Below are 57,130 nucleotides of genomic sequence, written 5' to 3' on the forward strand. Positions count from 1 at the left end.
CTGCTGGCCGAGACCGCAGGCCGGGTGATCGGCCTCGCGGAGTACGACAGCGGCGGCACCGGGGTCACGGCTGAGATCTCCATCGCGGTCGCCGACGGACTGCACCACCGGGGCGTCGGCACCCTGCTCGTGGAGCACCTGGTCTCCGCGGCCCGCGCCGCGGGCATCACCACCTTCACCGCGGACGCGCTCAGCGAGAACCACGAGGTGCTGAAGCTCTTCGCCGACCTCGGCCTGCGCACGGCCCGCCACTTCGAGGGCCCCGAGGTGCGCTGCACCATCGCCCTCGACCAGAGCGACACCTATCTGACGGCCGTGGAGGAACGCGGCCGCGCCGCCGACGTCGTCAGCCTGGAACCGCTGCTGCGGCCGCGGACCGTCGCCGTCGTCGGCGCCGGACGCAAGCCGGGCTCGGTCGGCCGGGCAATCCTGCACCAGCTGCACGCGGGCGGCTACACGGGCCGCCTGTTCGCGGTGAACCCCGCCGCGAGCTCGATCCTCGGCGTGCCGTGCCACTCCTCGGTCGGCGCCCTGCCCAAGACCCCTGACCTCGCGGTCCTCGCCGTACCCGCCGCCGCGATCCCCGGCACCGCCGAGGAATGCGGCAAGGCGGGCGTACGCGCCGTGCTCGTCGTAACCGCCGGCCTGGACGCCGACCAGGCCCGGGCCCTGCTGGCCACCTGCCGTGAGCACGGCATGCGCCTCGTCGGCCCCAACTGCCTCGGCATCTCCAACACCGACCCGGAGCTGCGCCTGGATGCCACGTTCGCCGCCGGTCACCCACGCCCCGGGACGGCGGGCGTCGCCGTGCAGTCCGGCGGCGTCGGCATCGCACTGCTCGACGGGCTGTCCCGGCTCGGCATCGGCGTCTCCTCCTTTGCCTCCCTCGGCGACAAGTACGACGTCAGCGGCAACGACATGCTCCAGTGGTGGGAGAGCGACGGCCGTACCGACCTCGCGCTGCTGCACCTGGAGTCCTTCGGCAGTCCGCGCGCCTTCTCCCGTACCGCGCGCCGTGTGACTCGCCGGATGCCGGTCCTGACCGTCGACGCCGGCCGCACCGAGGCCGGCCGTCGCGCCGCCGCCTCGCACACCGCGGCCGCCGCGACGCGCACCATGACCCGCGGCGCCCTGTTCACCCAGGCGGGCATCACCGCGACGCGCTCGGTGGGCGAACTCCTCGAAGCCGCGGCCCTGATGCATTCCCAGCCGTTGCCCGCGGGACCCCGCGTGGCCATCGTGACCAACGCCGGGGGAGCGGGTGTCCTCGCGGCCGACGCCTGTGCCGAGGTCGGGCTGGAGCTCTCGGCGCCCGGCGCCGAGTTGATCGACGACCTGCTCGACGTGCTGCCCGCGGGCGCCGCCGTCGGCAACCCCGTCGACGCCACCGCCGCCGTCACGGAGGAGCAGCTCGGCGACTGCGTGGACCGGATCATGCGGAGCGGTGGCTTTGACGCCGTCCTCGTGGCTCTCGTCCCCACCGCGGTTGCCGCGGCGACCGGCGACGACCTCGTGCGGGCCATCACCGGCGCGCCCGGCCGTCATCCCAAGCCGATCGTCGTGGTACGGCTCGAACAGGGCCTGCCCGTCGAGCTGTTGCCCGCCGCCGAGGACAGCACCATTCCCTCCTACGCCGAACCCCAGGCGGCTGCCCGGGCGCTGGCCCACGCCGCCCGCCGCACCGCTTGGCTCGCCCGGCCGGCCGGGACCGTCCCTGACCTCGACGGAGTCGAGACGCAGCGCGCCCACGCCGTCGTCGACGCCTACCTCGACCGGCACCCCGACGGCGGCTGGCTGGACCCACGCGAGTGCGCCGAACTCCTTGGCTGCTATGGCATTCCCCAGCTCGCCTGGGCCTGGGCGGACACCGAGGACGACGCAGTCCTCGCCGCCGACCGGCTGCGCGGCGCCGACGGCCGGGTCGTGATGAAGGGGCACTGGCCGGGACTGGTGCACAAAACCGCCGAACACGCCGTCCATCTCGACCTGAGGGGCGACCACCAGGTCCGCGCCGCCTTCCGGGACCTGGAGACCCGGTTCGCCGGCCTGCTGGAAGGCGTCGTCATCCAACCACTCGCCGACCGCGGCACCGAACTGTTCGCTGGCGTCGTCCAGGACCAGGTCTTCGGCCCCCTCGTCCTGTTCGGGCTCGGCGGCACCGCGACCGAGATCCTCGCCGACCACGCGGCCCGGCTCGCCCCGCTCACCGACCACGATGTCCACGACCTGATCACGGCCCCGCGCTGCGCCCCGCTCCTGCTCGGCGCTGGGGGTACCCCCTCTGGGGGAGGCGCCCGGCCCGTCGACCTCCAGAGCCTCGAACAACTTCTGCTGCGGCTGTCCCGCATGGCGAGCGACCTGCCGCAGCTGGCCGAGGCCGACTTCAACCCCGTTCTCGCGACACCGGGCGGAGCCACCGTGCTCGATGCGCGCGTACGCCTGCTGCCCCGCAGGCCCCAGGATCCGTATCTGCGCCGACTCCGCTGAGGAGGAAGAAGCCATGAAGCACAACAAGGTCGGCTCCGTGATGACCACGGAGGTCGTCCGCGCCGAGTACGGCACCCCGTTCAAGGAGGTCGCCAGGATGCTCGGTGACCACCGCATCAGCGGACTGCCGGTCGTCGACGACGACGAGAAGGTCATCGGCGTGATCTCGGAGACGGACCTGATGATCCGGCAGGCCGAGGTCCCCGACCCCTTCGAGCCGAAGAAGCGCTTCCGCCTCGACCGGCTGACCCGTGCCCGGCGCGAGCGGGCCGTGAAGGCCCGGGCCCGCACCGCCGGCCAGCTGATGACCGAGCCGCCGGTCACGGTCCACGCCGACGACACCATCGTCGAGGCCGCCCGGACCATGGCCCAGCACCACATCGAACGGCTGCCCGTCCTGGACGAGGAGCAGCGGCTCGTCGGCATCGTCACCCGCCGCGACCTGCTCCAGGTCTTCCTGCGGCCCGACGCGGCCATCCGCGCCGAGGTCGTCGACGAGGTGCTGGTACGCGCCCTGTGGCTGCCGCCGCGCAGTATCGCCGTCTCCGTGACGGAAGGCGTGGTGACGCTGCTGGGCCAGATGGAACGCAAGAGCGAGACGGAGATCGCCGTCTCGATGACCCGTCAGATCGACGGCGTGGTCGCGGTTGTCGACAAGCTCGACTACCGGCTGGACGACTCGCACGCGCGGCCGGACGAGCAGGCACTGCACGGCATCGCCGACGACTGGCTGCGCAAGCTGTGACGTTGTGAAAGGAGGCGGACCACCATGACCACCAAGGTGCTGATCGCATACGGGACGACGAACGGATCGACCGCGCAGATCGCCGAGGCCGTGGCAGAGGTCCTGCGTAAGGAGGGCCTCACCGCCGAGGCGCTGCCGGCCGGTGCCGTCGAGAGCGTTTCGCCGTACGACGCCGTCGTCGTCGGCGGCGGACTGTACGCCGGACGCTGGCACAAGGACTCCCGCCGGTTCCTCCGCCGACACCGCCGTGAGCTGGCCGAACGTCCGCTATGGCTGTTCAGCAGTGGGCCGCTGGACCCGTCGGCGTCGGAGCGGGACATCCCGCCCGTGCCCGGCCTGAAGCGCGCCATGAACCGGTTCGACACCAGGGGGCACGTCACCTTCGGCGGCTGCCTCCAGGAGGGCGCCAAGGGATGGGTCGCCCGGATGATCATCAAGAACGGAAAGGGCGGCGACTTCCGGGACTTCGCCCAGATCGAGGACTGGGCGCGGACAGTCGCCGACGAACTGGTGGCCAAGGGCTGAGCAAGGCTCAGCAGGTCAGGAACGGTCACGGAAGGCGTGCATCATGTCCCTGTCGTACGAGGGTCCGGGCCGCGTCTCCCGCGTGCGTGCGGGCCGGGCCGCTCTCCACCTGGCCCGCGCCGCCTCCCTGGCGCCTTCACCGCACAACAGCCAGCCGTGGCTCTTCGCCGAGGAGGGCCACGACCACGGCTTCGAGGTGCATGTGCACGGCGGGCGGCGGATGATGCTGACCGACCCGGCGGGCGGGAGGCGGTCATCGCATGCGGAGCCGCCCTGTTCAACGTGCGGATCGCCGTACGCGGGCTGGGCTTCCGGCCCGCCGTCGACCTCCTGCCGGAACCGGGCGACTCAACTACCTGGCCCACGTGGGTTACGCGGCCCATGCCCCGGCCACGCCCGAAGAGACGCGGCTGGCCCGCGCGATGCCCCACCGGCACACCCACCGCGGCCCCTTCGGACCCGAGCCGGTACCCGACACCCTCCTCTACGAACTACGCGACCACGCCCGCACCGAGGGCGCCGACCTGCGGATCATCGACGAACCGGAGCAACTCCGGCTGCTCGCCGACTTCGTGCATGCCGCCGAGGATGTGCCCACGCGCGGATCCGCGCCACGCCGCCGAGATCTTCCGGTCCGTCGGCACGGACGGGGTGCCCGTCGAGGCATGCCGTCACCACCCGGACGCCACGCTGCTCGCCGGCCGTGACTACCTCGGGTTCGCCCGGTACTACGCCCGACCGAGCCGCCGGTGTATCTCACGCACCGGGACCGTCGCCGTGCTGTCCACCCCTCACGAAAGCCGCACCGACTGGCTCCGCTCGGGGCGCAGGTGGTGCTGCGCCTCGGCCGCCCGCCGCGCACATGGTGCACACGGCGCCACCCGCCCGCCGAGGTACTGGTCCACGACGGCGTTCCGGTCCGGTGATGAGCATGACCCGGGCCGGGCGACTGTGCTGGCGCCTGAGGCGCAATCCGCTCAGGCGCCGCAGCTATCTGGTCGAAGCCTGGCTGCTGCTCCTGACCTGGGCACTCGCCATCGTGGCGGCCGTTGTCACGGGTGTCGCGACCGCGTACGCCGTCGAGCGGAACATGGACAGCTGGCGGGCCGAGCGGCGCGCCGTCACTGCAGTGCTCACCGAAGACGCGGACCTGCGCACGTCCGCCAACGAGGGCAGCGACGACGCCCGTGCCTGGGCCACCGTGCGCTGGACCGGGCCGGACGGCACATCCCGGACGGGCGTGACCCGCGTCGAGCCGGGCAGCCAGAGCGGGGACGCGACTCGTGTGTGGCTGAACGCCAAGGGGCAGCTCGTCCCCGAGCCGGCGACCGTCGACCAGGCCGAACTCCAGGGCGCCGTACTGGGCACCGTGGCCGCGGTGAGCGTCGGCGCCATGGTGACGCTCATCGGCTGGGGCGCATGCGCGTGGCTGGACCGGCGGCGGCTGCGGCAGTGGGACACGGAGTGGGCCGAGGTCGGTCCGCGATGGCGACGGAAGGCGGGCTGACGTCCTCAGGACATCCGGCCGCCTTCCGTCGCCATCGGCATCCGAGGTCTCTCAGCAGATCCGCGGCAACTGCTCCCCGAGCGGCATCTCCACGATCCGCCGGGCGCCCACCAGCGTGCGCAGCGTCACCCGCCCGGCAGGCCCGTCCGGCAGCACCTCCCCGATCCGTACCGCTCCCGAACCCTCTCCCACCGACCGCATGGCGCTCAGCGCGTCCTCGGCCGCGTCGGCGGCGACGAACGCGACCAGACACCCCTCGTTGGCGACGACCAGAGGGTCGAGACCGAGCAGATCGCAGGCCGAGGCGACCGGCTTGGGTACCGGCACCGCGCTCTCCTCGATCTCGACGGCGACGGACGAGTCACGGGCGATCTCATTGAGGGAGGCCGCGAGCCCGCCGCGCGTCGGATCGCGCAGCACGTGGACGTCGGCGCCGAGCGGCATCAGGGTGCGCACCAGGCGATGCAGCGGCCGGGTGTCGGAGGCGATGTCGCCCTCGAACCCGAGGCCCTCACGGGTGCTGAGCACGGTCGTGCCGTGCAGCCCGATCGGCCCGGACAGCAGGACCGCGTCGCCAGGGCGAGCCAGCGCGGCCGACGGATGCAGCGAGCCGTGCCGCTGCCCGATGCCGGTCGTGTTGATGAACAGCCGGTCGGCGGCACCGCGCCCCACCACCTTCGTGTCCCCGGTGACCACGGGCACCCCGGCGTCCTGCGCGGCTTTCCCCAACGAGCTCAGGACCGCCCGGAGTTCGGTCAGCGGCAGCCCCTCCTCAACAATGAGGGAGACGGACAGCGCGACCGGCCACGCGCCCCGCATCGCGAGGTCGTTGACCGTGCCGTGGACGGCTAGGGACCCGATGTCCCCGCCGGGGAAGAAGAGCGGGCTGACGACGAAACTGTCGGTGCTGATCACCAGTTCCCGGTAGCCGGGCAGCAGCGCCGCGTCCTCCATGGGGCCCGGGTCGCCGTCCAGGGCGGGCAGGATCACCCGGTCGAGGAGTTCCGCAGTGAGGCGGCCGCCGGCCCCGTGGCCGAGCAGCACTACCTCGTCGTCGTGATGGGGGGTGGGGCATTGGATGGTCATGCCGTGCTCCTCGCAGGAGTGCGTCCGGCCGCGTAGAAGGCGGCACACGTGCCCTCGGACGACACCATGGGCGCCCCCAAGGGATGGCGGGGCGTGCAGCGGGTGCCGTACGCGGCGCAGTCGGTGGGCAGTTTGGCCCCGGTGAGGATGGCGCCGGCGATGCACTCGGCGTCCTCGACGGGACACAGCCCGCCCACGTCGAAGCGGCGGGCGGCATCGAAGCGCCGGTACTTCTCGGCGAGTTCCAGCCCGCTGTCGGGCAGCGCCCCGATGCCCCGCCAGGCCCGGTCGGTGACCCGGAAGACCTCGCGGACCGCGTCCTGCGCCTCGGTGTTGCCGGAGCGCCGCACGGCCCGTACGTACTGGTTCTCCACCTCGAACCGCCCCGACTCCAGCTGCCGTACGGCCATGAGGATGCCCTCCAGCAGGTCCAGCGGCTCGAAGCCGGTGACCACGATCGGCACACGGTACTTCGCGGCGATCGGCTCGTACTCCCGCCAGCCCATCACCGCGCACACATGCCCGGCCGCCAGGAAGGCCTGCACCTCGCAGTCCGGGTCGTCGAGCAGCGCGGTCATCGCGGGCGGGACGAGGACATGGCTGACCAGCATCGAGAAGTTCGTCAGCCGGAGGCGGGCCGCGTGCAGCACGGCCGTCGCGTTGGCAGGTGCGGTCGTCTCGAAGCCGACCGCGAGGAAGACGACCTCCTTGTCGGGGTGCTCGGCGGCCAGGCGCACGGCGTCCATCGGGGCGTAGACCACCCGTACGTCCGCTCCCCGCGCCCGCAGGGAGAGCAGGTCGGTGTCGGTGCCGGGCACGCGCAGCATGTCGCCGAAGCTGGTGAGGATCACGCCGGGCCGGGCGGCGACCGCCATGGCCCGGTCCAGGGTCTCCAGCGGGGTCACGCAGACCGGGCAGCCCGGGCCGTGGATCATCCGCATTCCTGCCGGGAGCAGTTCGTCGATGCCCTGGCGGACGAGGGTGTGGGTCTGGCCGCCGCACACCTCCATGATCCGCCAGGGACGCGTGGCTGTCTGCCGCAGCTCGTCCAGCAGGCGCCGGGCGAGGACGGGATCGCGGTACTCGTCGAGGTACTTCATCGGTGGTGCCGGCCCTTCACCTGTGGGTCAGATCCAGCTGGACGTCGACGACTCCCTCGACGGCCCGAATGGCCCGGGCCACCACGGGAACGAGCCCGCGCTCGGGCATCGAACCGGTCAGCGTGACCACGCCCTCGGTGACCGAGACTCCCAGCTCGGTGGTGACCGGGAGATGGGTGAGCACGCTGCCGCGGATCTCGTCGGCGATCTCGGCGTCGCGCCGCAGGAACACCTTCAGCAGGTCGCTGCGGCTGACGACGCCTTGGAGCAGGCCGACGTCGTCCACGACCGGGAGCCGTTTGACGTGCCGGCGGGCCATGATGCGGGCCGCCTCGGCCAGCGAGGCGTCCGCGTGCACGGTCACCGCCGGGGTGCTCATCAGCTCGCCCGCGGTGAGGGCGCTCGCCTTGAGCCGCTCCCCGACTTCGCTCCCGGATTCGTTGCCGTCGCGGAACTCCTCCTTGGGCAGCAGGTCTGCCTCGGAGACCACTCCGACGACCCGACCCTCTCCGGCCAGCACCGGCAGGGCGCTGACCTTCCACTGGTCCAGCAGCTCGACGATCTCCTTGAAGGGCGCCTCGCTGCCGACGGCGACGACGGTGTGCGTCATCACATCGCTCACGGTGTATGGAGATTCAGGCATGGCAACCTCCCGCATTTCTCTCCTCAGGTACGGACGACCGTCAGGTCGAGGAAGTGGGTAGAGCAGGAGATGCACGGGTCGTGATTGCGGATCGCCCGCTCGCACAGGGCCGTCAGCTCGCCGTCGTCCGGGTCGCCCTCGCCGATCGCCCGCTGGGTCAGCCGCCGCAGGTCGTCCTCGATCGCGCCCTGGTTCTGCGCGGTGGGCGGCACCAGTAGCGCGCTGGTGACGATGCCGTCGGCGTCGAGTTCGTAGCGGTGGTAGAGCAGCCCGCGTGGAGCCTCGGTGGCACCGTGGCCGACGCCCGCGACCGGGGGCACCTCCGTGTACGGGCGTGGGGGAGGCTCGTACGCCTCGATGATCCGCAGCGCCTCCCCGACGGCGTACACCGTCTCCACCGTCCGCACCAGGATCGACCGGAACGGATTACGGCACACAGCACCCGCCCGCGGATCGCCGAGCCCGGCCTCCACGGCCGCCTGCAGCGCCACCGGCGACAGCCGCGGGCCGCTGATCGCGAACCGGGCCAGGGAGCCCGTGAGATGGAGTCGCCCGTCGAGCCGGGAGTGCAGCGCCGTGGAGTGCGGCACGTGTGTCTCGGCAACGTGCTCGGTGAAGTCCCGCACGGGGAACGAGCCCGTGGTCCCGTCGGCCCGCAGGACGGTCGGCGTCCCGCTCTCGATGGCGTACGTGTCCGGCTCGGCCAGCGCCAGCAGGTCGGCCTCGACCCGGGCATCCGGGAACTCGAAGCCCGCGACCCAGCGCACGGTGTCCCACGCGTCGTCGAGCGCCTGCTTCAACTCCTCGGCAATCGGCCGGAGTTCGTCTCTTGCCGGCACCCGGTGGAAGCCGCCGAGGCGGACATTCACAGGGTGCACCGCCCGACCGCCGAGCAGCTCCATCAGCGAGTTGCCCGCCTTCTTCAGCCGGAGCCCCCGCTCGACCTCGGCCCGGTGGGTGCGGGCCAGTTCGATGGCGCTCGCGCGGCCCAGGAAGTCCGGGGCGTGCAGCAGATAGATGTGCAGGGCCTGACTCTCGATCCACTCGCCGCAGTACAGCAGCCGGCGCAGCTCACGGATCACCGGATCGACCGTCACCCCGCACGCGTTCTCGATCGCCGCGCACGCGCTCATCTGGTACGCCACCGGGCAGATCCCGCACACCCGGGCCGTGATGTCCGGCGGCTCGGTGTAGGAACGGCCGCGCAGGAACGCCTCGAAGAACCGCGGCGGTTCATAGATGTTCAGCTGTGCCTCGGTGACCGTGCCGTCGTGGACGTGCAGGCGCAGCGCGCCCTCGCCCTCGACCCGGGACAGCGAGCCGACGTGCAGCAGACGGGAACCACGGTGCGTCACGTCTCCAGCTCCCTCTCGAAGTTCTCGAACGCGGCGGCGTTGAAGGTGTGCAGGAACCGCTCCACGTCGTCCTCGTCGAGGCCGTCGCGGCGCAGCAGCGGGATCAGCGCGGGCAGGTTCACCGACCCGGACGGGCCGAAGCAGCCGAAGCAGCCGCGGTGGTACGCCGGGCACAGCGCACCGCACCCGGCGTGGGTGACCGGGCCGAGGCAGGGCGTGCCATGGGCGACGGTGACGCAGACCGTGCCGCGTCGCTTGCACTCGAAGCACACGCTGTGGTCCGGGATGTCGGGCTTGCGGCCGGCGAGGAACGCGGTGATCACCTCGACGAGCTGCCGCTTGTCGATCGGGCAGCCGCGCAGTTCGAAGTCGACGTCCACATGCGCCGACACGGGCGTGGAGGTGGCCAGAGTCTCGACGTACTCCGGGTGCGCGTACACCACCCGCCGGTACTCGTCGACGTCCGCGAAGTTCCGCAGCGCCTGGATCCCCCCGGCGGTCGCACACGCGCCGATGGTCACCAGATGGCGCGAGGCCGCCCGGATCGCGCGGACGCGCTCGGCGTCCTCGGCCGTGGTGACGGAGCCCTCGACGAGGGACAGGTCGTACGGTCCGGGCTCCACCGCGCTGGAGGCCTCCAGGAAGTGGGCGATCTCCACCTCGCCCGCCAGCGCGAGGAGTTCGTCCTCGCAGTCCAGCAGGGTGAGCTGGCAGCCGTCGCAGGAGGCCAGTTTGAACACGGCAAGCTTGGGGGTCATCTCACAACTCCCTCACCGACAGCAGGGGTTCGGCCTGCGCCCAGTTCACGACGGGACCCACCTGGCACAGCAGCAAGGGGCCGAGCTGGCAGTGCCCGCAGTGCCCGGTCGCACAGCGCATGTTCCGCTCCAGCGAGACACGGACGCGGTCGCGGCGGACACCGCGCTGGGCGAGTTCGCGGGCCGCGGCCCGGATCATCGGCTCGGGCCCGCAGACGAACGCCCAGGTGTCGTCCGGCTCGAACTGCGCACGCCCCAGCAGCTGGGTGACCACGCCGACGTCCCCGCGCCAGTCGGCGTCGGGCTGGTCGACCGTCACTCCGGTGAACGCCGTGGGCCAGCTTTCGATCTCCTGCCGGGCGATCAGGTCGCCCGGGGTGCGCGCCCCGACCAGGACGTTGACTCGACGGTACGCCTCCGGCTCGGCCAGCGCGCTCAGGATCAGCGGCCGCAGCGGGGCGAGACCGATGCCGCCCGCCACGACCAGCACGTCACAGCCGTACGCCCGCACCAGCTCCCAAGTGTTGCCGTACGGACCACGGAGCCCGACGACGTCGCCGACCCGCATCGCGCACAGCCCGTCGGAGACCGCGCCCACCGAGCGGATCGTGTGCGCGAGACCACCCGTGGCCTGCACGGAACTCACCGAGACGGGGATCTCACCCCGACCGAAGGAGTGCACCATTGCGAACTGTCCCGGTGCGAATTCAGGCAGTGCAGCACCCACCGGCTCCAGGCACAGCGTGACCGTGTCCGCGGTCTCCGGCTGGCGGGCGACCACGCGATGGGGGACCGGCACGGCGATCATCGTGGTTCCTTCGTCTCATAGATCCCGTACAGGTCGACCAGCCGGGCGCGGGCCGCGTTCAACCGGTGGGCCAGCACTCGGCCGACCCAGTGCTCGACGGCACGCCCGAACTCGGGATCGTTCAGGCACATCAGCCGCACGGCGACGGCGTCGAACTCGTAGGCGGTGAGCGGCGTCAGGGCCTCGGCGCCCAGCTGCCAGACGTACGGCTCGTACAGCCAGGACCAGCCGACGAGGTCGCCGATGCCTAGCGTCTCGATGACCGGTGGCCGTCGGCCGGGCACATGCATGTCGAGGGCGGCGGTGCCGGCCCGGATGATCCAGAAGCGATCGGCGTGGCCGCCCTCCTCGAACAGGCGGGCGCCCTGCGGGAAGCTCACCTCGCGGCCGACGCGCAGCAGCCGCTCGCGGTGCTCGACGGGCAGAGCGTGGTTCATGCGCAAGGCGAGCGAGGGAGGCATCAGTCCGTCTCCGTTCCGTAAGCCGCGTGGTCGGCGAGTTCGGCGTCGAGGGCGGCGACTTCCTCCGTGATGTCGATGCCGGCCGGGCACCAGGTGATGCAGCGGCCGCAGCCGACACATCCGGAGGTGCCGAACTGGTCATGCCAGGTGGAGAGCTTGTGGGTGAGCCACTGCCGGTAGCGGCTGCGGGCCGAGGAGCGGACCGGGCCGCCGTGCAGATACGAGAAGTCCAGGTCGAAGCAGGAGTCCCAGCGCTGCCAGCGCTCGGTGTGGTCACCGGTGAGGTCGGTGACCTCCTCGGTGGTGGTGCAGAAGCAGGTCGGGCAGACCATGGTGCAGTTGCCGCAGGTCAGACAGCGGGCGGCGACATCGTCCCAGCGCTCGGCGTCCAGGCTCGCGCCCATGAGGGCACGCAGGTCGACCGGGGGCAGCGAACGGCCCATGCGGTCGCGGGCCGCGTCCACGGCCGCGTCGGCGGTTTCCTCGGTGGCCGGGTCGGCGCTCCGGTGCGGTATCCCGTCCAGCAGCTCGGCGCCCTCGTCGCTGCCGACGCGTACGAGGAAGCGGTGTCCGTCCTCGTCCACGATCTCGGTGAGCGCGAGGTCGTAGCCCGGGTCGGCAGCGGGCCCGCCGCCGGTGGAAACGCAGAAGCACGTCGCGCCGGGCTCGGTGCACTCGGCGGCGATCAGCAATGCCTTGCAGCGACGCCTTCTGTAGCCGTCGTCCGCGTAGTGCCCGCCGGTCAGGACACGGTCCTGGATCGCGATGGCCCGCAGGTCACAGGGGCGGACACCGAGGAAGGCGTACGAGGGAACCTCCGGCTCGTCCGGTGTGAAGGAGACGTCGCCCTCGGACGTCCGGTCGGCACTCCACAGCCGCTCCCGCGACGGGTGCAGGTAGGACTTCCAGGACTGCGGACCGGCGCTGTGCGCGAAGGCCGCCCCGTCCACACGGGGGACCAGCCGATAACGACCGGCGTCGAGTTCGACGCCCCAGCCGTAGGGCAGCGCGTCCGCCGAGGTCAGCTCTGCCAGCACGATCGCGCCGTCGCGGACGGTCGGCCCGATGACCGTTCGTCCCTGCGCCACCAGCGCCGCGACCAGCGCGTTCAGACCATCCCGGTCGAGCACGGCCGGGGCTGCGGGGGCGATCATGAGGTCCTCCTCGTCGGGCGGCTCCGCGTTCCTCCAATGTCAGGCTCCGACTGCGAGGGGTGCCTGAGGCAGGGGCTGATCGGCCCTCTTGACGGGCCGACCGGGTCCCTTCGAGGGGCCGTACGAGGAAGGCCGACCGACGGGCAGGTTGGCCTCGCCGGCCCGCCGGTTCTCGGACAGAGCGGGCCGACGCTCAGGGCAGCGGCTCTCCCAGCTCACCCTCCACCGCGCCCGCCATCGCCCGCAGCACGTCAAGGGTCCGTTCTGCCTCCGCCTCGTCGACCTGGGTGATCGCGAAGCCGACGTGCACGATGACGTACGACCCGATGTCCGCCTCGGGCGTGCAGCTCAGGCAGACCTCGCGCCGGATCCCGCCGAAGTCGACGGTCGCCATGCGCAGACCGGTGTCGTCGTGGACCTCCAGAACCCGGCCGGGGATGCCCAGGCACATACGCGTTCACCCCTCCCCGGCAAGCCGCGCGGCCGCGACCGCCGCCTGGCCGTAGCTGATGCCACCGTCCCCGACCGGGACCTGACCGCCGACCAACACGCGCAGCCCCTGAGCGTGCAGCCGGCGCTTCACCTCGGTCAGCAGCCGCCGGTTGACGAAGCAGCCGCCTCCCAGGCACACCGTGCGCGGCGCACCCTCGGCCACGGCCCGTGAGACGAGGTCGCCCGTGACGATCGCGAGGGTCGAGTGGAAGGCCGCCGCCAGCCGTGCCACCGGCTCCCCGTCCAGCTGCCGCCGCAGTAGATCGGCCAGGGTCGGTACGGAGTCGTAGACCCACAGGCCCCGAGCCCGTACCACTCGATGGGCTAGCGGTACGGCATGCTCGTCACTCGCCGTTGCTCCGAGCAGGACGGCCGCCTCACCTTCGTAAGTAGCCCGGTCGGCGAGGCCCAGTAGCGAGGCGACCGCGTCGAAGAGCCGTCCGGCGCTCGACGCACGAGGGCAGTTGACGTCCCGTGCGACCATGGCGCGCACGACATCGACCTCGGCCGGGTCGAGGCGGTCGGTGAAGGGCCGGGTGAGCCAGGGATACGGGCGCGGGGCGCCCAGCGTCTCGGCGCCCAGCAGATGGCCGAGGGCAGTGCGGGAGGGATGGCGTACCGCCGCGTCGCCGCCGGGCAGGGGCGCCAGCGCGAACCTGCCCACGCGGCGGTAGCCGCTCAGATCGGCGACGAGGATCTCGCCGCCCCACAACGTGCCGTCGTCGCCCAGCCCCAGCCCGTCGTAGGCGACCCCGAGGAACCTGCCCCGCACGCCGTGTTCGGCCGCGCAGGCGGCCACGTGCGCATGGTGGTGCTGCACCGGGATCCGGTGCAGCGGCTGTGCCTCGGCCCACTGTGTGGAGAGATAGCCCGGGTGCAGGTCGTGGGCGATGGCCACCGGTTCGATGCCTGTGAGTTCCTTGAGGTGCGCATACGACGCCGTGAACGCGTCGTACGTCGGCAGATCGGCCAGATCCCCGGTGTGCGGCCCGATATGGGCCCGGCCGTCGGCGGCCAGCGTGAACGTGTGCTTCAGCTGGGCGCCGGCCCCGGCCACCGGCTGCCGTACGGCCAGCGGCAGCGGGGCGGGAGCGAGTCCACGCGCCCGGCGGACCGTGATCCTCGTCCGCCCGGTGAACTGGACCACGGAGTCGTCGTACCGGGCCCGGATCGGCCGGTCATGAGTGAGGAAGCCGTCCGCCACGGCGGCCAGGGCGCCCGGCGCCACTTCGTCGTCGATGGCGATCGGCTCGTCGCTGAGGTTGCCGCTGGTGACCACAAGGGGCCGGGCCAGCTCGTCCAGGAGGAGGTGGTGCAGGCCGGTGGTGGGCAGGAACAGGCCGACCCGGGTCAGCCCGGGGTGTACTTCGGGAGCGAGCGGAGCCGTGCGCCCACGCAACCGGCGCCTGCCCAGCAGCACCACGGGGCGCTCCGGAGAGGTGAGGGCCTGTCGCTCGCCGGCACTGATCTGCGCAAGCCGCGCGGCCGCCTCGATGTCCGGCACCATCACGGCGAACGGTTTCGCCGGACGGCCCTTACGGCGCCGTAGTTCCGTCACGACCGCCGGGTCGCCCGCATCGCACACCAGCTGGTAGCCGCCCAGCCCTTTCAACGCGACGATCCCGCGCCCGTCGACCGTCTTCACCGCCGCCCGCAGCGCCTCCTCACCACGCAGTTCCTCCCAGGCCAGCCGGGGACCGCAGACGGGGCAGGCGACGGGTTCGGCGTGGAAGCGCCGGTCGCCGGGGTCGGCGTACTCGGCGGCGCACGCGGCGCACAGCGGGAAGCGGCGCATGGTCGTGCGGATCCGGTCGTACGGCAGGTCCTCGATGATCGTGGCGCGGGGGCCGCAGTCGGTGCAGTTGATGAACGGGTAGCGGTAGCGGCGGTCGTTCGGGTCGTACAGCTCGCCCAGGCAGGCGTCGCAGATCGCCGCGTCGGGCGGGATCTCTCGAGGTGCCGTGGCCGGGCTGCCAGGGGCGCTGAGCCGTACCTGGAAACCCTGGTCGTACGGCGACTGCCGCACACCGTCGGTCAGCTGGACGCGGCGCACCCGGGCGAGGGCCGGTGAGTCGGTGCGCAGGCGGGCGGCGAACTCCTCGATCGTGCGCGGCGGGCCGGTGACCTCGCCCTCGACATGACCGTTGACGTTGGCCACCCAGCCGGCCAGACCTAGCTCGGACGCGGTGCGATAGACGAAGGGCCTGAAGCCGACACCCTGGACGATGCCTTCGACGAGGAAACGGCGCACGGTCATGTCCGCCCCCTGGCTGAGACGTCCGCGTTCCGCGCGATCTCGTCCTCGACAGACCGCACGAGCGGCTCCACCGCGTCCGCGACGGCAGGGGAGAGGCCGGTGCCCAGCTCGCTCGCGGCGCCCTCGACGGCGTACACGATCAGCCGCTCGGGCAGCAGGCCCAGCACCCGGGCCAGCTCGACCGCCTCACCCAGCCCCAGCCCGTGAGAGCTCGTGGTCGCGGGCTGTGCGAGGAGCCCGGCGTCGAGTTCGAGGCGATGCACGCGGCCGGGGGTGCCCGGGTGGGTGTGCGCGGCGTCGACGACGACCGCGAGGTGGGCGCCCTCCCACAGACCGATCAGCCGACCCGGCTCGCCGTCGCAGATCGCGAGGTCGATGTCCGGCGGCAACGGCCGGTCCTCGCTCCGCTCGCGCAGCCGGGCGAGTACGGCCCAGCCCACACCGTCGTCGCGCCGGAACTCGTTCCCGACGCCGATCACGGCGATCCGACCGCGGCTCCTCATGCCCCCCACCGTGGGCCACGACCGCTGTGCGCCGCATGGGCCGAACGACCCCGGTCCTGGGGCCAACCCTCCCCGGCGTCCGCCCCGCCTGTCGGCGCCGTAATCCCGTTGCGCGCTACACCGGCACGACCGCGACCGGGCACATGGCGTGCCGCAGCAGCGCGAGTGCCGTACGGCCCGAGCGGCGGCCGACCACAACGAGACCGGAGCTCTCGGCGGCATGGGCGAGTGCCACGTCCGGGGCGAGCAGGACGACGTCCTCCAGGACGTCGACCTCCGGATACTTGCCGCGCCACGGCCGCAGCGCGTCCGACAGCCGCTGTACCTCGTCGTCCTCCCAGGTGGCGCGATCCTCCTCCAGGACGGGGAAGGGCCGCTGCGCCGCCTGCAGGGGGAGCGTCCAGGCATGAACCACGTGCAGCGGTGTGCCGCGCAGTCGGGCCGCCTCGAAGGCGACGCCGACGGCCCGGCTCGCCGGATTGCGGGCATCGATTCCGAGCGTCACGGCCTCGGCATGGCCGGGAAACCTCTCGCCGGGGAGGCTGCCGGGGACCAGCACCACCGGCCGCTCGCAGGACCGGGCCAGAGCCATGGCGGTCGAGCCCACGGGGACCCTGGGATGACTGCCTTCGCCTCGCAGACCGAGCACGAGCAGCTCCGCGTCCCCGGTCACTGTGTGCAGGGCCGCCACCGGAGCCCCGCAAAGGTGCAGGCCCTGAGCCCGCAACGCCGGGTGCCGGTCGGTGAGTTCGGCGACCACACGGTCCGCCACCGTCTCGGGGCGGTACGGCCACTGCTCGGCAGGTTCCGGACCGTCCGGCGGCGACACGTGGACCACCCGCAAAGGCAGTTCACGCGACAGCGCCTCGCGCGCGGCCCAGTCGGCCGCGGCACGGCTGCGTGCCGACCGGTCGACGCCGGTGATGATCACTCGCTGCATGACGTGCCGCCTTCCGCCCGAGGGGAACTCGGTGCCCGGGCAAGCCCAGCGTCGCCGGGGAGGCGGCCCGCACACAGGGGCCGAACGGACCCGCGTCGGAGCCCTGGCGGCCCATACCCGCCCGTGAACCGCGGTCCGACGCTGGCACCGAGGAGCAGACCGACCACAGGAGGTGCGCGCCATGCTTCCGCCCGTCATGGCCGGAGTCGACGGATCCGCCGAGAGCCTCGCCGCCGCCGAGTGGGCCGCCCGTGAGGCGGCGCGCCGGGACCGGCCGCTGCAGCTGGTGCACGTCTGGAGCTGGCATCCCCGCGAGGGAGCCGACGCGTCGGCGACTGCGGTCCAGCGGTATCTGGCCCGGCGTGCGCTGCGCCAGGCCGAGGACCGCATCCGCCGTACCTGCCCCGGCGTCAAACTCGACGACGAACAGATCGAGGGACCCGCGACCGGCGCCCTTCTGCATGCTGCCGAGCAGGCCGAGCTGCTGGTACTGGGATCGCGCGGCCTCAGTGGCTTCACCGGGTTCCTGGTCGGGTCGGTCGCCCTGGGAGTGGTGGCACGGGCCGCCCGCCCGGTCGTCCTCGTCCGAGCGGGTGAGGAGGCGACAGACGAGCATCTTCCGGACGACGACGGCAACCTGTCCACCCGCACCGGCTACCGGGACGTCGTCCTGGGCATCGACCTCGACGACCCCTGCGACGACGTGATCGAGTTCGCTTTCGAGGCGGCCCGGCTGCGCGGCGCGCGCCTGCACGTCGTGCACGCCTGGCAGGAGCGGTCGCCGTTGGGGCTCGGCCCCGGTGACATCGGGCTGGTGAACGGCCGGGAGCAGGCCGACGAGTGGCTCGGCTTCCTCACGGCCGTGCTGAAGGTTTGGCGGGACAAGTACTCCGAGGTAGAGGTGGCAGAGACGGTGACCGAGGGTCGCCCACAGTCGGTTCTGGTCCGTGCATCCACCGGGGCGAGCCTGCTCGTGGTCGGCCGCCGGATGACCGAGCGCCCGGCCGGCCCGCGCACCGGACCGGTCACCCACGCCGCCATCCATCACGTCGGCTGCCCCGTGGCCGTCGTCCCCCACGAGTGAGAGGCCGTGGACCTGATGAGCGCGCCCACCAAGTACGTCTACGAATTCACCGAGGGCAGCCGTGACATGGCCGGCCTTCTCGGCGGCAAAGGAGCGGGCCTCGCCGAAATGACCCGGCTGGGCCTGCCCGTCCCGCCTGGTTTCACCGTCACCACCGAGGCATGCAAGGTCTACCTGGCCACAGGCGAGGAACCGGACGAGCTCGGCGTCGAGGCGGCGCAGGCGCTGGCCGGCCTGGAGCGGGCCATGGGCCGCACGCTCGGGGCGCCCGACGACCCGCTGCTGGTGTCCGTGCGCTCCGGCGCCCGTTTCTCCATGCCGGGCATGATGGAGACGATCCTCGACATCGGCCTCAACGACCAGTCGGTCACCGGCCTCGCCAAGGCCTCTGGGCAAGAGCGGTTCGCCTGGGACTCCTACCGGAGGCTGATCCAGATGTTCGGCCGCACCGTGATGGGCGTGGACGGCGACCTGTTCGAGCAGGCCATCTCCGCCCACAAGGCCCGGCGCGCGGTCGCCACCGACCACGAGCTCGACACCGGTGAACTCGTCGAGCTCACCGATGAGTTCAAGGACATCGTCCGCAAGGAGACCGGCGAGGACTTCCCGCAGGACCCCGCAGAACAACTGGCCCGCGCCATCCGCGCGGTCTTCGACTCCTGGAACGGCGAACGCGCCCGCGTCTACCGCCTGCGCGAACACATCCCCGAGGACCTCGGCACCGCAGTCAACGTCCAGGCGATGGTCTTCGGCAATCTCGGCCCGGACTCCGGCACCGGCGTCGCCTTCACCCGCGATCCCGCCAGCGGCGAGAGCGGCGTGTACGGCGACTACCTGCCCGACGCCCAGGGCGAGGACGTCGTCGCGGGCGTCCGCGACGCCCTGCCCCTGAGCGAACTGAAGGTCCTCGCCCCGCGCACGTACGTCGAACTCGGCGACCACCTGCGCACCCTGGAGGACCACTACCGCGACCTGTGCGACGTCGAGTTCACCGTCGAGCGCGGCAAGCTGTGGATCCTGCAGACCCGCGTCGGCAAACGCACCGCCGAGGCCGCCTTCCGCATCGCCCACGACCTGGGTGCCGACGGCACGATCAGCGCCGACGAGGCCCTGGTGCGCGTCGACGGGGCCGCACTGACCCGGCTGATGTTCCCCCGCTTCGACACCACCCCGGCCGACGTGCCCCTCGCCCACGGCGTGCCCGCCTCGCCGGGCGCGGCCGTCGGCGTCGCAGTCTTCGACTCCGCCGAGGCCGTACGACGGGCCGCGACCGGCGAGCACGTGGTCCTGGTGCGCCGGGAGACCACCCCCGACGACCTGCCCGGCATGATCGCCGCCGAGGCGGTGCTGACCAGCCGGGGCGGCAAGACCAGCCACGCCGCCGTCGTCGCCCGGGGTATGGGCAAGGTGTGCGTGTGCGGCGCCGAGGCCCTCACCGTCGACCCGGTCGCCCGCCGGTTCACCACGCGAACGGGTGTGGTCGTCGACGAGGGCGACACCGTCTCCGTCGACGGCACCGCCGGCACGGTCCACCTCGGCGCGCTCCCGCTCACCGCGTCCGACGTCGGCCGCGCGCTGGAGACGGGCACCGGAGCCGGACCGCTCACCGAGGCCGTCCTGGGAGCGCTGGCCCACGCCGACTCCGTACGCCGCCTGGAGGTGCGGGCGAATGCCGACACGCCCGAGGACGCCGCACGCGCGCGTGCCCTCGGCGCCCAGGGCATCGGCCTGTGCCGCACCGAGCACATGTTCCTCGGCGAGCGCAGGGCGCTGGTGGAGGCGATGATCCTGGCCCGCGACGATACGGCGCGCGGGCAGGCCCTGGCCGCCCTGCTGCCGCTGCAACGCGAGGACTTCATCGGCATCCTGACGGCGATGGACGGACTGCCAGTGACGATCCGACTGCTGGACCCGCCACTGCACGAGTTCCTGCCCGACCGCACCGAACTCGCCGTCCGCCTCGCCTCTGCGGCGAACCCGGACCCGCACGATCGCGACCTCCTGCGCGCCGTCGAGCGCATGCAGGAGCAGAACCCGATGCTGGGCCTGCGCGGTGTGCGCCTTGGCCTGGCCGTGCCCGGCCTGATGGCCATGCAGGTGCGGGCCGTCGCCGAAGCCGTGACGAACCGTCTGAGCGCGGGAGGCCGGCCGCACGCCGAGATCATGATCCCGCTCGTCGGCACGGTCGAGGAGCTGCGCCTGGCCCGCACCGAAGCCGAACGCGTTCTCGCCGAGGTCGCGGCCGAGACCGGCACGACCCTCGACTGCCCGATCGGCACGATGATCGAGCTGCCGCGCGCCGCCCTCACCGCCGGCCGCATCGCCGAAGCCGCCGACTTCTTCTCCTTCGGCACCAACGACCTCACCCAGACCACGTGGGGACTGTCCCGCGACGACGCCGAAGCGTCCTTCTTCCCGCTGTACCTCGAGAAGGGAGTCTTCGAGGTGTCGCCGTTCGACTCGATCGACCAGGAGGGCGTCGGGCGGCTCGTGGAGCTGGCCGTGGAGGCCGGACGCGCCGTCAACCCCCGCCTTCAGACAGGGGTGTGCGGTGAGCACGGCGGCGACCCCGACTCCATCCACTTCTTCCACCGGGCCGGACTGGACTACGTCTCCTGCTCACCGTTCCGCATTCCGGCGGCCCGGCTGGAGGCGGGCCGGGCTGCCGTCACCGACCGCACCGGGACCAGCGACACCAGGTGAGGCGCATGGGTGAGTGCCCCGGCAGCGGTGCATCGCGCTGGACAGCAGGACCGAGCCTGTGCGGGCGGGACCGGCCGGCCGCGCCGGAGACCCGGCGGGGTCGTTGCTGGGCTGGGCGACGACGCCACACACATCATCCGGCCCGGGTAGCTCGGCGTATCCATGAGCCTCCGCCCAGCGCATGGATTTTGGCCTGATTGGCATGCCTGGGCGTAGTAGGCAGCAATCGCCTCCGTGGGGCACGATCGTTTGTCGCCTCAAGCTGGCGGCCGGTAGCGTTGCGATAGCGAATGGCGTAAGGGTGAGAGCAACGGCTCTGCCGGGCGCAGGCACAGTGCTTGAAGAAGGTGCCCATCCCGCGTATGAGCTGGGTCGCCAACGTGCAATCTCCTGACTCATGCTGGGAGTTTGCTGACCAACGGGTCCACAGCATGGTCCTGACCTGCGGCCGCACCAAACTACGAGATGTTGATCGGCGTCGCAGGTCAGAACCCTGCTCTCGGCAGTATCGACCTTGCGGCAGCGAAGGGCACGTGGGCGGAACGGAGGGCTCTGCGATCCGTGCTCCGCGCCGCCCCGGGCGGCCGCAGGAGAATGAGCGGCATGACACGTCTGCAAGCCCCGTTCGGCAGGTGGGAGCCCGCGTCTCTGGGCGAGGTCGTCGCGAGGTTCTCCGGCCTGGAGTGCCGCTGGTGGGTGGCCGGCGGTCTTGCGATCGAGCTCGCGGTGGGGCGTCGCATCCGGCCCCACGGGGACATCGACGTCCTGCTGTTGCGGCGTGACCAGCGAGTGGTGCAGCAGGTTCTGTCGGGCTGGCAGTGGTGGGCCGCCGATCCGCCGGGGAGCCTGCGTCCGTGGGCGTCCGGCGAGGTCCTGCCCCGGGGAGTCCATGACATCTGGTGCCGGCCCGGGCTCGCCGATCCCTGGCGTGTTCAGATCATGCTGGACGAGTCCCACGGTCAGGAATGGGTGTCGCGGCGTGATCCCCGGGTGCGCAGGCCCATCGGCACGCTGGGGATGACGACGGCCGAGGGCGTTCCCTTTCTGGCTCCGGAAGTGCAGCTCTACTACAAGGCCAAGGCGCCTCGCCCCAAGGACGAGGAGGACTTCGACGCCGTGCTGCCCGTGCTCACGGATCAGCAGCGACAGTGGCTCGTCGACGCGATCTCCATGACGTACGGGGCGCACCCTTGGGCCGGGCGCCTGGAGACGTGACCCTCGAACCTCCTGGAACGGTTCCCGGAAGATCGTTTTCTGCCGTCCTCCGGGACTGCCCGAGCCACCCGCGACGGAATTCATGCACCTGCAATGATCTACCCCTCAACTTCCTGCTAGACATGGTGGGGTGACCCCCTCGGAGCGGCAGCCCGCCCCCTGAAGACGTCCCGTGCAGCTGAACCCCGGTCCCGGACCCTCCTCGACCCCTAAGGACTCCGCCTCCGTGGCACATTCGATCGACGTTCGTGGTGGCGAAGCCCTGGCCGACCCGAGCACGCCCCTCCTGGACAACGCGATCTGGGCCGCACTGTCCGGCCCGCACGCCCGCTTCGCCGAACGGCTCGGCCGCGCCGCCCGCTACCCCGCCGACGTCTACGACTTCGCCGCCCTCGCCGATCCGGCCGACCCGGCCGCCTGGGCCGACCTGCGCACGCTCGTCGGTCCCGGAACCGTCGTACGGGTCAAGCCGGTTGAAGAGGTTCCCGCCGGATGGGAAGTGGTCGGCGGCGGAGTGGGAGTACAACTCGTCGACACCGCACTGCGGGCCGAACCAGCCCCCGAAGCGGTACGGCTCGGTCCCGACGACGTTCCCGAGATCCTCGACCTGGTCGCCCGCACCAAGCCCGGCCCCTTCCTGAAGCGCACCGTCGAACTGGGCACCTATCTCGGCATCCGGCACCAGGGGCGGCTGATCGCGATGGCCGGCGAGCGGATCCGGCCGCCCGGCTGGACGGAGATCAGCGCCGTCTGCACCGACCCCGAGCATCGCAGCCGCGGTCTGGCCACGCGCCTCGTGCGTGCCGTCGCGGCGGGCATCCGCGCCCGCGGCGACGTCCCGTTCCTGCACGCCGCCGCCGGCAACACGCCGGCGATCCGGCTGTACGAGTCCATCGGCTTCACCCTGCGCCGCCGTTCGCCCATCCTGCTGGTCCGCAGTCCGGGAACACCGCGCGAGGTCGGGGCGTTGTGACTGACGACGAGATGTGCGAGGCGCCGAAGCGCGCGCCCCGACGGACGGAGGTGGCGGACGTGACGCACATATTCCACGCCGTCCATCTCCACTCCCGGCCCCACATCGATCTCCAGCGCGTGGCCGGCGCGCTCTGTTGTTCCTGACCCGTTCCTTCACCGCCGTTGCCCCCACTTGTGTGTGAGGGCCCGGCGTTCTCGCCACGGACTTTCAGGAAGGCACCGACTCGTGTCCTCAACTCCCCCTTCTTTCCTGCACCTTGCCGTCGCCCTGGACGCAACGGGCTGGCATCCCGCCTCCTGGCGCGAGCCGGTGGCCCGCCCCCGGGACCTGTTCACCGCGGAGTACTGGGCCGATCTGGTCACCGAGGCCGAGCGCGGGCTGCTCGACTTCGTGACCATCGAGGACGGTCTCGGCCCGCAGTCCTCCCACTGGCTGGACCCGGACGAGCGCACCGACCAGGTTCGCGGCCGTCTCGACGCCGTCCTTATCGCCTCCCGCGTCGCCCCGCTGACCCGGCACATAGGTGTCGTACCGACCGTGGTGGCCACACACACGGAGCCGTTCCACATCTCCAAGGCCATCGCCACCCTCGACTACGTCAGCGCCGGCCGCGCCGGCCTGCGCGTGCAGATCACCGCCCGCCCGAACGAAGCGGCGCACTTCGGCCGCCGCACCGTCCCCCGCATCGAGGCCTACGACAGCCCGGCCGCGCAGGGGGTGGTGACGGACCTGTTCGACGAGGCCGCCGACCACGTCGAGGCGGTGCGCCGGCTCTGGGACAGCTGGGAGGACGACGCCGAGATCCGGGATGCCGCCACCGGCCGCTTCATCGACCGCGACAAGCTGCACTACATCGACTTCGAGGGCCGGCACTTCAGCGTCAAGGGCCCCTCGATCACGCCCCGGCCGCCACAGGGTCAGCCGATCGTCAGCGCCCTGGCCCACGACGCCATTCCCTACCGGCTCGTGGCCCGCGCCGCCGACATCGGCTATGTCACCCCGTACGACGCCGACGAGGCCCGCGCCGTCGTCGCCCGGATCCGCGCCGAGCAGAGCGCGGCGGGGCGAGCCGCCGAGACCCTGCACGTCTTCGGCGACCTGGTGGTCTTCCTCGACGACGACCCGGCCGCCGCGACCGCCCGGCGGGAACGGCTGGAGGCCCTCGCGGGAGAGCCGTACACGAGTGACGCGCTGATATTCACCGGCACTCCCCACCAACTCGCCGATCTGCTCCAGGAACTGCAGAGCGCCGGGCTGACGGGCTTCCGGCTGCGTCCCGCCGTCGCCGGCCACGACCTCCCGGCGATCACCCGGGGCCTGGTCCCCGAACTCCAGCGCCGGGGCGTCTTCCGCCGCGCCTACGAGGCCGACACCCTGCGCGGGCTGCTGGGCCTGCCCCGCCCCGCCAACCGCTACGCCGCCGCGAACGCCTGAGCCGGAGGGACGTCCACGACCATGAGCAAGCCGCTGAAGCAGATCCACCTGGCCGCCCACTTCCCCGGCGTCAACAACACCACCGTCTGGAGCGACCCACAGGCGGGCAGCCACGTCGAGTTCAGCTCCTTCGTGCACTTCGCGCGGACCGCCGAACGCGCCAAGTTCGACTTCCTGTTCCTCGCCGAGGGGCTCAGGCTCCGGGAACAGGGCGGGAAGATCTACGACCTGGACGTCGTCGGCCGCCCCGACACCTTCACCGTCCTCGCCGCGCTCGCCGCCGTCACCGAACACCTCGGACTGACCGGCACCATCAACTCCACCTTCAACGAGCCCTACGAGGTCGCCCGCCAGTTCGCCAGCCTCGACCACCTCTCCGGCGGCCGCTCCGCGTGGAACGTCGTCACCTCCTGGGACGCCTTCACCGGCGAGAACTTCCGACGCGGCGGATTCCTGCCGCAGGAGGAGCGCTACTCCCGCGCCAGGGAGTTCCTGGCCACGGCGAACGAACTCTTCGACTCCTGGCACGGCGACGAGATCCTCGCCGACCAGGAGACCGGTGCCTTCCTGCGGGACGCGAAGGCCGGAGCCTTCGTCCACACCGGGCAGCACTTCGACATCCACGGCCGGTTCAACGTCCCGCGCTCCCCGCAGGGCCGCCCGGTGATCTTCCAGGCCGGCGACTCCGAGGAGGGACGCGAGTTCGCCGCCTCCGAAGCCGACGCGATCTTCAGCCGGCACGCAACCCTCGAAGCGGGCCGGGCCTTCTACACCGACGTCAAGAAGCGCCTCGCCAAGTACGGCCGCCGCGACGACCAGTTGCTGATCCTGCCCGCCGCCACCTTCACACTCGCCGACACCGACGCCGAGGCCGAGGAACTGGCCAAGCAGGTGCGCCGCCTGCAGGTCAGCGGCGCCACCGCCCTCAAGCACCTGGAGTTCGTCTGGAACCGGGACCTGTCCGCCTACGATCCGGACGGGCCGCTCCCCGACATCGACCCCGACGTCAGTGACCACCACATCTCCAAGGGCCGTGCCCAGGTCCGCATGTACCGCGACCCGCTGGCCACCGCCCGCGAGTGGCGCGAGCTCGCCGCCGCCAACAACTGGTCGATCCGCGACCTGGTCATCGAGACCGGCAACCGGCAGAACTTCATCGGTTCGGCGGAGACCATCGCCCGCACCATCAACGACTTCGTGCAGGCAGACGCCAGTGACGGCTTCATCCTCGTCCCGCACATCACTCCCGGCGGCCTCGACGAGTTCGCCGACAAGGTCGTCCCGCTGCTCCAGGAACAGGGCGTCTTCCGCACCGAGTACGAGGGCCCGACCCTGCGTCATCAACTGGGCCTGGCCCACCCGGACGACGTATCGGGTGAGCAGCGGGCGGCGTCGTGAAGTTCCTCGCCATCACCCTGATCGTGCACCGCCCGGACCCGGTCACCGCAGTGCACAAGCCGACCCACGACCGGTTCCGCGAGGTCCTCGACAACGCGCTGCTCGCCGAGGAACTGGGCTTCGACGGCTTCGGCGTGGGGGAGCGGCACGAGCGGCCGTTCATCTCGTCCTCACCGACCGTCGTCCTGAGCCACATAGCGGCACTGACCCGGCGCGTCCGGCTGTTCACCGCCGTGACGACCCTCAGCCTCCTGGACCCGGTGCGGGCCTACGAGGACTACGCCACCCTCGACCATCTCGCCGAGGGCCGCCTGGAGTTGATCATCGGCAAGGGCAACGGCGCGGCCCAGCGCGAGCTGTTCCACGTCACGCCCGAGGACCAGTGGGACCGCAACGCCGAGAGCTACGAGGTGTTCCGGCAGATCTGGCGGCAGGACAAGGTCACCGCCAAGACCCGCTTCCGGCCCGAACTGACCGACGCCGAGGTGTGGCCGCGGCCCTACCAGCAGCCCGTCCGGGTCTGGCACGGCAGCGCCACCAGCAGGGAGTCGGTGGACCTGGCCGCCCGCTACGGCGACCCGCTGTTCTCGGCGAACGTCACCCACCCCATAGAGCCGTACGCCGAGTTGATCCGCCACTACCGCGAGCGATGGGAGCACTACGGCCACGACCCGGCCGACATCGCGGTCGGCGCCGGCACGGCCGGACTCCTGGTGACCCGCACCTCCCAGGACGCCCTCGAGGTGTACCGGCCGATCTTCGAGGCGAACCTTGAGTTCCAGCGGCGGTTCGGCCTGCCCGTGGTCTTCGAGACCCTGGAGGACTTCGTCGAGCGCAGCTCCGCGCTGATCGGCAGCCCGCAGCAAGTCATCGAGAAGGTGCACCGCTACCACGAGCAGTTCGGCCACACCGTGCTCCATCTGCACGCGGACGCCAGCGGACTGACGGACACTCAGCACCGCGACTCGCTGGAGCTCTTCCAGGCCGAGGTCGCCCCCGTCCTGCGCCGCGAGATCCCGGACCCGCCCTTCCCCTGGGGACCGGTCCTGCCCGTCACCGAGGAGCCCGCCCATGTCTGACATACCCCTCGGCGTTCTCGACCTGGTGCCGATCCCGTCCGGCTCGACGGCCGCCGACGCCCTGCGCAACTCCATCGACCTCGCCCAGCAGGCCGAGCGCCTCGGCTACGCCCGCTACTGGTTCGCCGAGCACCACCTCAACCCGGGCGTCGCGGGCACGTCCCCCGCGGTCGTGCTCGCGCTGACCGCGTCCGCCACCTCCACGATCCGGCTCGGCTCCGGCGCCGTACAGCTCGGCCACCGCACCGCGCTGAGCACGGTCGAGGAGTTCGGCCTGGTCGACGCCCTGCACCCGGGCCGCCTCGACCTCGGCCTGGGCCGCTCGGGCGGCCGACCGCCGGGAGAGCGGGCCGCCCCGCAGCAGACGGCCACCCCGGTCGTGGACGGCAGGGCCCCGAACGGCCTGCTGATCCCGCCCCGCTTCTCCTTCGAGCGTCTCCTCGGCTCACCCCGGATCGCCCTTCAGCGCAAGCTCCTCCTGCTGCCCGGCGCCGAGTCGCAGGACTACGCCGAGCAGATCGACGACATCCTCGCCCTGCTGGCCGGCACCTACCGCTCCCCGGAAGGCGTCGAGGCGCGCGCCGTGCCGGGCGAGGGCGCCGACGTCGAGCTGTGGATCCTGGGCAGCAGCGGCGGGCAGAGCGCCGAGGCGGCGGGCGCGCGGGGGCTGCGGTTCGCCGCGAACTACCACGTCAGCCCGGCCACGGTGCTGGAGGCGGTGGACGGCTACCGGGCCTTCTTCCAGCCCTCCGACTTCCTCGACAAGCCGTACGTCAGCGTCTCGGCCGACGTGGTCGTGGCGCGGGACGACGCGACGGCCCGTGAGCTCGCCACCGGATACGCGGCCTGGGTCCGCAGCATCCGCACGGCCGAGGGCGCCATCGAGTTCCCGACGCCGGAGCAGGCCCGTGCCCTTGAGTGGGGTGACGAGGACAGCGAACTGGTGCGGGACCGCGTGGACACGCAGTTCGTCGGCTCGCCGGGGCGGGTGGCCGACCGCCTGGAGCAGCTCCAGGAGGCCACCGGGGCCGACGAGTTGCTCATCACGACCATCACCCACGACCACGCCGACCGGGTGAGGTCGTACGAGCTGCTGGCGCAGGAGTGGAGCCGGAGGTGACGGGTCATCGGTGCGCAGGCGGCGCGGGCCGCCTCCTGACACCGTCGGTGACGACGGCCGCGATCCTGTCGGGCAGACGGCGGCCGTCCGCACCGGTGAACCCACCAACGACAGCAACGCCGGGGCGGCGCTGAGCGGCTGTACGGATCGGTAGCCGTCGAGGAGAGCCACGGCGTTCTCCGCGGGGAGCCGGCCGAAGGGGCCGCCAGGCTCGGCGCGGTGCACGCCGGGTCCGCCTCGCCGGGCGTCCTGTACTGCGGCGGCGGCATCTCCGCCGCGTCGCGGGGCCGCCCGCCCTCCGCGGCGGCGTCACGGCCTGCAGGGCCGCGTTACACGGAAGCCACGAACCTGTCATACGCGAGCAGGAATGCCGGTCGAGAGCACGCCGGTTGCCTGGGATATGACTACTGGAGTAGCGCTCCCTCTCCATCATCGGATCGACGGCACGGTGCAGCTCGCGCGGGAGGCCCACGAGGCCGGATTACGTTCCGCGTGGTTCGGACAGACCTTCGCCTACGACTCCCCCTCGCTGGCCGCGATCGTCGGCCGCGAAGCGCCCGGACTGCACGTCGGGACAGCCGCGATCCCCGTCTTCGGCCGCCACCCGCTTCTCGTCTCCAGCCAGGCCCAGACCGCCCAGGCGGCCACCGGCGGCCGCTACCACCTCGGGCTCGCGCTCGGCACCAGAGAGCTGACGGAGACCGGCTTCGGCCTCCCGTACGAGCGCCCCATCCGCCGCCTGCGCGAGTTCCTCACCGCCCTGCGCCAACTCGTCGAAACGGGCAGCGCCGACTTCCACGGAGAGTTGCTGACCGCCACCACACCCCTGTCCGCGGCGGTGCCGGGCGCCGAACCGCCGGTGCCGATCCTGGTCGCGGCCATGGGGCCGCAAGCGCTGCGCGTCTCCGGCGAACTCGCGGACGGCATCCTTCCGTACCTGGCCGGTCCGCGCGCGCTCGCCGAGCACATCGTCCCGGCCGTCACCGCGGCGGCCGAGGCGGCGGGCCGCCCGGCGCCGCGGATCGTGGCGTTCGTTCCCGGCGTGGTCACCGCTGACGCCGAGGCCGTACGGGAGACCGCGACCGAGGCCCTCGCGTTCTACGAGCGGTTCCCCTCCTACCAGCGGGTCATCGAACTCTCCGGTGGCTCCCGGGCCGCCGACCTGGCCGTGATCGGTGACGAGGAGGCCGTCGCCGCCGAGGTGCGGCGATACCGGGACGCCGGGGCGACGGAGGTGGTGTTCACCACGACGGAGCTGGCCGGCGAGGCCGACCGGCTCCGCACCTGGAAGCTGCTGGGAGAGCTGGCAGCCGGCTGAGCTGAGGCGTGCCGCAGTGCGTCGGCCCTCGGCGGCGGCGAGGAACGCCGCCGCCGAGGGGACCCGCGTGCTACGCGATCGGCTTCCGCTCGTGAGGGAGCTTCTCGCCGGCCTCGATCGCTACGGGGAGCCGGTTCTCGGCGGGCGGCAGCGGGCAGGTCGCGAAGTCGGTGTAGGCGCACGGCAGGTTGGTGGCGCGGTTGAAGTCCAGCACCACGGTGCCGTCGGGTCCGGGCGCTTCGACCTGCAGGGCGCGACTGGCCGCGTACGTGGTCACGCCGGAGGTCGCGTCGGTGAACAGCACCATGAGGCTGCCCGGTGCGTGCCCGTTGAACGCGGTCAGACCCAGGGCCTGGCCGTCGTCGATCCGGAATCGGATCCTGCCCGGCGCGTCGTAGACGTGCTGCAGCCCTTCGACGGCGGCGCCCACGGTGATCGGCCGCGGTTGCGGGAACGGCGTGTACGTGCCGGTGACCACCCAGCGGGGGTCCGGCGCGTACGCGGGTGTCCCGGTGAACTCGGTACGCAGCGGATGCTCCGGGTGCCGTGGCCGGATCAGGTCGAGGCCGCCGCGTTTGGCGATCTCGATCACCGCGTCGCCCCAGACGGCGTTGACGCCACCGCGTTCCGGGATGACACCGAACCGGTGCCGCCCGCGCACCGCGGTGCCGTCGACGACGAGTTCCTCGCCCTCGTCGAGCACGACGGTGACGCCGTCGTGGCCCGTCGACCAGGTGCCCGGCGCGTCGGGAAAGCGCTGGGGGTCGGGGGCCAGCCAGTGCAGGCCGGTGACGGCGAGGAATCCGTGCTCATGGGCGAGGGCGGAATCCTTCCGACGATGCCACGCTTCCCATGCGGCGGCGAAGGTCTCGATGCGGGTGGGGGAGTCCTGGACGGTCATGTGTACTCCTGCGGAACACGGGGTGTCGATGGTCGGTGGGGTGCGAGGGAAGGGTCAGGACGGTGAGGCGTCGGTGCCGACCGGAAGCGGGTCGCCCCAGCTCTCCGCGAAGAACGTCTCCGTAAGCGGTCGCCGTTCGCGGGCGGCGGTCTCGCGGTCGCGCAGCTCCTTCGGGAGGAGGTCCGCCGCGGCCAGGGCCCCTATCGCGGTGATGGAGAGTGGCCGGTAGCCGTCCGGAACGCCCAGGGACACGCGCAGCCGTTCAGGGTCGAAGCCGCCCATCTGATGGGCATGCAGTCCCAAGGCATGCGCCTGCACCGAGAGTTGGGCCACCGCCAGACCGGTGTCGTAGGCGGCACCCTGGTGCGGCGTGCCGTCCTCCCGCCGCTCCGCCGCCACCGCCGCGACCAGCAGGGAACTGTTCCCGGCCCACAGCTGGTTGCCGGGCACAAGGGTGGCGAGGAGACGCCGGTACGCCTCGTCGCCGCGCCGTCCGACCAGGAAGCGCCATGGCTGCAGATTGCGGGCGGAGGGCGCCCAGCGGGCCGCCTCCAGGAGGGGCACCAGCTCTTCGTCGGTGATCGTGTGCGTGGCGTCGAACGAGCGCGGGCTCCAGCGGTCGGCGAGCAGCGGGTGGACGGCCACGGCTGTGGTCGCGGTGCGAGGTGACATGCGCTGCCTTTCTTCGGTTCAAGGGCCGCTTACTTCTCGGCGCCGTCGGAGGTTGTCACGAACGCCTGCCGGGGCGTCGTGATTCCCGTGCTGTCGGTGGGGGATCGGCGTGCAGGAGTTCGCGTACGAGCGCGGCGACCTGTTCCACCTCGATCAGGAAGCCGTCGTGGCCGTACGGCGATTCGATCACCCGCAGGTCGTCCGCCGCGGTGATCCCCGCCGCCAGCTCCGCCTGCTGGGACGGCGGGTACAGGCGGTCGGAGCCGACCCCGGCCACGAGGGTCCTGGCGGTCACCCGGCGCAGGGCGGAGCGCACGCCGCCGCGGCCGCGGCCGATGTCGTGGCTGTTCATGGCCTCGGACAGCACGACGTAACTGCCCGCGTCGAAACGACGCGCCAGCTTGGCCGCGTGATGGTCGAGGTAGGACCCCACCTGGTACCGGCCGCCGCTCCAGGGATCCTCCTCGCCCTGGGGCAAGCGGCCGAAGCGGAACTGGAGTTCCGGCTCGCTGCGGTACGTGACATGAGCGATCCGCCGGGCCAGACCGAGCCCGGCCTGGGGATCGGATCCCGCGCCGTGGTAGTGGCCGCCGCGCCAGTTCGGGTCGGAGCGGACGGCGTGCAGCTGGATGTCCGCCCAGGCGATCTGCTCGGCGCTCGACGCGGCCGTCGTGGCGAGCAGCAGGAGGGCGTCCGTCCGCTCGGGATACGCCACCGCCCACTCCAGCGCCCGCATCCCGCCCATCGAACCGCCGACCACCAGGGCCCACCTCCCGATCCCCAGCGCATCGGCCAGTCCGGCCTCGGCCACCACCTGGTCACGTTGCGTCAGGAAGGGAAAGTCCCCGCCCCAGGGCCGGCCCGACGGGCCCGCGCAGGACGGGCCGGTACTGCCCTGACAGCCACCGAGCACGTTCGGCGCCACGACGAACCAGCGGTCCGTGTCGAGCGCGCGCCCGGGGCCGACGAGCCCGTCCCACCAACCGGGCGTGGGATGACCCGGCTCGACGGGCCCGGCCACATGGCTGTCGCCGGTGAGGGCGTGCAGCACCAGCACCGCGTTGGACCGGTCCGGCGCGAGCTGCCCCCAGGTCTCGAACGCCAGCCGCACACCGGGCAGTTCACCGCCGGCCTCCAACGGAAGCGGGCCCTCGCGCGCGTACCACCGGCGACGCCCGGGCGGGTCCCCCTCCCGCCAGGCCCCGGAGGCCGGCGGGAGGGGGACCTGCGACGGTGTCAGTACGGTGTTCAGGACGCGCCCTTCGCCGCGCGGAACCCGGCCTCCAGGTCCGCCTTGAGGTCGACGAGGTTCTCGATGCCCACGGACAGACGCACCAGGCCGGGGGAGGTGCCGGTGGCCGCCAGCTGGTTCTCGTCGAGCTGGCTGTGGGTGGTCGACGCCGGGTGGATGATGAGGCTGCGTACGTCGCCGATGTTGGCGAGATGGCTGAACAGCTCGACCGCGTCCACGAACCGCTTCCCCGCCTCGACCCCGTCCCGCAGCTCGAAGGAGACCACGGCACCCGCGCCGCGCGGCAGGTACGTCTGGCCCGCCGCAAACCAGCGGCTGGACTCCAGTCCCGGGTAGTGGACGGCGGCGACCTCGTCACGCTGCTCCAGCCACTGCGCCAGGGCCTGGGCGTTCGCCGAGTGCCGCTCGATGCGCAGACTGAGCGTCTCCACGCCCTGCAGCAGCAGGAAGGCGGAGTGCGGCGAGAGGGCGGGCCCGAGGTCGCGCAGCAACTGCACGCGCAGCTTGACGGCGAAGGCGCCCGGCCCGAGCGCCGGCCAGTACCGCAGACCGTGGTAGCTGGGGTCGGGATCGGTGAAGTCGGGGAACCGCTCCTCGTGCGCGCCGAAGTCGAAGGTGCCGCCGTCGACGACCACACCCGCGATGGCGGTGCCGTGCCCGCCCAGGAACTTGGTCGCCGAGTGCACCACGATGTCGGCGCCGTGCTCGATGGGCCGCAGGAGATAGGGAGTCGGGACCGTGTTGTCCACGATCAGCGGCACTCCCGCCTCGTGCGCCACGTCCGCGACCGCCCGCACGTCCAGCACGTTGCCGCGCGGATTGCCCAGCGTCTCCGCGAACAGCGCCTTGGTGTGGGGCCGGATCGCCGCCCGCCAGGCCTCGAAGTCGTCCGGGTCGTCCACGAAGGACACCTCGATGCCCAGCTTCGGCAGCGTGTGCCGGAACAGGTTGTACGAGCCGCCGTACAGCGACGTACTGGAGACGATGTGGTCCCCGGAGCTCGCCAGCGTGAGGATCGCCAGCGTCTCGGCGGCCTGCCCGGAGGACAGCGCCACGGCCGCCACCCCGCCCTCCAGGGCGGCGATGCGCTGCTCGAAGACGTCCTGGGTGGGGTTGTGGATGCGGGTGTAGATGTTGCCCGGCTCGGCGAGCGAGAACAGGTCGGCGGCGTGCTGGGTGTCCCGGAACACGAAGGACGTCGTCTGGTAGATCGGCGTCGCGCGGGCGCCGGTCGTCGGGTCCGGCACGGCACCGGCGTGAATCTGCCTGGTCTCGAAGGACCACGCCGAGGTGTCGGGTCCGGAGGGCGCGTCCTCGGGGGTGTGGCCTGCGGTGACGGAGTCGATGGGCTGGCTCATGGTTCTCCCTGGTGCGGGTACGGCGCTGCCGTGGGTGCGGGGGAAGCGAGGAAACCGCAGGCTGAGGAGGTGTGCCCGGGCGCGGGCAGCGGTCAGCGCGGTGTGGTGGGACTGGCTGTTCGAACGCCGAGGGAAAGCCGGAAGGCCTGAGAAAGGCTCGTCCGATGCCCGAGGGGGCTGGTCGAACGCCGGAGGGCGGAGTCAGCTCACGGCGGAACAACCCGTGGTGGTGACACGCACGTAGTCGACGTGGCGGCGGGTCACGAGCACGGTCATGGAGCCAGGTAACCACACCGGGGCAGGCGCGCACCAGCACACCGGGCGCGGGCCGCCGATCGAGGCGCACAGTGGACGCACCCTGCCGGGTGTGCTTTGATCCGGCCTATGGAAACCACTGGCCAGGCACACACGGTGCTGCTCGACCCGTTCTGGGTGAGCCGCCGCGCCGACCAGTTCGACGAGGTCTGTTGCTGATCGCCGTTCGACGGCCGACGACCCCGACACTTCTCTCCTGTCCCACCCCGCTCTCGGCGCACCCTTCGGGCAACTGACCTACCCGGCAGCCCCGTTGCGGCGTGCCGCCGTGACCGGTCGGCTGCCCCCACGAAGGAACAACCCATGGCCCAGCCCACAGCCCTGCCCGTGATCGACATCTCCCGCTTCCGCGCCCCGGACACGGACTGCGAGGCATACCTCGCCGAACTCCGTTCCGCGGCCCACGAGGTGGGCTTCTTCTACGTCACCGGGCACGGTGTCCCCGCATCGCTGCAAGGCGAGATCCTCGGTGCGGCCCGCACCTTCTTCGCGTTGCCGGAGGAACGGCGGCTGGAGATCGAGAACATCAACTCCGCACAGTTCCGCGGCTACACGCGCACCGGGACCGAGTACACCGAGGGCAACGCCGACTGGCGCGAGCAGATCGACATCGGCCCGGAACGCGCGGCGCTCGACACGGGCCCCGGCGACCCCGACTACCTGCGCCTGATCGGCCCCAACCAATGGCCGTCCGCGCAGCCGGAGCTGCGGGACATCGTCCTGCGCTGGCAGGCGGAGGCGCTCCGCGTGAGCCGCGAGGTGCTGCGTGCTCTGGCAGCCGCGCTGGGACAGGACGAGGGTTACTTCGACCAGTGGTTCGACGACGAGGCGGCCGTCCACGTCAAGATCGTCCACTACCCGCCGCGCGCCGCCCAGGACGCCGACCAGGGAGTGGGCGCACACAAGGACTACGGCTACCTGGCCCTCCTGCAGCAGGACGAGGTCGGCGGGCTCCAGGTGCAGCGCGAGGACGGCGAGTGGATCGACGCCGCGCCGGTGCCCGGCGCCTTCGTGTTCAACATCGGCGAGATGCTGGAGATCGCCACCCAGGGCTATCTGAAGGCCACTCGGCACCGGGTCGTCAGCCCACAGGCGGGCGTCGACCGCTACTCCATCCCGTTCTTCCTGGGTCCCCGCCTCGACGCCGTCGTCGAGCCTCTGCACCTGCCGGCGGAGCTGGCCTCGCGCGGTCGCGGTGTCACCGACGATCCGAACAACCCCCTTCTGGCGGCCTACGGCGAGAACGCCGTCGTCGGCTGGCTCCGCTCGCATCCACGGGTGGCCGACCGCTGGTGGGCGGACGTCCTGGTCAGACAGGGTGCCGCCCGATGACGACCACCCAACACCACGGCGGGGGCTGGCAGTTCGAGACGCGGCAGGTGCACGCGGGCGCCGTGCCGGACCCCACCACGGGCGCGCGGGCCGTGCCGATCCACCAGACGACCGGCTACGTCTACCGGGACACCGCGCACGCCGCCGCGGCGTTCGAACTGGCCGACCTCACCACCCACGCCTACACCAGGCTGTCCAACCCGGCCACGGCTGTGGCCGAGGAGCGCATAGCGGCGCTGGAGGGCGGATCGGCGGCCGTCGCCGTGGCCAGCGGCCAGGCAGCGACCTCGCTCGCGCTGCTGAACCTGGCCCGCACCGGCGACCACATCGTCGCCTCGTCCTCGCTCTACGGCGGCACCCGCACCCTCCTGGAGCACACGTTCGCCGACTTCGTTATCGACGGCGACTCTTCATGGCCGGGATGGCCGTCTCTCTCCTGGCCGGGATGACGGCGGCCACCGGCGGGGGAGCCGGGCCCGTGATCGGCGCGCGGCTGGTGCAGGGCGCCGCGGCCGGCCTCGTCAACTCCCAGGTGATCGGCACCATTCAGGACGTCTTCCGCGGTCCGGCCCGCGGTCGTGCACTGGGCATGTACGCGGTCACATCCGGCGTCGCCGTGGCGCTCGGCCCGCCACTCGGGGGTGCGCTCATCGCCGGACTCGGCGCCGAGACGGGCTGGCTGTCCTGCCTCCTGCTGAGCGCACCCTGCGCGGTGGCCACCCTGGCCCTCGCGGCCCGCCTGCTCCCACCGCCCCGGCGCACCGCCAAGAACTCCCGGCTGGACCGCTGTCCGGCGTGCCCTGGCGGTCCTCTTCGCCGTGCACCAGCGACTGCGCGTGCGCCAAGGCCGTGAGCCGCTGGTCCGTCCCGGGCTGATGTCTTCGAGGCCCTACCTGCTGGGCACCGCTGTCGCCATGGCCCAGTTCGGCGCCTCGCTGGCCGCGTCGCTCGTGCTCACCGTCTTTCTGCAGGACGGACTCGGGCTGTCCGCCCTTCTCACGGCGGCCGTCACGCTCGCCTCGGCCGTCGCCATGGGCGTACCTCAGGGCTCGCTTGGCGCCTGGTGCGGCGGATCGGACCGTGCACGGTGACCGTCGGCCTCGTCCTGGGGGTCGGTGCCGCGCCGGCCGGGGCGGTGGTCGCGCTCTGCGTGCCGATGGCGGCGCTGCCGGTGGCACTCGCCGGAACGCAACTGGTGGCCGGCGCCGCCTCGGGACTGAGCGTGTCGCCCAACCAGACCCAAGTGCTCCAGCACGCCCCCGCGGAAGCCGCCGGAGTGGGCGGCGGCATCCTGCAGATGGCCCAGCGCATCGCGGCGGCCGTCTGCTTCAGCGCCGTCTCCGCGGTCCACCTGCACACCGCACCCGGCCCGCCGCAGGGCAGCCACTCCCGGGCCGGCTACGCCCTGGCCTCCTGCGTCTGCGCCGGCCTGCTCGCCGTAGCCCTGGTCCTGTCACCGCTGCGCCGGGCAGCCACACGAACCGATCCGGCAGCACGCCGAGGGACAGGGGCGTGGGCAGAGCCCTGTTCACCCCTCCGGCCCCCCTCCCCGCGCACCTGACCCACCCTCATGCCGCAGCGGCCGCCCCGGCCCCAACCAGGCGCCGTCCCCGTCACGCATGTACGGCCGCACGCAGGGAACCGGTCAAGGGACGCGGTCGTGGCGCAGCTCCTCAGGTGGCCCGAAGGGCACCGCGGCGCGAAGATCGGCGCAGCAGAGGAGACAGGAGGGAGCGCGATCGCCGCGACAGGTCGCACGGTCGGGCAGCGCGCCGAGACCGTTCGCGACGACGTGGCTCGCACACGGCGGCGATCGCTTCGGCCATCGGTATCGTCCGCCCCGACGCACCGGCCCACGGCACCGCAGCCGCGAGGAGGAGGATCACCATGGCCGATCACCGGCAGGGGACCGAGCCGGGCGGCGAATCCGCGGCGCGGGCGCCGCAGGGGCACGGGGCGAGCGCACGGGAGACCGTGCGGCTCGCGGTGGTCGTCGGTGCCCTCGGCGTGGTCTTCGGCGACATCGGGACCAGCCCGATCTACACCATCCAGACCGTGTTCAACCCCGACGACCCGCACCCCGTCCCGGTCAGCACGGACAACGTGTACGGGGTGGTGTCCCTGGTGTTCTGGTCCGTGATGATCATCGTGACGGTCACCTATGTACTGCTCGCGATGCGCGCCGACAACGACGGCGAGGGCGGCATCATGGCGCTCATCACCCTGCTGCGGCGCTGGAACGCCCAGCGCGGCCGCAGAGCCGCCGTCGTCCTGGCCGCGCTCGGTATCTTCGGCGCGTCGCTCTTCTTCGGCGACAGCATGATCACCCCGGCCATCTCGGTGCTGTCGGCGGTCGAGGGGCTCAAGGTCGTCGAGCCGTCGCTGGAGGACGCGGTCGTGCCCATCACCGCGGTGATCATCGTGCTGCTGTTCCTGGTGCAGCGCCGGGGAACCGCGGCGGTGGGCAGGATCTTCGGGCCCGTGATGATCGCCTGGTTCGTGGCGATCGGCGCGTGCGGCGTCGTCGGCATCACCGACCACCCGGACATCCTCAAGGCGCTGTCGCCGACGTACGCGTGGGGCTTCCTGTTCGGCCACTGGGGCACCGCCTTCTTCGCCCTGGCCGCGATCGTCCTGTCGGTCACCGGCGCCGAGGCGCTGTACGCGGACATGGGGCACTTCGGCCGCCGGGCGATCACCCGGGGCTGGCTGGTCCTCGTCCTGCCCTCCTGTGTGCTCAGCTACATGGGTCAGGGTGCGCTGATCCTCGACGACCCGGCGAACATCAGCAGCCCGTTCTTCCTGCTCGTGCCCGACTGGGGGCGCTGGCCGATGGTCCTGCTGGCGACGGCGGCCACCGTGATCGCCTCCCAGGCGGTGATCACCGGCGCGTACTCCGTCGCCTCCCAGGCGGCCAAGCTCGGCTACCTGCCGCGGCTGCGCATCGCGCACACCTCCGAGTCGACCATCGGCCAGATCTACGTCCCCTGGATCAACTGGCTGCTGATGGTCTCGGTCCTCACCCTGGTCTTCGCCTTCCGCTCCTCGGAGGCGCTGGCCTACGCGTTCGGCATGGCGGTCACCGGCACCATCACCATCACCACCCTGCTCTTCTTCTACGTCGCCCGCGCCAAGTGGGGAACGCCCAAGTGGCTGCTCGCCGTCGGCGGGGGCGTGCTCCTCCTCGTGGACCTGCTGTTCGTGGCGGCCAACATGACCAAGCTGGTGCACGGAGCGTGGCTGCCGCTGCTGATCGGCCTCACGGCCTTCACCGTCATGACGACCTGGCAGCGCGGCCGTGAACTGGTCACCGCGGCACGGGCGCGCGCTGAAGGGCCGCTGCCCGAGTTCGTCGACGACCTGCGCAGCGGCAAGGCCGCGACGCGCCAGGTCCCCGGCACGGCCGTCTTCCTCAACCGGGGCAAGGAGACCACCCCGTTGGCCATGCGGGCCAACGTCGAGCACAACCACGTCCGGCACGAGCAGGTCGTGATCCTCGCCCTGCAGACCGAGCCGGTGCCCCGGGTCCCGGCCGACCAGCGGGTCGTCGTGGACGACCTGGGCTACGCCGACGACGGGATCATCCACGTCACCGCCCGGTTCGGCTACATGGACATCCCGGACGTGCCCGGCACCCTGGCGCTCCTCGACCCGTCCGCGACCGAAGGGCCGTTGCGGCTCGACGACGCTTCCTACTTCCTGTCGAAGATCGAGCTGCGGCGCGGCAAGGCACGCACCATGGCGCCCTGGCGCAAGCGGCTGTTCATCGCCACGTCCTACATCACGGCCGACGCCGCCGAGTACTTCAGCCTCCCGCGCGACCGCACGGTCATCATGGGCTCGCACATCGAGGTGTAGCCGCGCCGCGGAAGGCATGGTCCGCGCCCGCACCGGCGGACGCGGACCACATGGCCGTCAGTTCGACTTCCACCAGGCCGCGGCGGTCTCACGCAGGGTGTTGGTTCCGCAGTGCACCTCGCCCATGCCCAGGTGGTAGGTGTACCAGTCGTCGATGTACGACACCTTCAGACCGACTCGCGTGTACACGGCCGTGACGGCCCGCGTGAAGATGTCCTCGCCGCCGATGACGGGGCCCCACTGGCGCGGGGCGAGATAGCGGTCGCGGGCGAGCAGGACACCGTTGACGGCGCCGGGGACGTAGGCGCTCGTCGGGACCGCGGCGGCCCGGCCTGCGGAGGCGCGGTGGTCATCAGCGAGCCATTGCTGCTGGCCGTACCTGCCGAGCGCGTCCACGAGCGCCGGGTCGCCGCCCATCCGCGTCAGACGCGGCACGGACACCTCCTGCCCGTCGGCCGACGACATCTCGGCCTCCCGGGTGTACAGGGCCGGCACGCGCACGATCTCCTCGTCGGTGACGCCCGTCTCGCGCTTGAGGATGTCGAGGTTGGCCGCGATGCGCTGAGCGGCCATGGTGTTGTCGGCCACGAAGTGCCGGGCGGCGAGGGCCTGGTCGATGGTCTCCTTCGGCGCCGGCTGGTCGCCCCGGCGGGGAACGGAGAACATCCTGGTCCCGCCGTGGCCGTCCCGCTGCGCGTCGCGCAGGAGCTTCAGCCCGGCCTGCGGGTCGGCGACCCCGATCCGCCAGCCGCGCGGGGTGTCCGCGGGCAGGAACTGCACGAACTCGTCGACGTGGCCGACGCCCAGCCACGAGGTGTCCAGCAGGAGCGGGTCCTGCAGGCCCTGGGACTTCAGCAGGGTGCGCATCGCCTGCGCGGGCTTGGAACCGGTGTCCTTGCGGTGGCCCATGACGATGCGGCCGGCCGGGAAGGAGCGCCCGCCGTGCGTGTAGGGCGGAACGGTCTCCAGGTTCCCCATCGAGTTGAGCGTCCACTCCTCCGAGTCGCGCACGCCGGAGACCTGCACCACGCCGACGTCGCGGCCGCGCACCTTCTCGAACAGCTCCCGGCCCGCCTCCCGGTCGGGCTGCGCCGAGCGCAGCATCACGCGCATCGCCTGCCGGCGCCCGCCCGGGCCGGTCATGCTGACGTAGGCCGGCTCGACGAAGTCCTGCGCCCAGATGTCGCCGTACTTGTCGAAGGTCACGAGCGGCTTGGTGATCCCGGCGCGCCGCACCTCGGTCTGCAGGTTCTTCACGAACTGCCGGTAGGGCTGGTCGGCGGCGCTGTCGCCGGGCACCTTGGTGACCATGACCTGCTGGGTGTTCTGCAGGTGGTGGTGGGTCAGGAGCGGGGCGACGCGCAGGGTGACCGCGTCGGACGTGGTCCGGCCGGCGGACGTCACGTTCAACCGGATCACCGCCCGGCCGTCCCACTTCGCGGTGTCCCGGATGATGTCGGTGGCCTCGACGCCGAACTCCACGCCGGAGCGCAACTCCGCCGCCGACAGCCGGGTGCCGGCCGTGACCAGGACCCAGCCACCGGAGCGCTTGAGGAAGACCCGGGTGTACTTGGCCCCGGCCGTCACCTGCACGCTGCCCTTCGCCCCGGACGCCAGGCCCGGCATCGGCACCGAGCGGACCCGGGCGAGATCGGCGGCGTCGGCACTCCCGTTGACCTTCTTGTCGGAGGCGTCGTTGCAGGCGGCCAGCTTGGCGTCGGACAACGGCCGCCCGCCCGGGCCCTTGACCGGGCAGCGCTCGGTGTCGTCGTCGAGGTTGGGGAGGTGAACCGCTCCCCGGCCGACGGACCATCTGTCCTCGCCGGCCGTGTCGGTGTCACCGGTGATGTCGACCCGGCCGTCGCGGTCGACGTCCGCGCGGAGATCGGCGGTCCCGGCCGAGGGTGCCGCGACGGCGGGGGAGAGCGGGGAGGCGAGCACCGAGCCCGCCGCGGTGAGGGCGAGGAGCACCTGCCCCGCAGAGGTCGTGTGTATACGCGTACGTGTGCGCACGGCGTATCCCTTTCAGGTGGGGGGTGTTTCGCCGTGCAAGAGGGGGAACGCACGCTGTGCGTTCACTGGGGCACGACAGTTGACGTCCGGGTCATTCCCGGCTGACGGCAACTGTCAACAGGGCCCGCAGAGTTGGTGCGCAGACGTCAGTCAGTGCGGGCCGGGGAGCCGGAGCCGTACCTTCCCGCCCGTCAGTTCCGCGACGTCGCAATGCTGAGCGCGTTGGCGGCCACGACGGCGCCGATGGCCGCCCACTCCGGCGCCCCGAGCTCCTGGCCCAGACCGATCAGGCCGACCAGGGCCGCGAGGACGGGGTTGACGCTCATGAACAGCCCGAAGGCCCGGGCCGGGACGTGTCGCAGGGTGAACAGGTCCGCGAGGTACGGCACGGCGGAGGCGAGCACACCGGCGGCCACCGCGCAGGCGACGGCGCCGGCCGTGGGCGGATGCCGGAGGGCGACGACGACGCCGACCGGCAGGAACGTCAGGGCGGACAGACAGGACGCGGCAGCCGCGCCCTGCGCTCCGGGGAGACGTCGGCCGACGGTGCGGTTGAGCAGGATGTACGACGCCCAGCAGACGGCGGCCAGCAGGCCCAGGGCCATCCCGAGGTAGTCGGTCGAGGGCTGCGGGCGCATCAGGGTGACGACCCCGGCAGCGGCGATCACCGCACAGCAGACGTCGACACGGCGGCGGGAGGTCGCCAGCGCGATGGCGAGAGGGCCGAGGAACTCCAACGTCACCGCCAGGCCCAGCCCGACGCGGTCGATCGCGGAGTACAGCGAGAGGTTCATGGTGCCGAACACCAGCGCCAGCAGGGCGACCGGCCACCACTGACCCCACGTGAACGTACGCAGCCTGGGCCTGCCGACGGCCAGCAGGACCAGGGCGGCGACGTACTGGCGGACGGCGACGACGCCCACGGGGCCGAGGACGGGGAAGGCGAGGGAGCCGATCGCGGCGCCCGTCTGGGTGGACAGACCGCTGCCGACCATGGTGGCCACACCGGCGAGACGCCCACCCGCCGGCTCTGCGGTCACGGGCGAGGAGGCGGAGGCAGGTGCGGAGGCGGGTGCGGGGGCGGACGCGGGAGCAGGCGCCGACGCGGGGCGGGTGCGCATGCGCTCATCGTGGGACGGCTCCGTCCTTGCGTAAAATGCGTCGCCGAGCCCAGCTATACGCTTCAGTCATGGATGTTTCGGTCAACGCGTCGGTCACGGGTGTGGAGCTGAGGCAGTTGCGCGCCCTCGTCGCCATCGTCGACGAGGGCACCTTCACCGACGCCGCCATCGCCCTCGGCGTCTCCCAGGCGGCCGTCTCCCGCTCGCTGGCCTCCCTCGAACGCGCCCTGGGCGTAAGGCTGTTGCGGCGCACCTCCCGCGAAGTGACCCCGACCGGCACCGGTCTGCGGGTCCTGGCGCACGCCCGGCGCGTGCTCGGCGAGGTGGACGACCTGGTCCGGGAGGCAGGCTCCGGGCACGCCCGGCTGCGGATGGGCTACGCCTGGGCGGCGCTCGGCCGGCACACCCCGGCCTTCCAGCGCCGCTGGGCCGCCGCGCACCCCGGGACCGATCTGCAGCTCGTGCGCGTCAACTCGGCCACGGCGGGGCTCGCGGAGGGCGCCTGCGACCTGTCCGTCGTACGCCGGCCCGTGGACGACCGGCGGTTCGACTCCGCCATCGTCGGGCTGGAGCGGCGGCTGTGCGCCGTGGCCGCCGACGACCCGCTGGCCCGGCGCCGCGCGGTCCGGCTGGCCGACCTCAGCGGCCGCACCCTCCTGGTCGACCGCCGCACCGGGACCACGACCACCGAACTGTGGCCGCCCGACGCGCGCCCGGCGACCGAGGAGACCCACGACGTCGACGACTGGCTCACGGTGATCGCCACCGGCCGCTGCGTCGGCGTGACCGCCGAGGCCACCGCCAACCAGTACCCGCGCCCCGGTGTCGTCTACCGGCCGGTACGGGACGCCGAACCCATCGCCGTCCGGCTGGCCTGGTGGCGCGACGACCCGCATCCCGCCGCACCGGCGGCGATCGAGCTGCTCACCGCGCTGTACCGGGGCGACTGACGCCGTCGGTCCCGGGGATGCGCACAGGCCTGCGGTGGCGTGTCATGAGAGGTGTGGCGACGGGCCCGGGAAACAAGGCGGGCCACAGCAAGGGGCGGGAAGGGCCCCATCCACTTCTCGCGGATCCTGATTGCGCGGTGCACGGCCGCCAGCCGCTTCTCCGCGTCCTTGCGGGTCCTTCCCGTCACCTCCAGCACACCACGCGCGGGACGGATGCGCCAGGGCCGCTCGGCCCCGTTGCGGACGGAGGCGACACCCGGAGGTGACAAGGCGGGCTCGGCGGGTACCCATCAGCGGATCCCGCAGGGCGTGGGAGAGCCGTCGAGCGGAGGTGAGAGGCCGTGCGATTCGCGTTCCGTGACGTCGGCGCGCGCGGGCATCCCCAGGATGCCGTCCGACTGAGGTACCGCCCCGCACCGGGCCCGGTCGCCGTCCTGCCGCGGCGGAGGTGACCGATGCACCGGCCCCGCAGCCCCGACACGTCCCTTGAGGCGTCCCGCGCCGCGCTCGCCCCCGTGCTGCGTGACGTACGCGCCGTCGTCTTCGACACCGACGGCGTGATCACCGACTCGGCCAGGGTGCACGCCGCCGCCTGGAAGGTGGCCTTCGACGCCTTCCTGCGGGCCCACCCGCCCGAGGACCCCGGCCTGCGCCGCCCCTTCGACGAGCGGGACGACTACCTGCGTCACGTCGACGGAAAGTCCCGCCTCGACGGAGCCGAGGCCTTCCTGGCCGCGCGCGGCATCGAGACGTCGGCCGAGACGGTACGGGCCGTCGCCGCGGACAAGGAGCGCCTGTTCACCCAGCGGTTGCGCGAGCACGGCGTCGACGCCTACCCGGGGACCGTACGGCTGGTGAAGGCACTGCGCGCCGCGGGAGTGCCCCGTGCCGCGGCCTCCGCCTCCCGGCACGCCGGTGAGCTGCTGGACCGGGCAGGGGTGCTCGACCTGTTCGACGCCCTGGTGGACGGCGGCGAGGCCGCCAGGCTGGACCTCCCGGGCAAACCGGAGCCCGATCTGTTCCTGGAAGCGGTCCGCCGGCTCGGCGTCCCGGCCGACCGGGCCGCCGTCGTCGAGGATGCCCTGGCCGGCGTCGAGGCGGGCCGGCGAGGCGGCTTCGCCCTGGTGGTGGGGGTGGACCGGGCCGCCGGCGCGGACACCGGGGCGCGGCTGCTGCGGCACGGCGCCGACATCGTCGTACAGGACCTCGGAGAACTCTGCGCGGGAGGAGCGCCGACGTGACGGACGACCGGAGCCCGGAGGCCGAAGCACCGGGGTGGAGCTGGGAGTACGAGGGCTACGAGCCCGCCGACGAACGCCTCCGGGAGTCGCTGTGCACGCTCGGAAACGGCTACTTCGCCACACGGGGCGCGCTGCCCGAGTGTGCCGCCGACGACGTCCACTACCCGGGGACCTATGTGGCCGGCATCTACAACCGCCTCACCTCCAAGGTCGCGGGCCGCCGGGTGGAGAACGAGGACATGGTCAACGTCCCCAACTGGCTTCCCCTGCGCTTCCGCCTCCCCGACGGCCACTGGATCGCCCCCGACACCACGCCCGTGCTCGACCACCGGCAGCTGCTGCACATGTCCGCGGGGCTGCTGGAGCGCCGGACGCGGTACGACCTCGGCGACGACCGGGTATTGACGGTCCGTCAGCTGCGGCTGGTGCACATGGCCGATCCCCATCTGGCGGCTCTGCGCACCGAGTTCACGGCCGACGGGTTCTCCGGACCGCTCGAGGTGGAGGCGGCCCTGGACGGCTCGGTCACCAACGCCGGCGTGCCACGCTACCGGGACCTCGACGGCCGCCATCTCACCCACATCCACACCGGCACCGCCGCCCCGGACACGGTCTGGCTGCGCTGCCGAACCCGCACCTCCGACACCCGGATCGGCATCGCGGCCCGGCTGACCGCCCGGACCGGGGCCGAGGCCGAGGCACCCCTCACGATCCGTCATGAACGGCCGTACGCCATCCAGCGGGTGACGGTCCACATGGTGCCCGGCCACACCGTCACGGTCGACAAGACAGTGGCCCTGCACACCTCCCGCGACCCGGCCATCAGCGACCCGCTGCACGCCGCCGTCGACCGGGTGGGCCGGGCCCCCGGCTTCGACGCGCTGGCCGAGACGCATCGTGCCGCCTGGGGTCAGCTCTGGCGGCGCGCCGAACTCGACGTCCCCGGCGAGTCGGGCCGCATCCTGCGGCTGCACCTCTTCCATGTCCTGCAGACCCTCTCCCCGCACACCGCCGACCTCGACGTCGGCGTACCCGCGAGGGGACTGCACGGCGAGGCCTACCGCGGCCATGTCTTCTGGGACGAGCTGTTCGTCCTGCCCTATCTCAACCTGCACTTCCCGGAGGTCTCCCGCGCCCTGCTGCGCTACCGCCACCGACGCCTCGAACAGGCCCGGACCAGCGCCGGGGCAGTGGGCCGCCGGGGCGCCATGTATCCGTGGCAGAGCGGCAGCGACGGGCGTGAGGAGACCCAGCAGCTCCATCTCAACCCGCGCTCGGGACGCTGGCTGCCCGACCACTCCCGGCTCCAGCACCACGTCGGCTCGGCGATCGCCTACAACGTGTGGCAGTACTGCGAGGCGAGCGGCGACACGGAGTTCCTGCACACCAAGGGCGCCGAGATGCTGTTGTACATCGCCCGTTTCTGGGCGGACAAAGCCGTTTACGACGAGAGTCTCGGCCGCCACCGCATCAAGGGCGTCGTCGGCCCCGACGAGTACCACGAGTCCTACCCGGACGCCGACGCGCCCGGCCTCGACGACAACGCGTACACCAACGTCACCGCCGCCTGGGTGCTCACCCGCACCATCGAGCTGATCGGCATCCTCCCCGAGCCCCGCCGGCGTGAACTCCTCGAGCGCACCGGCCTGGACGGGAGTGAACTCGAACGGTGGGAGGACGTCTCACGCACCCTCCACGTCCCCCTCCACGACGACGTGATCAGCCAGTTCGCGGGCTACGGCGACCTCGCCGAGCTCGACTGGAGCGGCTACCGCGAGCGGTACGGGGACATCCGGCGGCTGGACCGGATCCTGGAGGCCGAGGGCGACACCGTCAACCGCTACAAGGCCTCCAAGCAGGCCGACGTGCTGATGCTCGGCTACCTCTTCGCACCGGCCGAACTGGAGGGGCTGTTCCGCCGGTTGGGGGTCCGGCTGGACGAGGACGTGTGGCGGCGCACCGTCGACTACTACATGCACCGCACCAGCCACGGATCCACCCTCAGCGGCCTGGTCCACGGCTGGGTGCTGGCCCGGTGCCGGCGCAGCGAGGCCTGGAAGTTCTGTCAGGAGGCCCTCCAGGGCGACATCGCCGACGTGCAGGGCGGCACCACCGGCGAGGGCATCCACCTGGGCGCCATGGCCGGCACCCTCGACCTCGTCCAGCGCGGGCTGACCGGCCTGGAGACCCGGGGCGGCGCCCTGTGGCTCGACCCCGTGCCGCTGCCCGAGCTGTCCTCCTACGGGTTCTCCCTGCGCTACCAGGGCAACTGGGGCGTACGGCTGCGGCTGGAACGAGGACTGCTGGAGATCGCGGTCCCCTCCCACGACGTCTCACCGATCGACGTACGGCTGCCGGGCCGCGAGGTGTCCCTGCAGCCGGGGGAGACCGGGCGCCTGGTCCTGCCCGACTGACCCTGCCCCGGGCCGGTGCGGGAGGCGGGCGCCGGGGGGAGGCTGGGAGAGGCCGGGAGACAGCGGCCGACGGCCCGGCCCGGTACCGGCACGGAGCGTTCCGGGCCCGGCGCGCAGATGTCGTACGGCCCGCGGATCCTGCACGGAAAGGGGAGCGCGATGAACGGCCCGGTTGTCGTGGGGGTGGACGGTTCGCCGTCGAGTCTGGCGGCGGTGGAGGTCGCGGCGCGGGAGGCCGCGCTGCGGGGCGTGGGGCTGCGGCTGGTGCACGCCTTCGGCTGGCCGGCCGCGCACATTCCGCCCGGTGGCCGGCTGTGGGAACCGAGCGGTGGCGGGGTGCGCGAGCTGATCGACGGTACGCTCGCCAAGGCCGAGCGGCGCGCCCACGAGACGGCGCCGGACGTCGTGATCATGCGCGAGATCGTCGTCGGCGAACCGGTCATGGTGCTGGAGATCGAGTCGCGCGCCGCGTCCCTGGCCGTGGTGGGGAGCCGGGGACTGAGCCGGTTCGGCGCGCTGCTGCTCGGCTCCACCGCAGGTCATCTGTCCGCTCACGCCGCCTGCCCGGTGATCGTGGTGCGTGGCAGGCCGGATCCGGGCGGGCCGGTGCTGCTCGCCGTCGACGACTCGCCCGCGGCCCGGGGCGCCGTCGAGTTCGCCTTCGCCGAGGCAGCCGCGCGCGGCACGAACCTGGTGGCGCTGCACGCCTGGAGCACCCGATCCGAGCGGGCCTACGACCAGCCGGCCGACCCGCCCTTCGTGACGTACGACGAGGACCGGCTGCGTGACGAGGAGGAGCGGGTGCTGGCCGAGGCGCTGGGCGGGCTGCGCGAGCGGTACCCCGACGTCGACGTGGACCGCAGGCTGGTGCGCGGCCGGATCCGCCACACCCTCATCGAGGCCAGCGCCGACGCCGGGCTCGTCGTGGCCGGGGCGCGCGGCAGGGGCGGGTTCGCCGGGCTGCTCCTGGGCTCGGTGAGCCAGGCCCTGCTGCACCACGCGCACTGCCCGGTCGCCGTCGTCCGGTCCGGGCCGGAGTGAGAGCGGCGAGCCGCGCGGACGTCCTGGCGGCGAGCCGCCCACGGGCCGGGCTCAGAGGTTCGCCGCGTGGTCCGGGACGTAGTTCTGCAGATCGCGCGGCGGTCGCCGGTAGCCGGTCGACGCCGGCCGCTCGGGCAGGTCCAGGACCGGTGGAGGCACGTCCTGGTACGGCACGGAGTCCAGCAGGTGGGCGATCATGTTCAGTCGGGCCCGGCGCTTGTCGTCGCTCTCGACGACGTACCAGGGCGCCTCGGTGATGTCGGTGTGCACCATCATCTCGTCCTTGGCCCGGGAGTACTCCTCCCAGCGGGTGATCGACTCCAGGTCCATCGGGGACAGCTTCCAGCGACGCAGCGGGTCCTCCAGGCGGCGGCGGAAGCGTTCCTGCTGCTCCTCGTCGCTCACCGAGAACCAGTACTTGCGCAGCAGGATCCCTTCCTCCACCAGCATCCGCTCGAAGAGGGGGCACTGGCGCAGGAAGAGCTGGTGCTCCTCCTTGGTGCAGAAGCCCATGACGTGCTCGACACCGGCCCGGTTGTACCAGCTGCGGTCGAACAGCACGATCTCCCCGGCGGCCGGCAGATGCCCGATGTACCGCTGGAAGTACCACTGCGTACGCTCGCGCTCGGTCGGCTTGGGCAGCGCCGCGATCCGCGCGAACCGCGGGTTCAGGTGTTCCGTGACCCGCTTGATGGTGCCGCCCTTGCCCGCGGCGTCCCGCCCCTCGAACACCACGACCACGCGGGCGCCCTCCGCACGCACCCACTCCTGCAGTTTCACCAACTCCGTCTGCAGGCGCAGCAGTTCCTTCTCGTACGTCTTGCGAGACAGCTTCTCCGCCTTGTCGCCGGCCATGAAAGCACCGTACTGACCGACGACGGGCAGCGCACTCCGGCGGCCGGACCGCGCGAACGTACCCTGCGAGTGGAACCGACCCCGGCACACCGCAACGGTGAGGCAGGAACCGATGGACTCGCCCTCAGGACCGAAGGACGACACCACCAGTGCGCACATCCACGTCGAGAAGAAGCCGCCCCGCTCCGACGCACGCGCGCGTGATCTCCTGGCCGCCACGTTCGGCCTGGTCGCAGACCTGCCGGCGACGGTCGCCACCGGCTGTGGGCTGCGGGTTCCGTATGCCATGACCTCACCGCGGCCCGAGAGCGTGACCTGCCTGGCCTGCCGTGAGCACGCCCACGCCCAGCACCTGCGCCTCGCCGAGGAGATCGAACGGCTCGGCGCCATGCCGGGCGCCGTCGTCACCGCGGACCGGGCGGGCCAGGTGGCGGAGCATCACCGCGACCTCGCGCGGAGGTTCGCCGGCGACGACGGCAGCCCCTGACGTCGCACCCAGGTGCCCCGACCGCCGCCCCGCGCCCCGGTCGCCCGCCCTGTACCCCGGATCGCGGCACCCACGCCGCCGCGCGGGCGTCAGTGCCTGCCCGGGCCCCCGCTGCCGAACGACCCGCTGCCGCCCTCGCTCCAACGTGGCCGTTCCTGCGAGGGGCTGGGACGGGACGGGATGTTGCCGTGGCCGGGCATCTCGTGCGGGGTCAGCCGGTGATCGCTCCGGGGCACCTCGTTGGGTTCCCGGTGCTCCCGGACCTCCTGGACGGGGCCGTCCTCGGGCGGCCGGGGCTGTTCCTCCGGGCGCGGGGGCGGCGGCTCACGGCGCCTGATCCGGGCGCCCAGCACGAAGGCGCCGATGAGCAGCGCCACGACGGCCAGCCCGGCGACGAGCAGGCCGATGCCGAGCGCACCCTTCGCGGCGATGTCGGTAGAGGCGATGTCGGTGGACGCGATGTCCGTGGCTGCGATCGATGCGATGGTCATGGGCCGCGAGTACCCGTGGCGTCCCGCGTGAACCCGCCCCGGGTTTGGCGTGCCCCGGACCGGCTACCCGACCGGCGTGACACAGACAACGTCCCAGCAGCAGCCCGTCCAGTTCCTGGAGGACCGATTCGCGTGCGCTCAGGCCTGCACCGAGTGCGCCCGGGCCTGTGCCCTGCGCGCGAGCCTGGTGGATCCGGACGGGGCCGAGGAGCAGGAACTCCTGCGCCGCAAGGGCATCATGTGCGCCGAGGTGTGTGACGCGACCTGCCGGATGCTGGCCGAGGAGAACCAGCTGGACGAGAGCGCCCTGCGCGTCCAGCTGGAGTGGACCCGGACGGTGAGCCTGGAGTGCGCCCATGCCTTCGACCGGCACCCGGACGCCGAGGACGCCGCGCGGGCGTGCCGGGACTGCGCACGGGCCTGCACGGACTTCATGGCCACGCTCGACTGACCGGTTCGCGGCAGGCACGCGAACAGTTCCGCCGCCGGATCCCGCCGCTGCGAGCCATTCCAGGCCTCGCCATTCCCAATTTCTGAAACACGTTCTACGGTGTGCGCCGTCAGGACCGGCCTTGGGAGCCTGGAGGCGCCGTGCATCTCGAATACACGCCCGAGCAGCAGCGGCTGCGCACCGAACTGCGCGACTACTTCGCCGAGTTGGTGCCGGACCTCGCGCACACCCTCCCCCATGGCCCGAAAGGCATGGGAGGTGCCCCCATCACCGACCCGGCGGCCCAGAAGCGCCACTACCGCAAGACGATCCGACGGCTCGGCGCGGACGGCTGGCTCGGCGTCGGCTGGCCCAAGGAGTACGGCGGACGCGGGCTGACCGCGATGGAACAGTTCATCTTCTTCGACGAGGCGGCCCAGGCGGGCGTACCGCTGCCGCTGATGGCGCTCAACACCGTCGGCCCGACGATCATGCAGTACGGCTCGGACGAGCAGAAGGCGTACTTCCTGCCGAAGATCCTCTCCGGCGAGATCGACTTCGCGATCGGCTACAGCGAGCCCGACGCGGGCACGGACCTGGCCTCGCTCAGGACGCGGGCCGTGCGCGACGGCGACGAGTACGTCGTCAACGGGCAGAAGATCTGGACGACCAACGGCGACACAGCCGACTGGGTCTGGCTGGCCGTCCGCACCGACCCGGCCGCCCCGCCGCACAAGGGCATCACGATGCTCCTCGTCCCGACGACCGACCCCGGTTACTCCTGCACCCTCATCAACACCCTCGCCTCGCACGACACCACGGCCAGCTACTACGAGAACATCCGCGTCCCGGTCAGCCGCCGTGTCGGCGCGGAGAACCAGGGCTGGCGCCTGATCACCAACCAGCTCAACCACGAGCGCGTCACCCTCGCCGCCCACGGCACCATGGCCATCCGCGCCCTGCACGACGTCCAGCGCTGGGCCATGGAGACCAAGCTCGCCGACGGCCGCCGGGTGATCGACCTGCCCTGGGTGCGCCGCCGCCTCGCCCAGACCCACACCAGGCTCGACGCCCTCAAGCTCCTGAACTGGAAGATGGTCGGCGCCGTCCAGGAGGGCACGCTGACCCCGCAGGACGCCTCCGCCGTGAAGGTCTACGGCTCCGAGGCGCGCCGCGACGCGTACGCCTGGCTGATGGAGATCGTCGCCGCACCGGGTGCGCTCAAGGAGGGCTCGGCGGGGGCGGTGCTCCACGGTGAGCTGGAGCGCGGCTACCGCTCGGCGGTGATCTTCACCTTCGGCGGCGGCAACAACGAGATCCAGCGGGAGATCATCTCGTGGATCGGTCTGGGGATGCCGAGGGTACGGCGTTAGCCTGCGGGCATGGGCGATCCCGGGCTGTTCACCCCGAACTCGGTCACCTGGCAGATGCACGGCGACCCCATGATGTGGGTCGCCGGAGTCCGCGCGCTCTACCTCCAGGCCCTGCACCCGCGCGCCGTACGCGGCGTCATGCAGAACTCCGACTTCCGCGAGGACGCCTGGGGCCGCCTGCTGCGCACCGCCAACTTCGTCGGGACGATCACGTACGGCACCACCGAGGCCGCCGAGAGGGCCGGCGCACGGGTCCGGAAGATCCACAGCATGCTCGGCGCCACCGATCCGGACACGGGGGAGCGGTACGGCGTCGACGAACCCGAACTGCTGCTGTGGGTGCACTGCGCCGAGATCGACTCCTATCTGCAGGTCGCCCGCCGCTCCGGGTTCCCCCTCACCGACGCGCAGGCCGACCGCTACATCGGCGAACACCGGGTCAGCGCCCGCCTGGTGGGCCTCGACCCCGACGCCGTACCGGCGAACCGGGCGGAGATGGCGGCGTACTTCGAGAAGGTGCGGCCCGAGCTCGCGTGCGGACCCGAGGCACGCGCGGTGGACGACTTCCTCCTCCGCCCTCCGACGCATCCCCTTCTCGTCCCGGCGCGCGAGGTGCTGTGGCGGCGCGTGGCGCACCTGGCGTACGCCGCTCTGCCGCCGTACGCCCATGAGCTGTACGGCAGACCGGCCCCGAAACCCGCCACCGTCACCCGCCAGTTGCGTGTCACGGGCACCCTGCTGCGCTGTGTTCCCGCACGTCTGCGCTGGCAACTCCCGCCCAAACACATCCTGCGCGCCATGGCCCGGCTCGGCCCGGGCTCGCGCCCGGCACCGTACAAACTCGGACGATAGCTCGCCATACTGGACGAGCCGGGGGAGGGTGGGGCGGACCGTGACGGGGGGCGATCGCGGGAGATGGGGGACAGCAGGCTGATCCAGGGCCGGTACCGGCTGCTCGATCCGATAGGGCGCGGCGGTATGGGCGAGGTGTGGCGTGCGCGCGACGAGTCGCTGGGCCGGCATGTCGCCGTGAAGTGCCTCAAGCCGCTGGGGCCCCACCACGACCACTCCTTCACCCGCGTCCTGCGGGAGCGGTTCCGCCGCGAGGCCCGGGTGGCCGCGGCGCTGCAGCACCGCGGGGTGACCGTCGTCCACGACTTCGGCGAGTCCGACGGCATCCTGTTCCTGGTCATGGAACTGCTGCAGGGCCGCAATCTCAGTCAGCTCCTGGAGGACAACAAGCACCACCCGCTGCCCGTCCCGGACGTCGTCGACATCGCCGACCAGGTCGCCGCCGCCCTCGCCTACACCCACCAGCAGGGCATCGTGCACCGCGATCTGAAGCCCGCGAACATCATGCGGCTCGGCGACGGCACGGTGAAGATCTGCGACTTCGGCATCGCGCGCCTCGGCCACGACATCGGCTTCACCTCCCGGCTGACCGGCACGGGCATCGCGATGGGCACCCCGCACTACATGTCGCCGGAGCAGATCGGCGGGGAGGAGGTGGACCAGCGCAGCGACCTGTACTCGCTGGGGTGCGTGCTGTACGAGATCGCCACCGGGGTGCCGCCGTTCGACCTCGACGACCCCTGGGCCATCCTCGTCGGCCACCGCGACACCCCGCCCCGGCCGCCGCGCAGCCACCGGGCCGAGCTGCCCGAGTACTTCGAGAAGATCATCCTCGACCTGCTGGCCAAACGCCCCGAGCAACGCCCGCACGACGGCCGCGAGTTGGGCCGCCGCATCGAACTGGGCCGTACGACACCGGCGTACGTCCCGACCGTGGTGACCCCGCAGCCCGCCCTCAGGCCCCCGCGACCCGCCGTCGGGCCACCGGAGCCCGGCACCCGCGAGCCCCGCCTGCCGTCCTGGACCCGCGGCATGACCACCGGCCACAAGGCCACCGGCGCCGGACTGCGCACCACACCCCCCGACGCCGCGGCCGGCCTCACCGGCGAGTGGATCGCCCGTCCCGCCACCGGCCGGCCCGACGGGACCGCCGTACCCGAAGAGCCGCCCGCCCCGCCCCAGGAGACGCTCACCGCGCTGGCCGGACGGCACAACGCCGGGCTCAGCCTCGGCCGGCTGGGCCGCTGGGCGGAGGCGGGCGAGGTGCACCGGGCCGTCGCCGCCGAGCGCGAGCACCTCCTCGGCCCCGACCACCCCGACACCCTCGCCAGCCGCTACGAGGTCGCGTTCACCCTCAGCCGCACCGGCCGCGCCGCCGACGCGCTGCGCGAGTACAAGCACGTCGCCCGCGCGCGCAGCCTCGCCCTCGGCCCGGACCACCCCGAGACGCTCGCCGCCCGGCAGGAAATGGCCTACGTGCTCGGCCAGTTGGGCCGTCACTTCGACGCCCACCAGGTCTACACGTCCGTGCTCATCGCCCGGGAGCGCGCCATGGGCGCCGATCACCCCGACACCCTGCGCTGCCGGCACAACCTCGCCTTCAACCTCAGCAGGCTCGGCCGCCTGGAGGACTCGTACCGCATGGCCACGGAGGTCGCCGCCGCCCGCGCCCGCGTCCTCGGCCCGCACCACCCCGACACCCTCGTCACCCGCTACGAGGTCGCCTACGCACTCGGCCAGTTGGGACACTGGGCGCAGGCCCTGCAGACCTACCGCGAGGTCGCCGACGCCCGCGCCCAGGCCCTCGGCCCCGACCACCCCGACACCCTCGCCGCCCGCTACGAGGTCGGCATCAGCCTCGGCCGGCTCGGCCGCAGCACGGAGGCGCTGCAGCTCTACCGCGACCTCGTCGACGACCGCGTCCGCGTCCACGGCCCCGCCCACCCCGAGACCCTGCGTGCCCGGCACGGCCTCGGCGTCAACCTCGGCCGGCTCGGCCGCTGGGAGGAGGCGCTCGCCGAGTCCCGCGACGTGTGCGCGATCCGCGAGCGCGTCCTCGGCCCGGACCACCCGGACACCCTGGTCAGCCGTCGCGAGGTCGCTGTGAGCCTGGGCTGGCTGGGCCGCTGGCCGGACGCGCTCACCGAGTACCGCAGGGTGGCCACCGCCCGCGAGCGCGTCCTCGGCGCCGACCACCCGGACACCCTCGCCAGCCGCAATGACGAGGCCCACTGCCTGCAGCAGCTCGGACGGGGCGCGGAGGCGATCGAGCTGTACCGGAGGGTGGCGGTGCTGCGGCAGCAGCGGGCGTCCGGAGGCACATGAGCGCGACGGCGTCCTCCCGTGACTCGCGCGCGCCGCACCTATGGCCGACCTAGATCATCACGTGTTACCAAGAACCATGCCTGCACACGAGGGAAAGCCGGGACACCGTACGTACGACGCCGTCATCGTCGGCGGAGGCCACAACGGCCTGGTCGCCGCCGCCTACCTGGCCCGGGCCGGCCGGTCCGTGCTGGTGCTGGAGCGGCTGGACCACACCGGGGGCGCCGCTGTGTCCACCCGGCCGTTCGCCGGGGTCGACGCGCGGCTGTCGCGCTACTCGTACCTGGTCAGCCTGCTGCCCAAGAAGATCGTGCGGGACCTCGGCCTGGACTTCCGGGTCCGCACCCGCAACGTCTCCTCGTACACGCCCGTGGAACGCGACGGACGGCCCACCGGTCTGCTGGTGGGCGGCGGCGAGCGGCGCACCCGGGAGGCGTTCGCCCGGCTGACGGGCGGGGAGCGCGAGTACCAGGCCTGGCAGCGCTTCTACGGGATGACCGGCGAGGTCGCCAAGCGGGTCTTCCCGACGCTCGTCGAGCCCCTGCCGAGCCGCGAGGAGCTGCGCCGCCGGGTGGACGACGAGGAGGCCTGGCGGACCCTGTTCGAGGAGCCGATCGGTCTCGCCATCGAGGAGCGATTCGCCGACGACCTGGTGCGGGGCGTGGTCCTCACGGACGCGCTCATCGGGACCTTCGCCGACGCCCACGACCCCTCGCTGAGGCAGAACCGCTGCTTCCTCTACCACGTGATCGGCGGCGGCACCGGCGACTGGGACGTCCCCGTCGGCGGCATGGGCGCCCTCACCGACGCCCTGGCCGCGGCGGCGCGTGCGGCGGGCACGGTCATCGCCACCGGGCACGAGGCGGAACGGATCGACACGGACGGCCGTACGGCGGAGGTCACCTATCGCACGGCGGACGGCGAGGGCGTCGCCGTCGCCCGGCACGTCCTGGTCAACGCCTCCCCGCAGGCCCTGGCCGCCCTCACCGGCGACACACCCCCGGCCCCCGCCGAGGGCGCCCAGCTCAAGGTGAACATGCTGCTCAAGCGCCTGCCCCGGCTGCGCGACAGCTCCGTCGACCCGCGTGAGGCGTTCTCCGGCACCTTCCACATCGCCGAGGGCTACGACCAGCTGGCCACCGCCCACGCCCAGGCCGTCGCCGGGGAACTCCCCGCCGCGCCCCCGGCGGAGATCTACTGCCACTCGCTGACCGACCCGACGATCCTCGGCCCCGCCCTGGTCGAACAGGGCTACCAGACCCTCACTCTTTTCGGCCTGCACACTCCGGCCCGGCTCTTCGAGGGCGACAACGCCGCCGTACGCGAGGAACTGCTCAAGTCGACGCTCGCCCAGCTGGACGCCCATCTCACCGAGTCGATCGTCGGCTGCCTGGCGACCGACGCCGACGGACGTCCCTGCATCGAGGCCAAGACCCCACTGGACCTGGAGCGCGACCTGCGCCTCCCCGGCGGCAACATCTTCCACCGCGAGCTGGCCTGGCCGTACGCCCAGGAGAACACCGGGCGCTGGGGCGTGGAGACACCGCACGCGAACGTGCTGCTGTGCGGGGCGGGCGCGGTGCGCGGAGGCGGGGTGAGCGGGGTGCCCGGGCACAACGCGGCGATGGCGGTCCTCCAGGCGGACGCATAGTTCCCAAAACCTGCCCAACCATGCGGCAAGTTGCTTTCGTATCTTTGATACGAGAGCTGCCGCTGAGGGCGTCGAGGGACCCTTTCGCCGCCGGAACGCGGGGCGACAGGCCGAACCCCGCGTGGTCGGGAGCGATGCAGCGAAAGTCCGGCGACAAGGTCCCGAGCAGGCCGCGTGCCGCCGTACGGCACGGCGTCGTACGGCGGCTCGGCGCGGCCGAGCGTTCGCCAGATGTAGCTCCAGGGGGCCGTGCAGGAACAGCACCGGGTCTCCGGTGCCGACGTCGAGGTCACCCCACTCCACTCCGACCTCCTGACCCCGGCCTGACCGGCGTCCCTGTCAGGCCGGGTCGTCAGTTCGGCTCGTCAGTTCGCGGAGGCCGTCCAACCGCTCGCCGAGATCCGCGCGGTGTCCGCCGGCCGTGCCTCGTCGAAGAGGACGGTGTCCGCCGCCTCGACGCGCAGGCCGTCGACGTACGCGCCACGGCCCACGTACAGCCGGTCGGTCGCGTACCGCCAGCGGAGCACCAGCTGCCGGTGCGCGGGGAGTCGTGCCGTGAGCCGGTGCCAGACACGGCCCGACCAGCCGGTGACGGTGCCTGCCGGGTGGTCCTGCGGCTGACCTCCATGGCGTGTCGTCGTGAAGGGGAGCGGCTGCCAGGTGGCGCCACCGTCGGTCGTGGCCTCCAGGGTGAGGAGGTCCGCCTTGGGTTCGGTGTCCCACCACAGGGCGCAGCGCAGCCGGGCCTCGCCGCCGGACGTGTCGACCGGGGGGAGCGCGAGGGTCGCGGTCGTGGCGGTCGCCATTCCGGAGAACCACGCGGTACGACCGAGCCGCGGGCGGACGGACACGGCGCGGGCCATGTTGTTCGCGGCGGCGACCCGGGGCGCGGAACCGGAGCGCCAACCGCGCACCGGGTGAACGGAGTTGCCGAGCACGACGAGGAAGGAGTCGGTCGACGGGTCGAGGACCAGCGAGGTGCCGGTGAAACCGGTGTGCCCCGCCGTGTGCGGGGTGGCCATCGCGCCCATGTACCAGTGCTGGTAGAGC

At 72.3% G+C, this 57,130-nt stretch carries 51 protein-coding genes and 1 pseudogene (2 of these 52 only partly in view); 31 read left to right on the plus strand and 21 right to left on the minus strand.

The window, feature by feature from the left end:
- From EJ357_RS43800 to EJ357_RS48715, 5 genes are all read left to right on the plus strand, one after another.
- On the plus strand, positions 1–2,487 hold the 3' portion of the coding sequence (locus tag EJ357_RS43800) for a bifunctional acetate--CoA ligase family protein/GNAT family N-acetyltransferase (RefSeq protein WP_126397834.1). The gene continues 225 nt to the left of window position 1, outside the view; 2,487 of the gene's 2,712 nt are visible here — the last part of the coding sequence; its start codon lies beyond the left edge, outside the window; its stop codon occupies positions 2,485–2,487.
- A gap of 13 nt (positions 2,488–2,500) precedes the next feature.
- Positions 2,501–3,232 (plus strand): CBS domain-containing protein, encoded by a 732-nt coding sequence (locus EJ357_RS43805; protein WP_126397836.1) that lies wholly within the window; start codon positions 2,501–2,503, stop codon positions 3,230–3,232.
- A gap of 24 nt (positions 3,233–3,256) precedes the next feature.
- Entirely contained in the window at positions 3,257–3,757 is a 501-nt protein-coding gene (locus EJ357_RS43810; RefSeq protein WP_126397838.1) for a flavodoxin domain-containing protein, read from the plus strand.
- 365 nt (positions 3,758–4,122) lie between these two features.
- On the plus strand, positions 4,123–4,464 hold the full coding sequence (locus tag EJ357_RS48710) for a hypothetical protein (RefSeq protein ID WP_175647746.1): 342 nt from the start codon (positions 4,123–4,125) through the stop codon (positions 4,462–4,464).
- Positions 4,465–4,682: 218 nt separating this feature from the next.
- The gene (locus tag EJ357_RS48715; RefSeq protein ID WP_175647747.1) at positions 4,683–5,264 is read left to right on the plus strand and encodes an Rv1733c family protein; all 582 of its coding nucleotides are present in this window, start codon (positions 4,683–4,685) and stop codon (positions 5,262–5,264) included.
- A gap of 51 nt (positions 5,265–5,315) precedes the next feature.
- On the opposite strand, the gene hypE is transcribed toward EJ357_RS48715, so the two are convergent.
- From hypE to EJ357_RS43875, 12 genes are all read right to left on the minus strand, one after another.
- Complete coding sequence (hypE, locus tag EJ357_RS43820) at positions 5,316–6,350, minus strand: hydrogenase expression/formation protein HypE (protein WP_126397840.1); 1,035 nt, start codon at positions 6,348–6,350, stop codon at positions 5,316–5,318.
- Positions 6,347–7,450 carry a hydrogenase formation protein HypD gene (gene hypD / locus EJ357_RS43825; RefSeq protein ID WP_126397842.1) on the minus strand — a complete coding sequence of 368 codons (1,104 nt, stop codon included), beginning with the start codon at positions 7,448–7,450 and terminating at the stop codon, positions 6,347–6,349. Before hypD ends, hypE begins: the two co-directional genes overlap by 4 nt.
- A 16-nt stretch (positions 7,451–7,466) precedes the next feature.
- A complete protein-coding gene (locus tag EJ357_RS43830) occupies positions 7,467–8,093 on the minus strand; it encodes a CBS domain-containing protein (RefSeq protein ID WP_126397843.1) in 627 nt (208 codons plus the stop codon).
- Positions 8,094–8,116: 23 nt separating this feature from the next.
- Positions 8,117–9,448 (minus strand): Ni/Fe hydrogenase subunit alpha, encoded by a 1,332-nt coding sequence (locus EJ357_RS43835; RefSeq protein WP_126397845.1) that lies wholly within the window; start codon positions 9,446–9,448, stop codon positions 8,117–8,119.
- Positions 9,445–10,206: an NADH-quinone oxidoreductase subunit B family protein gene (locus EJ357_RS43840; RefSeq protein ID WP_126397847.1), complete on the minus strand. Its 762-nt coding sequence runs from the start codon at positions 10,204–10,206 to the stop codon at positions 9,445–9,447. Before EJ357_RS43840 ends, EJ357_RS43835 begins: the two co-directional genes overlap by 4 nt.
- Position 10,207: 1 nt before the next feature.
- Complete coding sequence (locus EJ357_RS43845) at positions 10,208–11,014, minus strand: FAD/NAD(P)-binding protein (protein ID WP_126397849.1); 807 nt, start codon at positions 11,012–11,014, stop codon at positions 10,208–10,210.
- Positions 11,011–11,475: a Crp/Fnr family transcriptional regulator gene (locus EJ357_RS43850; protein ID WP_126397851.1), complete on the minus strand. Its 465-nt coding sequence runs from the start codon at positions 11,473–11,475 to the stop codon at positions 11,011–11,013. The genes EJ357_RS43845 and EJ357_RS43850 overlap by 4 nt, the downstream gene beginning before the upstream one ends.
- Positions 11,475–12,629 (minus strand): 4Fe-4S dicluster domain-containing protein, encoded by a 1,155-nt coding sequence (locus EJ357_RS43855; protein ID WP_126397853.1) that lies wholly within the window; start codon positions 12,627–12,629, stop codon positions 11,475–11,477. The genes EJ357_RS43850 and EJ357_RS43855 overlap by 1 nt, the downstream gene beginning before the upstream one ends.
- A gap of 193 nt (positions 12,630–12,822) precedes the next feature.
- Positions 12,823–13,080 (minus strand): HypC/HybG/HupF family hydrogenase formation chaperone, encoded by a 258-nt coding sequence (locus tag EJ357_RS43860; RefSeq protein WP_126397855.1) that lies wholly within the window; start codon positions 13,078–13,080, stop codon positions 12,823–12,825.
- Between the two features lie 6 nt (positions 13,081–13,086).
- Positions 13,087–15,378 carry a carbamoyltransferase HypF gene (hypF, locus tag EJ357_RS43865; RefSeq protein WP_126397857.1) on the minus strand — a complete coding sequence of 764 codons (2,292 nt, stop codon included), beginning with the start codon at positions 15,376–15,378 and terminating at the stop codon, positions 13,087–13,089.
- Complete coding sequence (locus tag EJ357_RS43870) at positions 15,375–15,881, minus strand: hydrogenase maturation protease (RefSeq protein ID WP_126397859.1); 507 nt, start codon at positions 15,879–15,881, stop codon at positions 15,375–15,377. Before EJ357_RS43870 ends, hypF begins: the two co-directional genes overlap by 4 nt.
- Before the next feature lie 115 nt (positions 15,882–15,996).
- Entirely contained in the window at positions 15,997–16,821 is an 825-nt protein-coding gene (locus tag EJ357_RS43875; protein ID WP_126397861.1) for a universal stress protein, read from the minus strand.
- A gap of 181 nt (positions 16,822–17,002) precedes the next feature.
- Here EJ357_RS43875 and EJ357_RS43880 point away from each other — a divergent pair, with 181 nt between their 5' ends.
- The 10 genes from EJ357_RS43880 (at position 17,003) to EJ357_RS43920 (ending at position 29,148) form a co-directional block, all read left to right on the plus strand.
- Positions 17,003–17,905 carry a universal stress protein gene (locus tag EJ357_RS43880; protein WP_126397863.1) on the plus strand — a complete coding sequence of 301 codons (903 nt, stop codon included), beginning with the start codon at positions 17,003–17,005 and terminating at the stop codon, positions 17,903–17,905.
- A 15-nt stretch (positions 17,906–17,920) separates the two neighbouring features.
- A complete protein-coding gene (ppdK, locus tag EJ357_RS43885; RefSeq protein WP_126400852.1) occupies positions 17,921–20,608 on the plus strand; it encodes a pyruvate, phosphate dikinase in 2,688 nt (895 codons plus the stop codon).
- A gap of 603 nt (positions 20,609–21,211) precedes the next feature.
- Positions 21,212–21,823, plus strand: coding sequence for a nucleotidyltransferase domain-containing protein (locus EJ357_RS43890; RefSeq protein WP_126397865.1), 612 nt, complete (start codon positions 21,212–21,214; stop codon positions 21,821–21,823).
- A gap of 226 nt (positions 21,824–22,049) precedes the next feature.
- A complete protein-coding gene (locus EJ357_RS43895) occupies positions 22,050–22,796 on the plus strand; it encodes a GNAT family N-acetyltransferase (RefSeq protein ID WP_126397867.1) in 747 nt (248 codons plus the stop codon).
- Between the two features lie 11 nt (positions 22,797–22,807).
- Positions 22,808–22,942, plus strand: coding sequence for a putative leader peptide (locus EJ357_RS50645; protein ID WP_323378091.1), 135 nt, complete (start codon positions 22,808–22,810; stop codon positions 22,940–22,942).
- An 82-nt stretch (positions 22,943–23,024) separates the two neighbouring features.
- Positions 23,025–24,233 (plus strand): LLM class flavin-dependent oxidoreductase, encoded by a 1,209-nt coding sequence (locus EJ357_RS43900; protein WP_126397869.1) that lies wholly within the window; start codon positions 23,025–23,027, stop codon positions 24,231–24,233.
- Between the two features lie 21 nt (positions 24,234–24,254).
- Positions 24,255–25,631 (plus strand): NtaA/DmoA family FMN-dependent monooxygenase, encoded by a 1,377-nt coding sequence (locus EJ357_RS43905; protein WP_126397871.1) that lies wholly within the window; start codon positions 24,255–24,257, stop codon positions 25,629–25,631.
- A complete protein-coding gene (locus EJ357_RS43910; RefSeq protein ID WP_126397873.1) occupies positions 25,628–26,710 on the plus strand; it encodes an LLM class flavin-dependent oxidoreductase in 1,083 nt (360 codons plus the stop codon). The genes EJ357_RS43905 and EJ357_RS43910 overlap by 4 nt, the downstream gene beginning before the upstream one ends.
- A complete protein-coding gene (locus EJ357_RS43915) occupies positions 26,703–27,830 on the plus strand; it encodes an LLM class flavin-dependent oxidoreductase (protein ID WP_126397875.1) in 1,128 nt (375 codons plus the stop codon). The genes EJ357_RS43910 and EJ357_RS43915 overlap by 8 nt, the downstream gene beginning before the upstream one ends.
- A gap of 400 nt (positions 27,831–28,230) precedes the next feature.
- On the plus strand, positions 28,231–29,148 hold the full coding sequence (locus EJ357_RS43920) for an LLM class F420-dependent oxidoreductase (protein WP_175647748.1): 918 nt from the start codon (positions 28,231–28,233) through the stop codon (positions 29,146–29,148).
- A gap of 70 nt (positions 29,149–29,218) precedes the next feature.
- Here the strand turns inward: EJ357_RS43920 and EJ357_RS43925 are convergent, their stop codons facing one another.
- From EJ357_RS43925 to EJ357_RS43940, 4 genes are read right to left on the minus strand one after another with little or no spacing between them, the layout of a single operon-like run.
- A complete protein-coding gene (locus EJ357_RS43925) occupies positions 29,219–30,049 on the minus strand; it encodes a DUF1684 domain-containing protein (RefSeq protein WP_126397879.1) in 831 nt (276 codons plus the stop codon).
- A 54-nt stretch (positions 30,050–30,103) separates the two neighbouring features.
- Positions 30,104–30,721: a nitroreductase family protein gene (locus tag EJ357_RS43930; protein WP_126397881.1), complete on the minus strand. Its 618-nt coding sequence runs from the start codon at positions 30,719–30,721 to the stop codon at positions 30,104–30,106.
- A 55-nt stretch (positions 30,722–30,776) separates the two neighbouring features.
- The gene (gene metX / locus EJ357_RS43935) at positions 30,777–31,973 is read right to left on the minus strand and encodes a homoserine O-acetyltransferase MetX (protein ID WP_175647889.1); all 1,197 of its coding nucleotides are present in this window, start codon (positions 31,971–31,973) and stop codon (positions 30,777–30,779) included.
- Positions 31,970–33,331 (minus strand): bifunctional o-acetylhomoserine/o-acetylserine sulfhydrylase, encoded by a 1,362-nt coding sequence (locus tag EJ357_RS43940; RefSeq protein WP_126397884.1) that lies wholly within the window; start codon positions 33,329–33,331, stop codon positions 31,970–31,972. Before EJ357_RS43940 ends, metX begins: the two co-directional genes overlap by 4 nt.
- A 618-nt stretch (positions 33,332–33,949) precedes the next feature.
- On the opposite strand from EJ357_RS43940, the gene EJ357_RS43945 reads away from it, so the two are divergent.
- The 6 genes and pseudogenes from EJ357_RS43945 (at position 33,950) to EJ357_RS43960 (ending at position 38,836) form a co-directional block, all read left to right on the plus strand.
- Complete coding sequence (locus tag EJ357_RS43945; protein WP_126397886.1) at positions 33,950–34,978, plus strand: isopenicillin N synthase family dioxygenase; 1,029 nt, start codon at positions 33,950–33,952, stop codon at positions 34,976–34,978.
- Positions 34,975–35,379: pseudogene (locus EJ357_RS43950) on the plus strand (PLP-dependent transferase); the annotation flags it as partial. The gene EJ357_RS43945 and the pseudogene EJ357_RS43950, both read left to right, overlap by 4 nt.
- A 20-nt stretch (positions 35,380–35,399) precedes the next feature.
- Positions 35,400–35,831 carry an MFS transporter gene (locus EJ357_RS49865; protein ID WP_228472794.1) on the plus strand — a complete coding sequence of 144 codons (432 nt, stop codon included), beginning with the start codon at positions 35,400–35,402 and terminating at the stop codon, positions 35,829–35,831.
- A gap of 22 nt (positions 35,832–35,853) precedes the next feature.
- The gene (locus EJ357_RS49870) at positions 35,854–36,069 is read left to right on the plus strand and encodes a hypothetical protein (RefSeq protein ID WP_228472795.1); all 216 of its coding nucleotides are present in this window, start codon (positions 35,854–35,856) and stop codon (positions 36,067–36,069) included.
- The gene (locus EJ357_RS49875; RefSeq protein ID WP_228472796.1) at positions 36,066–36,539 is read left to right on the plus strand and encodes an MFS transporter; all 474 of its coding nucleotides are present in this window, start codon (positions 36,066–36,068) and stop codon (positions 36,537–36,539) included. The genes EJ357_RS49870 and EJ357_RS49875 overlap by 4 nt, the downstream gene beginning before the upstream one ends.
- A 326-nt stretch (positions 36,540–36,865) precedes the next feature.
- On the plus strand, positions 36,866–38,836 hold the full coding sequence (locus tag EJ357_RS43960) for a potassium transporter Kup (RefSeq protein WP_126397888.1): 1,971 nt from the start codon (positions 36,866–36,868) through the stop codon (positions 38,834–38,836).
- Positions 38,837–38,893: 57 nt separating this feature from the next.
- Here the strand turns inward: EJ357_RS43960 and EJ357_RS43965 are convergent, their stop codons facing one another.
- Both EJ357_RS43965 and EJ357_RS43970 read right to left on the minus strand, forming a co-directional pair.
- Positions 38,894–40,849 (minus strand): protein-arginine deiminase domain-containing protein, encoded by a 1,956-nt coding sequence (locus EJ357_RS43965; protein WP_228472797.1) that lies wholly within the window; start codon positions 40,847–40,849, stop codon positions 38,894–38,896.
- A 191-nt stretch (positions 40,850–41,040) separates the two neighbouring features.
- Positions 41,041–41,970, minus strand: a complete 930-nt coding sequence (locus EJ357_RS43970) for an EamA family transporter (RefSeq protein ID WP_126397890.1) — start codon at positions 41,968–41,970, stop codon at positions 41,041–41,043.
- A gap of 68 nt (positions 41,971–42,038) precedes the next feature.
- On the opposite strand from EJ357_RS43970, the gene EJ357_RS43975 reads away from it, so the two are divergent.
- The 4 genes from EJ357_RS43975 to EJ357_RS43990 all read left to right on the plus strand — a co-directional run bounded on the left by EJ357_RS43975 (position 42,039) and on the right by EJ357_RS43990 (position 47,616).
- Positions 42,039–42,920 carry a LysR family transcriptional regulator gene (locus tag EJ357_RS43975; RefSeq protein WP_126397892.1) on the plus strand — a complete coding sequence of 294 codons (882 nt, stop codon included), beginning with the start codon at positions 42,039–42,041 and terminating at the stop codon, positions 42,918–42,920.
- A gap of 455 nt (positions 42,921–43,375) precedes the next feature.
- Complete coding sequence (locus EJ357_RS43980; protein WP_126397894.1) at positions 43,376–44,161, plus strand: HAD family hydrolase; 786 nt, start codon at positions 43,376–43,378, stop codon at positions 44,159–44,161.
- Positions 44,158–46,575 (plus strand): glycoside hydrolase family 65 protein, encoded by a 2,418-nt coding sequence (locus EJ357_RS43985; protein WP_126397896.1) that lies wholly within the window; start codon positions 44,158–44,160, stop codon positions 46,573–46,575. The genes EJ357_RS43980 and EJ357_RS43985 overlap by 4 nt, the downstream gene beginning before the upstream one ends.
- A gap of 159 nt (positions 46,576–46,734) precedes the next feature.
- A complete protein-coding gene (locus EJ357_RS43990; protein ID WP_126397898.1) occupies positions 46,735–47,616 on the plus strand; it encodes a universal stress protein in 882 nt (293 codons plus the stop codon).
- Between the two features lie 51 nt (positions 47,617–47,667).
- Here EJ357_RS43990 and ppk2 read toward each other — a convergent pair whose 3' ends face one another.
- Positions 47,668–48,471 (minus strand): polyphosphate kinase 2, encoded by an 804-nt coding sequence (gene ppk2, locus EJ357_RS43995; protein ID WP_126397900.1) that lies wholly within the window; start codon positions 48,469–48,471, stop codon positions 47,668–47,670.
- A 112-nt stretch (positions 48,472–48,583) separates the two neighbouring features.
- Between ppk2 and EJ357_RS44000 the strand changes: the two genes are divergently transcribed.
- Entirely contained in the window at positions 48,584–48,958 is a 375-nt protein-coding gene (locus tag EJ357_RS44000) for a hypothetical protein (protein ID WP_126400857.1), read from the plus strand.
- A gap of 89 nt (positions 48,959–49,047) precedes the next feature.
- Here the strand turns inward: EJ357_RS44000 and EJ357_RS44005 are convergent, their stop codons facing one another.
- Entirely contained in the window at positions 49,048–49,449 is a 402-nt protein-coding gene (locus tag EJ357_RS44005; RefSeq protein ID WP_126397902.1) for a DUF6479 family protein, read from the minus strand.
- Positions 49,450–49,525: 76 nt separating this feature from the next.
- Here EJ357_RS44005 and EJ357_RS44010 point away from each other — a divergent pair, with 76 nt between their 5' ends.
- From EJ357_RS44010 to EJ357_RS44030, 5 genes are all read left to right on the plus strand, one after another.
- Positions 49,526–49,900, plus strand: coding sequence for a ferredoxin (locus tag EJ357_RS44010; RefSeq protein WP_126397904.1), 375 nt, complete (start codon positions 49,526–49,528; stop codon positions 49,898–49,900).
- Positions 49,901–50,040: 140 nt separating this feature from the next.
- Complete coding sequence (locus EJ357_RS44015) at positions 50,041–51,252, plus strand: acyl-CoA dehydrogenase family protein (RefSeq protein WP_126397906.1); 1,212 nt, start codon at positions 50,041–50,043, stop codon at positions 51,250–51,252.
- A 9-nt stretch (positions 51,253–51,261) separates the two neighbouring features.
- The gene (locus EJ357_RS44020) at positions 51,262–52,104 is read left to right on the plus strand and encodes an oxygenase MpaB family protein (RefSeq protein ID WP_126397908.1); all 843 of its coding nucleotides are present in this window, start codon (positions 51,262–51,264) and stop codon (positions 52,102–52,104) included.
- Positions 52,105–52,167: 63 nt separating this feature from the next.
- Positions 52,168–54,429 carry a serine/threonine-protein kinase gene (locus tag EJ357_RS44025; RefSeq protein WP_126397910.1) on the plus strand — a complete coding sequence of 754 codons (2,262 nt, stop codon included), beginning with the start codon at positions 52,168–52,170 and terminating at the stop codon, positions 54,427–54,429.
- A gap of 76 nt (positions 54,430–54,505) precedes the next feature.
- Positions 54,506–56,080: a phytoene desaturase family protein gene (locus EJ357_RS44030; RefSeq protein WP_175647749.1), complete on the plus strand. Its 1,575-nt coding sequence runs from the start codon at positions 54,506–54,508 to the stop codon at positions 56,078–56,080.
- Between the two features lie 365 nt (positions 56,081–56,445).
- Here EJ357_RS44030 and EJ357_RS44035 read toward each other — a convergent pair whose 3' ends face one another.
- A protein-coding gene (locus EJ357_RS44035; protein ID WP_126397914.1) for a serine hydrolase domain-containing protein crosses the window boundary here: on the minus strand, positions 56,446–57,130 show its 3' end. Its footprint extends 1,085 nt past the window's final position; only the last 685 of its 1,770 coding nucleotides appear in the window; the start codon falls outside the window, past its right edge — the gene reads right to left on this strand; the stop codon is at positions 56,446–56,448.

It is taken from the genome of Streptomyces cyaneochromogenes (assembly GCF_003963535.1).
Classification (GTDB): Bacteria; Actinomycetota; Actinomycetes; order Streptomycetales; family Streptomycetaceae; genus Streptomyces; species Streptomyces shaanxiensis.

Excerpts from the sequence above, each read along its gene's own strand:
- hypD (WP_126397842.1), bottom strand. The coding sequence starts at position 7,450 with ATGAAGTACCTCGACGAGTACCGCGATCCCGTCCTCGCCCGGCGCCTG.
- EJ357_RS43970 (WP_126397890.1), bottom strand. The coding sequence starts at position 41,970 with ATGCGCACCCGCCCCGCGTCGGCGCCTGCTCCCGCGTCCGCCCCCGCA.
- EJ357_RS43925 (WP_126397879.1), bottom strand. The coding sequence starts at position 30,049 with ATGACCGTCCAGGACTCCCCCACCCGCATCGAGACCTTCGCCGCCGCA.
- EJ357_RS43860 (WP_126397855.1), bottom strand. The coding sequence starts at position 13,080 with ATGTGCCTGGGCATCCCCGGCCGGGTTCTGGAGGTCCACGACGACACC.
- EJ357_RS43805 (WP_126397836.1), top strand. The coding sequence starts at position 2,501 with ATGAAGCACAACAAGGTCGGCTCCGTGATGACCACGGAGGTCGTCCGC.
- EJ357_RS43920 (WP_175647748.1), top strand. The coding sequence starts at position 28,231 with ATGACTACTGGAGTAGCGCTCCCTCTCCATCATCGGATCGACGGCACG.
- EJ357_RS49870 (WP_228472795.1), top strand. The coding sequence starts at position 35,854 with ATGTCTTCGAGGCCCTACCTGCTGGGCACCGCTGTCGCCATGGCCCAG.
- EJ357_RS43940 (WP_126397884.1), bottom strand. The coding sequence starts at position 33,331 with ATGAGCCAGCCCATCGACTCCGTCACCGCAGGCCACACCCCCGAGGAC.
- hypE (WP_126397840.1), bottom strand. The coding sequence starts at position 6,350 with ATGACCATCCAATGCCCCACCCCCCATCACGACGACGAGGTAGTGCTG.
- EJ357_RS43930 (WP_126397881.1), bottom strand. The coding sequence starts at position 30,721 with ATGTCACCTCGCACCGCGACCACAGCCGTGGCCGTCCACCCGCTGCTC.
- EJ357_RS43980 (WP_126397894.1), top strand. The coding sequence starts at position 43,376 with ATGCACCGGCCCCGCAGCCCCGACACGTCCCTTGAGGCGTCCCGCGCC.
- ppk2 (WP_126397900.1), bottom strand. The coding sequence starts at position 48,471 with ATGGCCGGCGACAAGGCGGAGAAGCTGTCTCGCAAGACGTACGAGAAG.
- EJ357_RS43990 (WP_126397898.1), top strand. The coding sequence starts at position 46,735 with ATGAACGGCCCGGTTGTCGTGGGGGTGGACGGTTCGCCGTCGAGTCTG.
- EJ357_RS44005 (WP_126397902.1), bottom strand. The coding sequence starts at position 49,449 with ATGACCATCGCATCGATCGCAGCCACGGACATCGCGTCCACCGACATC.
- EJ357_RS43890 (WP_126397865.1), top strand. The coding sequence starts at position 21,212 with ATGACACGTCTGCAAGCCCCGTTCGGCAGGTGGGAGCCCGCGTCTCTG.
- EJ357_RS43840 (WP_126397847.1), bottom strand. The coding sequence starts at position 10,206 with ATGACCCCCAAGCTTGCCGTGTTCAAACTGGCCTCCTGCGACGGCTGC.
- EJ357_RS49865 (WP_228472794.1), top strand. The coding sequence starts at position 35,400 with ATGGCCGTCTCTCTCCTGGCCGGGATGACGGCGGCCACCGGCGGGGGA.
- EJ357_RS43850 (WP_126397851.1), bottom strand. The coding sequence starts at position 11,475 with ATGCCTCCCTCGCTCGCCTTGCGCATGAACCACGCTCTGCCCGTCGAG.
- EJ357_RS48715 (WP_175647747.1), top strand. The coding sequence starts at position 4,683 with ATGAGCATGACCCGGGCCGGGCGACTGTGCTGGCGCCTGAGGCGCAAT.
- hypF (WP_126397857.1), bottom strand. The coding sequence starts at position 15,378 with ATGACCGTGCGCCGTTTCCTCGTCGAAGGCATCGTCCAGGGTGTCGGC.
- EJ357_RS43810 (WP_126397838.1), top strand. The coding sequence starts at position 3,257 with ATGACCACCAAGGTGCTGATCGCATACGGGACGACGAACGGATCGACC.
- EJ357_RS43870 (WP_126397859.1), bottom strand. The coding sequence starts at position 15,881 with ATGAGGAGCCGCGGTCGGATCGCCGTGATCGGCGTCGGGAACGAGTTC.
- EJ357_RS43875 (WP_126397861.1), bottom strand. The coding sequence starts at position 16,821 with ATGCAGCGAGTGATCATCACCGGCGTCGACCGGTCGGCACGCAGCCGT.
- ppdK (WP_126400852.1), top strand. The coding sequence starts at position 17,921 with ATGAGCGCGCCCACCAAGTACGTCTACGAATTCACCGAGGGCAGCCGT.
- EJ357_RS43975 (WP_126397892.1), top strand. The coding sequence starts at position 42,039 with ATGGATGTTTCGGTCAACGCGTCGGTCACGGGTGTGGAGCTGAGGCAG.
- EJ357_RS44000 (WP_126400857.1), top strand. The coding sequence starts at position 48,584 with ATGGACTCGCCCTCAGGACCGAAGGACGACACCACCAGTGCGCACATC.
- EJ357_RS43880 (WP_126397863.1), top strand. The coding sequence starts at position 17,003 with ATGCTTCCGCCCGTCATGGCCGGAGTCGACGGATCCGCCGAGAGCCTC.
- EJ357_RS43845 (WP_126397849.1), bottom strand. The coding sequence starts at position 11,014 with ATGATCGCCGTGCCGGTCCCCCATCGCGTGGTCGCCCGCCAGCCGGAG.
- EJ357_RS44025 (WP_126397910.1), top strand. The coding sequence starts at position 52,168 with ATGGGGGACAGCAGGCTGATCCAGGGCCGGTACCGGCTGCTCGATCCG.
- EJ357_RS43945 (WP_126397886.1), top strand. The coding sequence starts at position 33,950 with ATGGCCCAGCCCACAGCCCTGCCCGTGATCGACATCTCCCGCTTCCGC.
- EJ357_RS50645 (WP_323378091.1), top strand. The coding sequence starts at position 22,808 with ATGTGCGAGGCGCCGAAGCGCGCGCCCCGACGGACGGAGGTGGCGGAC.
- EJ357_RS44030 (WP_175647749.1), top strand. The coding sequence starts at position 54,506 with ATGCCTGCACACGAGGGAAAGCCGGGACACCGTACGTACGACGCCGTC.
- EJ357_RS43960 (WP_126397888.1), top strand. The coding sequence starts at position 36,866 with ATGGCCGATCACCGGCAGGGGACCGAGCCGGGCGGCGAATCCGCGGCG.
- EJ357_RS44020 (WP_126397908.1), top strand. The coding sequence starts at position 51,262 with ATGGGCGATCCCGGGCTGTTCACCCCGAACTCGGTCACCTGGCAGATG.
- EJ357_RS43855 (WP_126397853.1), bottom strand. The coding sequence starts at position 12,629 with ATGATCGCCCCCGCAGCCCCGGCCGTGCTCGACCGGGATGGTCTGAAC.
- EJ357_RS43830 (WP_126397843.1), bottom strand. The coding sequence starts at position 8,093 with ATGCCTGAATCTCCATACACCGTGAGCGATGTGATGACGCACACCGTC.
- EJ357_RS43915 (WP_126397875.1), top strand. The coding sequence starts at position 26,703 with ATGTCTGACATACCCCTCGGCGTTCTCGACCTGGTGCCGATCCCGTCC.
- EJ357_RS43905 (WP_126397871.1), top strand. The coding sequence starts at position 24,255 with ATGAGCAAGCCGCTGAAGCAGATCCACCTGGCCGCCCACTTCCCCGGC.